At 69.4% G+C, this 55948-nt stretch carries 42 protein-coding genes, 2 tRNA genes and 2 pseudogenes; 27 read left to right on the top strand and 19 right to left on the bottom strand.

The features are described from left to right. Window positions 1-236 precede the first annotated feature (236 nt). Window positions 237-1463 (bottom strand): S8 family peptidase, encoded by a 1227-nt coding sequence (locus ABZ532_RS04900; protein ID WP_361279626.1) that lies wholly within the window; start codon window positions 1461-1463, stop codon window positions 237-239. A gap of 274 nt (window positions 1464-1737) precedes the next feature. Here ABZ532_RS04900 and ABZ532_RS04895 point away from each other — a divergent pair, with 274 nt between their 5' ends. After that, the gene (locus tag ABZ532_RS04895; RefSeq protein ID WP_361279625.1) at window positions 1738-2412 is read left to right on the top strand and encodes a hypothetical protein; all 675 of its coding nucleotides are present in this window, start codon (window positions 1738-1740) and stop codon (window positions 2410-2412) included. 66 nt (window positions 2413-2478) lie between these two features. Here the strand turns inward: ABZ532_RS04895 and ABZ532_RS04890 are convergent, their stop codons facing one another. The 9 genes and pseudogenes from ABZ532_RS04890 to ABZ532_RS04850 form a co-directional block, all read right to left on the bottom strand. Next, a complete protein-coding gene (locus ABZ532_RS04890; RefSeq protein WP_361279624.1) occupies window positions 2479-3513 on the bottom strand; it encodes a selina-4(15),7(11)-diene synthase in 1035 nt (344 codons plus the stop codon). Between the two features lie 109 nt (window positions 3514-3622). After that, the gene (locus ABZ532_RS04885; protein WP_361279623.1) at window positions 3623-4249 is read right to left on the bottom strand and encodes an ATP/GTP-binding protein; all 627 of its coding nucleotides are present in this window, start codon (window positions 4247-4249) and stop codon (window positions 3623-3625) included. Beyond that, window positions 4230-4592, bottom strand: coding sequence for a DUF742 domain-containing protein (locus ABZ532_RS04880; protein ID WP_361279622.1), 363 nt, complete (start codon window positions 4590-4592; stop codon window positions 4230-4232). Before ABZ532_RS04880 ends, ABZ532_RS04885 begins: the two co-directional genes overlap by 20 nt. After that, window positions 4589-5026, bottom strand: coding sequence for a roadblock/LC7 domain-containing protein (locus ABZ532_RS04875; RefSeq protein ID WP_361279621.1), 438 nt, complete (start codon window positions 5024-5026; stop codon window positions 4589-4591). The genes ABZ532_RS04880 and ABZ532_RS04875 overlap by 4 nt, the downstream gene beginning before the upstream one ends. Continuing rightward, window positions 5023-6624, bottom strand: coding sequence for an ATP-binding protein (locus ABZ532_RS04870; RefSeq protein WP_361279620.1), 1602 nt, complete (start codon window positions 6622-6624; stop codon window positions 5023-5025). Before ABZ532_RS04870 ends, ABZ532_RS04875 begins: the two co-directional genes overlap by 4 nt. Before the next feature lie 206 nt (window positions 6625-6830). Beyond that, window positions 6831-9401: an aminopeptidase N gene (gene pepN / locus ABZ532_RS04865; RefSeq protein ID WP_361279618.1), complete on the bottom strand. Its 2571-nt coding sequence runs from the start codon at window positions 9399-9401 to the stop codon at window positions 6831-6833. Between the two features lie 151 nt (window positions 9402-9552). After that, window positions 9553-10581, bottom strand: a complete 1029-nt coding sequence (locus tag ABZ532_RS04860; protein WP_361279616.1) for an aspartate-semialdehyde dehydrogenase — start codon at window positions 10579-10581, stop codon at window positions 9553-9555. A gap of 286 nt (window positions 10582-10867) precedes the next feature. Further along, entirely contained in the window at window positions 10868-14212 is a 3345-nt protein-coding gene (locus tag ABZ532_RS04855) for a S8 family serine peptidase (RefSeq protein WP_361279615.1), read from the bottom strand. Window positions 14213-14515: 303 nt separating this feature from the next. Further along, window positions 14516-14845 (bottom strand): annotated as a pseudogene (locus ABZ532_RS04850) (CGNR zinc finger domain-containing protein). Between the two features lie 247 nt (window positions 14846-15092). Between ABZ532_RS04850 and ABZ532_RS04845 the strand changes: the two are divergent. After that, complete coding sequence (locus tag ABZ532_RS04845) at window positions 15093-15560, top strand: NUDIX hydrolase (protein ID WP_361279613.1); 468 nt, start codon at window positions 15093-15095, stop codon at window positions 15558-15560. Between the two features lie 108 nt (window positions 15561-15668). Next, entirely contained in the window at window positions 15669-16823 is a 1155-nt protein-coding gene (locus ABZ532_RS04840; protein WP_361279612.1) for a serine hydrolase domain-containing protein, read from the top strand. Between the two features lie 17 nt (window positions 16824-16840). On the opposite strand, the gene ABZ532_RS04835 is transcribed toward ABZ532_RS04840, so the two are convergent. The 4 genes from ABZ532_RS04835 to ABZ532_RS04820 form a co-directional block, all read right to left on the bottom strand. Continuing rightward, window positions 16841-17854, bottom strand: coding sequence for a hypothetical protein (locus tag ABZ532_RS04835; protein ID WP_361279610.1), 1014 nt, complete (start codon window positions 17852-17854; stop codon window positions 16841-16843). Between the two features lie 438 nt (window positions 17855-18292). Then, window positions 18293-20854: an aminopeptidase N gene (gene pepN, locus ABZ532_RS04830; protein ID WP_361279609.1), complete on the bottom strand. Its 2562-nt coding sequence runs from the start codon at window positions 20852-20854 to the stop codon at window positions 18293-18295. 260 nt (window positions 20855-21114) lie between these two features. Continuing rightward, window positions 21115-21759, bottom strand: coding sequence for a superoxide dismutase (locus tag ABZ532_RS04825; RefSeq protein WP_361279608.1), 645 nt, complete (start codon window positions 21757-21759; stop codon window positions 21115-21117). A 140-nt stretch (window positions 21760-21899) separates the two neighbouring features. Next, window positions 21900-23333, bottom strand: a complete 1434-nt coding sequence (locus tag ABZ532_RS04820; protein WP_361279607.1) for an amino acid permease — start codon at window positions 23331-23333, stop codon at window positions 21900-21902. A 429-nt stretch (window positions 23334-23762) separates the two neighbouring features. On the opposite strand from ABZ532_RS04820, the gene ABZ532_RS04815 reads away from it, so the two are divergent. Next, window positions 23763-24359: a biotin transporter BioY gene (locus ABZ532_RS04815; protein ID WP_361279606.1), complete on the top strand. Its 597-nt coding sequence runs from the start codon at window positions 23763-23765 to the stop codon at window positions 24357-24359. Window positions 24360-24435: 76 nt separating this feature from the next. Here ABZ532_RS04815 and ABZ532_RS04810 read toward each other — a convergent pair whose 3' ends face one another. Beyond that, entirely contained in the window at window positions 24436-25908 is a 1473-nt protein-coding gene (locus ABZ532_RS04810; RefSeq protein WP_361279604.1) for an amino acid permease, read from the bottom strand. Window positions 25909-26114: 206 nt separating this feature from the next. On the opposite strand from ABZ532_RS04810, the gene ABZ532_RS04805 reads away from it, so the two are divergent. Together ABZ532_RS04805 and ABZ532_RS04800 are read left to right on the top strand one after the other, a co-directional pair. Then, a complete protein-coding gene (locus tag ABZ532_RS04805) occupies window positions 26115-26609 on the top strand; it encodes a ribose-5-phosphate isomerase (protein WP_361279602.1) in 495 nt (164 codons plus the stop codon). Beyond that, complete coding sequence (locus ABZ532_RS04800) at window positions 26609-27421, top strand: DNA-formamidopyrimidine glycosylase family protein (RefSeq protein ID WP_361279601.1); 813 nt, start codon at window positions 26609-26611, stop codon at window positions 27419-27421. The genes ABZ532_RS04805 and ABZ532_RS04800 overlap by 1 nt, the downstream gene beginning before the upstream one ends. 95 nt (window positions 27422-27516) lie before the next feature. Here the strand turns inward: ABZ532_RS04800 and ABZ532_RS04795 are convergent, their stop codons facing one another. Further along, on the bottom strand, window positions 27517-28746 hold the full coding sequence (locus tag ABZ532_RS04795) for a GNAT family N-acetyltransferase (protein WP_361279600.1): 1230 nt from the start codon (window positions 28744-28746) through the stop codon (window positions 27517-27519). A gap of 133 nt (window positions 28747-28879) precedes the next feature. Between ABZ532_RS04795 and ABZ532_RS04790 the strand changes: the two genes are divergently transcribed. After that, window positions 28880-30022, top strand: coding sequence for a PP2C family protein-serine/threonine phosphatase (locus ABZ532_RS04790; protein WP_361279599.1), 1143 nt, complete (start codon window positions 28880-28882; stop codon window positions 30020-30022). 24 nt (window positions 30023-30046) lie between these two features. After that, the gene (locus ABZ532_RS04785; RefSeq protein ID WP_361279598.1) at window positions 30047-30517 is read left to right on the top strand and encodes an HD domain-containing protein; all 471 of its coding nucleotides are present in this window, start codon (window positions 30047-30049) and stop codon (window positions 30515-30517) included. Here ABZ532_RS04785 and ABZ532_RS04780 read toward each other — a convergent pair. Next, window positions 30444-31721, bottom strand: coding sequence for an acyltransferase family protein (locus ABZ532_RS04780; protein ID WP_361279597.1), 1278 nt, complete (start codon window positions 31719-31721; stop codon window positions 30444-30446). The genes ABZ532_RS04785 and ABZ532_RS04780 overlap by 74 nt on opposite strands. A gap of 378 nt (window positions 31722-32099) precedes the next feature. Between ABZ532_RS04780 and ABZ532_RS04775 the strand changes: the two genes are divergently transcribed. Further along, window positions 32100-32294 carry a hypothetical protein gene (locus ABZ532_RS04775; protein WP_361279595.1) on the top strand — a complete coding sequence of 65 codons (195 nt, stop codon included), beginning with the start codon at window positions 32100-32102 and terminating at the stop codon, window positions 32292-32294. A gap of 86 nt (window positions 32295-32380) precedes the next feature. Here the strand turns inward: ABZ532_RS04775 and ABZ532_RS04770 are convergent. Beyond that, window positions 32381-32451, bottom strand: a tRNA-Gly gene (locus tag ABZ532_RS04770). A gap of 167 nt (window positions 32452-32618) precedes the next feature. Here ABZ532_RS04770 and ABZ532_RS04765 point away from each other — a divergent pair. The 5 genes from ABZ532_RS04765 (at window position 32619) to clpX (ending at window position 37507) form a co-directional block, all read left to right on the top strand. Beyond that, window positions 32619-32695 (top strand) — tRNA-Pro (locus ABZ532_RS04765). Between the two features lie 184 nt (window positions 32696-32879). After that, entirely contained in the window at window positions 32880-34253 is a 1374-nt protein-coding gene (gene tig, locus ABZ532_RS04760) for a trigger factor (protein WP_361279594.1), read from the top strand. Between the two features lie 471 nt (window positions 34254-34724). Then, window positions 34725-35330, top strand: a complete 606-nt coding sequence (locus ABZ532_RS04755) for an ATP-dependent Clp protease proteolytic subunit (RefSeq protein ID WP_361279762.1) — start codon at window positions 34725-34727, stop codon at window positions 35328-35330. A 58-nt stretch (window positions 35331-35388) separates the two neighbouring features. After that, window positions 35389-36066, top strand: a complete 678-nt coding sequence (locus ABZ532_RS04750; protein ID WP_351566859.1) for an ATP-dependent Clp protease proteolytic subunit — start codon at window positions 35389-35391, stop codon at window positions 36064-36066. Window positions 36067-36223: 157 nt separating this feature from the next. After that, entirely contained in the window at window positions 36224-37507 is a 1284-nt protein-coding gene (gene clpX / locus ABZ532_RS04745) for an ATP-dependent Clp protease ATP-binding subunit ClpX (protein WP_361279593.1), read from the top strand. A 340-nt stretch (window positions 37508-37847) separates the two neighbouring features. Here clpX and ABZ532_RS04740 read toward each other — a convergent pair whose 3' ends face one another. Further along, complete coding sequence (locus ABZ532_RS04740; protein WP_361279592.1) at window positions 37848-38864, bottom strand: hypothetical protein; 1017 nt, start codon at window positions 38862-38864, stop codon at window positions 37848-37850. 137 nt (window positions 38865-39001) lie between these two features. On the opposite strand from ABZ532_RS04740, the gene ABZ532_RS04735 reads away from it, so the two are divergent. The 13 genes and pseudogenes from ABZ532_RS04735 to ABZ532_RS04675 form a co-directional block, all read left to right on the top strand. Continuing rightward, window positions 39002-41623, top strand: a complete 2622-nt coding sequence (locus tag ABZ532_RS04735; RefSeq protein ID WP_361279591.1) for a valine--tRNA ligase — start codon at window positions 39002-39004, stop codon at window positions 41621-41623. Window positions 41624-41799: 176 nt separating this feature from the next. Further along, window positions 41800-43311 carry a folylpolyglutamate synthase/dihydrofolate synthase family protein gene (locus ABZ532_RS04730; protein WP_361279590.1) on the top strand — a complete coding sequence of 504 codons (1512 nt, stop codon included), beginning with the start codon at window positions 41800-41802 and terminating at the stop codon, window positions 43309-43311. A 4-nt stretch (window positions 43312-43315) separates the two neighbouring features. Beyond that, a complete protein-coding gene (locus ABZ532_RS04725) occupies window positions 43316-43681 on the top strand; it encodes a DUF4233 domain-containing protein (RefSeq protein WP_361279589.1) in 366 nt (121 codons plus the stop codon). An 87-nt stretch (window positions 43682-43768) separates the two neighbouring features. Then, the gene (gene ndk / locus ABZ532_RS04720) at window positions 43769-44182 is read left to right on the top strand and encodes a nucleoside-diphosphate kinase (RefSeq protein WP_361279588.1); all 414 of its coding nucleotides are present in this window, start codon (window positions 43769-43771) and stop codon (window positions 44180-44182) included. Window positions 44183-44447: 265 nt separating this feature from the next. Beyond that, complete coding sequence (locus ABZ532_RS04715) at window positions 44448-45467, top strand: rod shape-determining protein (protein WP_361279587.1); 1020 nt, start codon at window positions 44448-44450, stop codon at window positions 45465-45467. A 116-nt stretch (window positions 45468-45583) separates the two neighbouring features. Next, on the top strand, window positions 45584-46687 hold the full coding sequence (gene mreC, locus ABZ532_RS04710; protein WP_361279586.1) for a rod shape-determining protein MreC: 1104 nt from the start codon (window positions 45584-45586) through the stop codon (window positions 46685-46687). Window positions 46688-46712: 25 nt separating this feature from the next. Then, a complete protein-coding gene (gene mreD, locus ABZ532_RS04705; RefSeq protein ID WP_361279761.1) occupies window positions 46713-47381 on the top strand; it encodes a rod shape-determining protein MreD in 669 nt (222 codons plus the stop codon). Window positions 47382-47400: 19 nt separating this feature from the next. Next, window positions 47401-49569 (top strand): penicillin-binding protein 2, encoded by a 2169-nt coding sequence (gene mrdA / locus ABZ532_RS04700; protein WP_361279585.1) that lies wholly within the window; start codon window positions 47401-47403, stop codon window positions 49567-49569. 1 nt (window position 49570) lies between these two features. Further along, complete coding sequence (rodA, locus tag ABZ532_RS04695) at window positions 49571-50770, top strand: rod shape-determining protein RodA (RefSeq protein ID WP_361279583.1); 1200 nt, start codon at window positions 49571-49573, stop codon at window positions 50768-50770. 175 nt (window positions 50771-50945) lie between these two features. Then, window positions 50946-52616: a CYTH and CHAD domain-containing protein gene (locus ABZ532_RS04690; protein WP_361279582.1), complete on the top strand. Its 1671-nt coding sequence runs from the start codon at window positions 50946-50948 to the stop codon at window positions 52614-52616. 82 nt (window positions 52617-52698) lie between these two features. Then, window positions 52699-54654: a TIGR03960 family B12-binding radical SAM protein gene (locus ABZ532_RS04685; protein WP_361279581.1), complete on the top strand. Its 1956-nt coding sequence runs from the start codon at window positions 52699-52701 to the stop codon at window positions 54652-54654. A 103-nt stretch (window positions 54655-54757) separates the two neighbouring features. Continuing rightward, window positions 54758-55303 (top strand): hypothetical protein, encoded by a 546-nt coding sequence (locus ABZ532_RS04680; RefSeq protein WP_361279580.1) that lies wholly within the window; start codon window positions 54758-54760, stop codon window positions 55301-55303. A gap of 45 nt (window positions 55304-55348) precedes the next feature. Then, window positions 55349-55948 (top strand): annotated as a pseudogene (locus tag ABZ532_RS04675) (hypothetical protein); the annotation flags it as partial.

Raw genomic sequence — 55948 nt, 5'->3', positions numbered from 1 at the left:
GGCGCGCGCCCCTGCGCCGCCCGCCTCAACAATCACATAGTTCTGAGGGCGCCCGACGGAAGCACTCCGTCGGGCGCCCTCAGACGTATGTCTGTGTGCCGCCGTGCCTGTAGCCGAGCGTCACTCACAGGCCGCGCCGAGGGGAAGGGGGCGGGCTTCCGCCTCTTGGTGGAGGGCGTAGGGCGGAGACGTGGCGCGTATGAGCCGGCCGGCCGGCCTCAACGCCGGCAGCTCGGTCAGAGCCCCGCGGCGTACAGCAGCCGGTTGGGCGAGCCCGGCGAAAGGTTGCGGATCACGCTCTTGGTGGCCTGGCCGACGAGCCAGTTGCTGACAGCCTCCGCACCGGCTTCGGGGTGGGCGCTGCGGTAGAGCGCGGCCACCCCCGCCACATGCGGGGCCGCCATCGACGTACCGCTCATCTCGGTGCTGCCCCCGCCCAGCAGCGCGGAGACGATCTCGGTACCGGGGGCGTAGAGGTCCAGGCACCTGCCGTAGTTGCTGAAGTCCGCCTCGGTGTCCGTACGGTCGGTCGCGCCGACCGTGACGACCCGCGGCGTGCTGGCGGGCGAGGTCCGGCAGGCGTCGTCGGCCGAGTTGCCGGCCGCGATGACCGGCAGCACACCCCGGGCGAAGACGGCGTCGGCCGCACCGTTCACGGAGGGGGACTTGGCGCCGCCGAGCGAGGCGGTCAGCACGGACTGCTGCTTGGCGTTGCGGGCCACCCAGTCGAGACCGGCGATGATCCCGGACCAGGCACCGACACCGTCGCAGTCGAGGACACGCACGCTCACCAGGGTGGCCTGCCGGGCGAACCCGTAGGTCGCCCCGCCCACCGTGCCCGCGACATGGGTGCCATGGCCGTCGCAGTCCCGCCCGCGGCGGCCGTCGCCCACCGAGTCGAAGCCGTAGACGGCGCGCCCGCCGAACTCGCTGTGCTTGTAGTCGATCCCGGTGTCGACGACGTAGACGGTGGCGCCCTTGCCGGCCGAGGTGGCGGCGAACCGCCCGTCCAGAGGGAGTTTCCGCTGGTCGGCGCGGTCGAGCCCCCAGCTCGCCGCGAGCACCGATCGCCGGGGCACGGGACCTGCCGGTAGCGGGTACGGGTGCCCCGGCGGTGCCTGGTGGACGGACACCTTGGAGTCCTCCTCCACCGCCGCGACCCCTGCCGCCAGCCGCACCGTCGCGAGCTGCTCCTTGCTCAGTCTCGCGGAGAAGCCGCGCATGGCCTTGTTGTAGGTGTAGCGGGCCTTCACGCCGGCGCGCTGTGCGACGGCCGCGGCATCGGCCCCGGTCTCCAGCGAGACGATGTAGCTCCCCCTGAGCGGCTCGTCGGCCAGGTGCAGCGGCGCGGGACCCGGCCTCGGTTCGGCCCCGCGGTCCTGGGCGGTGGCGGCCTGCCCGGGGGCGGTCAGGGTCAGGGCGGCGAGCAGCGCGGTGGCCGCCCCGCGCGCGAACAGTCGCATGGGTACTCCAATCAGAACGATGATCACTTCACCGTTCCTTTCGACCTGGTCACGCGGCTACTTGAGCCCCTGTCAGCCGATCGCCTCCTCAAGGAGGTTGTGAAATCAACCACAACTTTGCCGTTTCTTGGTGTGGTTCCCGCGCCCGTTCGGACAACCTCGCATGCAACGGCGGTAACCACCGTGGGCTGGCTGGGCCCCTGACCACAGCTCAGTTCTCCCTTCCTGCGGCCTGGTTCACCGATCCCCCCTGCACCATCTGAAAGGCACCAGAATGACCAAACACCGCGTCCTGAGGAACGGCGGCCGGATAGCCGCCGCGGCAGCGGCCGTATGCGCCGTCATGGCGGCGTCCACAGCTCCTGCGGCGGCGGACGACCAGCCGACACGTGAGCAACTCACGGCGGACTGCGCCTCGGGTGAGGGCAAGTGCACCTTCAACTCACCCGTGCTCGGCAAGGCCTACCTCGGGAAGTTCCACCAGGTCTCCGACGCGCTCTACAACTGCAGCAGCTCGACGGCCACCCAGTCCATGGGCTGGAGCGACAGCGTGGGTTCCACCGACTCCGTGGGCGTGTCCGTCACCGCGGGCGGCAAGATCGCCGGGATCGTGGACCTGAGCGTGACGGCGACGTACAACCACAGCTGGACCAGCACGCACACGGAGGACAGCTCGCTCACCATGACCGTGAGGCCCGGTGAGGTGGGCTGGATCTCCCGCGCCCAGGTGATGCAGGAGGTGTCCGGCACCTGGCAGACCCACTACGACAGCCCCAGGTGGGGTCACTACTACTGGTTCTTCGACGACACCATCACCGGTCCCGCCAAGAACGGCACGGACGGCGTGAGCAACGCCGTGGTCGTCAAGAGCCGCAAGATGACCAGCGCCGAGAAGAAGTCCTGTTCGGCCGGCGAGAAGGCCGGAAAGGCGTTCATCCGGCAACGCTGACGCGGCCTGACCCGGCTGGTACAGCGGCCCCCGCCCCCTCGCCACGTGGGGGGGCGGGGACCCGTATCAGGACGAGCGCGCCACGAGGTCCCACCACCACGCGATGGCGGGGATGTCGAGGGGCTCGTGACTGTCGTCGGCCGGGGTGTCGGTGAAGACCGATGGCAGCAGCCCGGGGCTGGAGGCGAGGCCCCAGTCCTGGGCTCCGCGTATGTAGCAGGCAAGCCCGTGCAGGTACTGACGCAGCTGCGGGCTGCCCCGCTCCGCCAGCCCGTCGCTCAGACGCAGGAACAGCGTCATCACCCGGTCCCGCTGACGGACGGCCAGGCCCAGGGCCGCGCCGGGGCCCAGTCCGTGCTCCTGCTCGAGCACCCGAAGGACGTTGAGGTGGCTCAGCTTCCCGCCACCGTGCTCCTGGTGGTACGAGAAGACGTCCCTGTCCCATGTGGTGACGAAGGAGGCCATCTCGGCGGCGGCCCGTACCGAAACGCGGTCACGCTCGTGGGGCTGGAGCTCATAGGCGTGGCCCATCTCCAGGATGGGGAGCATCACCGCGGTCGGCCCGTTGTAGAGGCGCATCAGCGTGTAGTCGCCCAGGGCCGGAAGGCTCCCCGCGCGGCGGTGAGCCGCCTCCCACACCACGGAGAAGAAGTACTCGCGCAGCGCGTCTCCCCAGCGCGCGGACTGGCCCGCGGTGCAGAACCGGTCGATCCGCAGCCGCAGATCGCGCAGTCCCGCGGCGAGCGGATCGTCGTCCAGCATGGGGGCCTCGGGGTTCTGGGCGACCCGGATCAGCCGGTGCAGCAGCCCGACCAGATCGCCGGAGCCCTCCGCGCCGTGCGCGTCCTGCACCTCGTCCACCGCCGACAGCCACAGCGCGAAGTCCGACAGGAGGGACACGACCTCCTCGCGGCCGTCGGGCAGGATCCGGGCACAGAGGGAGCCGAAGTCCCGGCCGACCAGCTCGTCGCGCAGCTCCACCGAGCCGATGCGGAAGGTCTCCGCCCAGGCCGCGGTCTGGACGACGATGGCTGAGTGGTTCGGGTGGATCGCCGGGGCGATGGGAGAGAAGAGCGGTGGTACGGACAGCTCGGGCCCCACGTCGGCCTCCCTCTCATAGTGAGGTCAGGTACAGGTCAAGTGCATCGGTGCGTGTGAGTGAGCGTGAGCATGTGCTGTTCCGGGTGCGGTGCAGTGCGGTGCGGGCCGCTCAGGACACCTGTGACATGGCGAGCGACTGGAGATAGCGCATCAGGGTCAGCAGGACGTCACGGCTCGACGTCCGGTCCCGTGCGTCGCACGAGACGATCGGCACCGAATCCGGCAGGTCCAGTGCCGCCCTGAGCTCGTCGACGGGGTAACCCGGCGCGCTCGGGAAGGAGTTGATGGCGACGACGAACGGCACCCCCCGTTCCTCGAGCCGCCCGATGACATCGAAGCTGACCTCCAGACGGCGGGTGTCCACCAGGACCACCGCGCCCAGGGCGCCCTCGAAGAGGCCACGCCACAGGAACCAGAAGCGCTCCTGGCCCGGGGTGCCGAAGAGATACAGCACCAGCTCCTCGTTGATGCTGATGCGTCCGAAGTCCATCGCGACGGTGGTCGAGCTCTTGGTGCTGACTCCGGCGGTGTCGTCGATGCCGACCCCTGCCTGGGTCATCGTCTCCTCGGTGGTCAGCGGGCGTATCTCACTGACCGCGCCGACCAGGGTCGTCTTGCCCACGCCGAATCCGCCGACGACCACCACCTTGACGGCCGCGGTGGCCGTTGCGGGCAGGGCGTCCTCGCTCCGTGGCCCCGCGGCCAGGGTGGGCTGCTCAGAGCTTTTGAAGTCCATGGATCACTGCCTCAATCAACGCGCGGTCAGGGAGTTGGGCGGCCGGGACGGGCGCGCGGGCGATCACCCGCTTCTCTGCGAGCAGATCGCCGAGCAGGACTGTGACCACGCTGACCGGAAGGTTCGTGTAGGCAGAGACCTCGGCCACCGATAACGGCGCCTGGCACAGCTCCATGATCACCGTGTGCTCCGGTGGCATGCCGGGCTTCGGCTGGGACCTGGCCACCACCAGGGTGACCAGGTCGAGCTCGACGGGGGCGGATGAGGTGCTGCGCCCGCCCGTGATCACATAGAGCCGCTCCGGGCTCGCTTCCTCCCAGCCGCCACCACCCGGGTGGCTCACCTGGCCGCCCCTCCGCCGGCGTAACCGCCGGAGTAGGCGCTGTCGGCCCGCGGCGGGCTGGTCAGGTGCTCACCGATGCGCAGCACGAGGTCCCGCATCCGCTGTCCCATCAGCCCCGCGTCCACACCTTCGTCGGCGAGTACGGCGAGGAACGCACCCGCCCCCGCCGCCATCAGATAGAAGAACCCGCCGTCCATCTCGATGACGACCAGCCGCATCCGGCCTTCGCTGTAAGGGAGCTCGGACGCCACCGCGCCGGCCAGCGACTGGAGCCCGGCACAGGCGGCGGCGAGCCGGTCGGCGGTGTCGGTGTCGGTGCCGTACTGGGCCATGCGCAGACCGTCGGCGGAGAGCACCACCACATGCCGGGTCTCCGGCACCCCCTCCGCGAGGTCCTTGAGCATCCAGTCCATGTTGGCCTGCTGCTGAATCATGGCTGCGTGTTCCCCTTGCTGGCATCGGTGGAATCCCCGGAGAGACCGCTCTGGAAGGCGGCCAGCCACATTCCGGGCTGCACCTGAGGTGTGGGCTCGTGGTCAGGAGCCGAGGTCGGTACGGGAGCCGATGGGTCCGGTACGGGAGCCGATGAGTCCGGCACGGGAGCCGCTGGGTTCGTCAGGTACGCGCCCCCGGGTGCGGTCCCGGTCTCCGGGGCGGAGTCCGCCGCGAGGCGCGACTTGCGGCGCCGCTGGGGCAGCCCGCCCGGGGTCCGCTCGGTCACCTCCACACGACCGCTGGGCGACGAGACGATGCTGCCGTCCGACGGCATGAGGCCGAGGTCCGACGGTACGGGACCGGTCACCTGGCGCGGCTCCTGGCGCTGCGCGGGCACGAAGGGGGCGGTGGCCGGGGCAGCGGCCGGGAGCGTCGTACGGGGCCGGGAGGCGGCGCCGATGCCGTGTGCGATACCGGTCGCGTACTCGGCGGTGGTGATCAGTTCCTGCGGTACGACGATGACCGCGCGGACGCCGCCGTACGCGGAGGAGCGCAGCGCGACCTGGAAGCCGTACGCCTGCGCCAGCCGGCCGACCACGGCGAGGCCGAGCCGCGGGGTCTCGCCCAGGTCGGTGAGGTCGATGCCCTGCTGGGCCTGGCGCAGCACCTGCTCGGCGCGGCGCCGGGCCTCCTCGCTCATGCTGACGCCGCCGTCCTCGATCTCGACGGCGATGCCCGACTGGACGTCCACGGCGGTCAGATGGACCTTGGTCTGCGGCGGCGAGTAGCGGGTCGCGTTGTCGAGGAGCTCGGCGAGCACGTGGATCAGCGGCTCGACGGCGGGTCCCACCACGGCGACCTCGGAGACGGTGTGCAGCTCGACCCGCTGGTAGTCGATGATCCGCGACATGGCGCCGCGCATCACGCTGTAGAGCGGCACGGCCCTGCCCCACTGGCGACCGGGGCGGGCGCCACCGAGTACGGCGATCGAGTCCGCGAGCCGGCCGATCAGCGCGGTGCCGTGGTCGAGCCGGAGCAGGTCGCCGAACACCTCGGGGGACTTGCCGTGCCGGTCCTCCATCTCCCGCAGTTCCTTGGCCTGCTGGTGGACGATGGCCTGCACGCGGCGGGCGATGTTGACGAAGGCCCGCTGGGCGGACTCGCGCAGCTCTTCCTCGCCGACGACCGCGCCGACGACGGCCTGGAGCACGGCCTGGTGTGCCTCCGACGCGGAGAGCGAGCCCAGTACCTCCTCCGGGAACTCGCCTCTGCGCAGCCGGTCCATGGCATCGGGGAGCAGCGAACCGGCGAGGTGCGCGGTCTCCGCCGAGTGGTGGGCCAGGACGGCGTCACGTTCCCGTACGGCGCGGCGCAGTGTCTCGATCCGCCTGCCACGGCGGGAGACCTCGGCGCCGATGACGGCGACCGCGATGGTGGCGACGGAGCCGATGACCACGACGGGGACACGGGCCGGAGTGGAGACCAGTGCCACCGCGACGGCGGTGACGACGGCGGTCACAGCGGCGGGCAGCAGCCACCCGAAAGAGGCCGCAGTGCGCGGACTTCCACTTCCGGGCGACGATTCCTCACGGACCATCAGCACCTTCAAAAAGAATCGAACGGGAACGATCACATGGCGACGCTGAGGGAGCATAGTCGTTCACCGGCCGCCTTGTTGACGCCAGGTCACACTTCAGACACCGACTGAATCGTGATGGGTGCGTGATATGCGAAGGCGCCCCGGACCGCGAGGTTCCGGGGCGCCCTTACTCGTCAGTAAGCCGACGTGGTCAGCGCAGCAGGTCAGGCCGCTGCGGCATCCGCCGCCTGAGCCTTCAGTGCCCGCTCGACACCTGCGCGGGACTCCGAGACCAGCCGCCGCAGACCCGCGTTCGGACCGGCTGAATCCAGCCATTCATCCGTCACCGTGAGAGTCTCCTGAGAGACCTGAAGCGACGGGTACAGGCCGACCGCGATCTGCTGGGCGATCTCGTGGGAGCGGGACTCCCACACGTTCTTCACAGCAGCGAAGAACTTCTCCGTGTACGGAGCCAGCAGATCGCGCTGGTCGGTCTGGACGAAACCGCCGATCACCGCCTCCTGCACCGCGTTCGGCAGCTGGTCCGACTCGACCACGGACGCCCAGGCCTCGGCCTTCGCCTCCGGCGTGGGCCGCGCCGCACGCGCGGTGGCCGCGTGGCGCTCACCGGCGGCCGTCTTGTCGCGCTCCAGCTCGCCCGCGATCTCCTCCTCGTCGAAGACCCCGGTCGCCGCGAGCCGCTCCACGAAAGCCCAGCGCAGCTCCGTGTCCACGACCAGGCCCTCGACCGTCTCGCGGTCCTCCAGCAGCGCCTGGAGCAGATCCAGCTGCTGCGGGGTGCGCGCGGTCGCCGCGAACGCCCGCGCCCACGCCAGCTGGTGGTCACTGCCGGGCTCCGCCGCACGCAGATGCGCCAGCGTGGCGTCCGTCCACTGGGTCAGCCCCGCGTCGCGCCACTCCGGCGCCGCGTAGAGGTCGATCGCCAGCTTCACCTGGCGGTGCAGCGACTGCACCACGCCGATGTCCGACTCCTTGGCGATACCGGACAGCACCAGCGACAGGTAGTCACGGGCCGGCAGCTCGCCGTCCCGGGTCATGTCCCACGCCGACGCCCAGCACAGAGCGCGCGGCAGCGACTCGGCGAAGTCGCCCAGGTGCTCGGTGACGGCCTTCAGGGACTCGTCGTCGAGACGCACCTTCGCGTACGACAGGTCGTCGTCGTTCAGCAGCACCACCGCGGGGCGCTGCTTGCCCGTCAGCCCGGGTACCGCGGTGAGCTCGCCGTCCACGTCCAGCTCGACGCGCTCGGTGCGCACCAGCTTCCCGGCCTCGTCCAGGCCGTAGAAGCCGACCGCGATCCGGTGCGGGCGCAGCACCGCCTCACCCTTGGCGCCGGCCGGCAGTGCAGGGGCTTCCTGCTTGACGGCGAAGGAGGTGATGGCACCGGAGGCGTCCGTGTCGATCACCGGCCGAAGGGTGTTGATCCCCGCGGTCTCCAGCCAGGCACGCGACCAGGTCTTCAGATCGCGGCCGCTGGTCTCCTCCAGCGCGCCCAGCAGATCCGAGAGCCGGGTGTTGCCGAAGGCGTGCCGCTTGAAGTAGGCCTGCACACCGCGGAAGAACTCGTCCCGCCCGACATAGGCGACCAGCTGCTTCAGCACCGACGCGCCCTTGGCGTAGGTGATGCCGTCGAAGTTCACCAGGACGTCGTCGAGGTCCCGGATCTCGGCCATGATCGGGTGCGTCGACGGGAGCTGGTCCTGCCGGTAGGCCCAGGTCTTCATCGAGTTGGCGAACGTGGTCCAGGCGTGCGGCCACTTCGAGTCCGGTGCGTACGCCTGGCAGGCGATCGAGGTGTACGTGGCGAACGACTCGTTCAGCCACAGGTCGTTCCACCACTCCATCGTGACCAGGTCGCCGAACCACATGTGCGCCAGCTCGTGCAGGATCGTCTCCGCCCGCAGCTCGTACGCGGCGTCCGTCACCTTGGAGCGGAACACGTACTGGTCGCGGATGGTCACCGCACCCGCGTTCTCCATCGCGCCCGCGTTGAACTCCGGCACGAAGAGCTGGTCGTACTTGGCGAAGGGGTAGGCGTAGTCGAACTTCTCCTGGAACCAGTCGAAGCCCTGCCGGGTGACCTCGAAGATCGCGTCCGCGTCCAGGTACTCGGCGAGCGAGGGGCGGCAGTAGATGCCGAGCGGTACGCTCTGCCCGTCCTTCTCGTAGGAGCTGTGCACGGAGTGGTACGGGCCCACGATCAGTGCCGTGATGTACGTGGAGATCCGCGGCGTCGGCTCGAAGCGCCAGACGTTGTCCTGCGGCTCCGGGGTGGGCGAGTTGGAGATCACGCTCCAGCCCTCGGGCGCCTTCACGGTGAACTGGAAGGTGGCCTTGAGGTCGGGCTGCTCGAAGGAGGCGAACACCCGGCGGGCGTCCGGCACCTCGAACTGGGTGTAGAGGTAGGCCTGGTCGTCGACCGGGTCGACGAACCGGTGCAGACCCTCACCGGTGTTGGTGTACGAGCAGTCCGCGACGACCCTGAGCTCGTTCGGGCCCTCGTGCAGGTGCGCCAGCGTGATCCGAGAGTCCCGGAACACCGCCGCCACGTCCAGCGACTTGCCGTTGAGCACGGCCTCGTGGACGGCCGGGGCGATGAGGTCGATGAAGGTCTCCGCCCCTGCCTCGGCGGAGTCGAAGCGCACGGTGGTCACGGACCGGTAGGTGCCGCCCTCCTGCGCCCCGGTGAGATCGAGGTCGATCTCGTACGAGTCAACGGTGAGCAGGCGTGCTCGCTCTTGCGCCTCTTCACGGGTCAGGTTTGTGCCAGGCACCCGGTCATCTCCTCGGTATGTGACGTTTCCGGCCATCCTTCCACGGAGCAAGGCGCCGTTCATCCGAGTAACCCGTCATGCCTGAGCGTGGGAAACACCCGGGGCGGCCCGCGCGGAAGCATGCGCGGACCGCCCCGGGGCAGGAACGTGGTCAGGCGCTCAGCTCGGCCGCCACCAGCTCCGCGATCTGCACCGCGTTCAGCGCGGCGCCCTTGCGGAGGTTGTCGCCCGAGAGGAAGAGGGCGAGGCCGTGCTCCACGGTCTCGTCCACCCGGATCCGGCCCACGTACGAGACGTCCTTGCCCGCGGCCTGGAGCGGGGTCGGGATCTCGGAGAGCTCCACGCCGTCCGCGTCCTTCAGCAGCTCATAGGCGCGCTCGACGCTCACCGGACCCGCGAAACGGGCGTTGACCTGGAGCGAGTGGCCGGAGAAGACCGGCACGCGCACACAGGTGCCGGAGACCTTCAGCTCCGGGATCTCCAGGATCTTGCGGGACTCGTGCCGGAGCTTCTGCTCCTCGTCGGTCTCGAAGGAGCCGTCGTCCACGATGCTGCCGGCCAGCGGAAGCACGTTGTAGGCGATGGGGCGCTTGTAGACCGCGGGCTCGGGGAAGTCGACGGCATCGCCGTCGTACGCCAGCCGGTCGGCCTTCTCGGCGACCGCGCAGGCCTGGGTGCGCAGCTCCGCGACGCCCGCGAGGCCCGAGCCGGACACGGCCTGGTAGGTCGTGGCGACCATGGCGACCAGGCCCGCCTCCTGGTGCAGCGGCTTCAGCACCGGCATGGCGGCCATCGTGGTGCAGTTCGGGTTGGCGATGATCCCCTTGGGGCGGTCCTTGATCGCGTGCGGATTGACCTCGGACACCACCAGCGGGACCTCGGGGTCGCGACGCCAGGCGGAGGAGTTGTCGATCACGACGGCACCCTGGGACGCAACCTTCTCGGCGAGAACCTTCGAGGTGGCGCCACCCGCCGAGAAGAGCACGATGTCAAGGCCGGTGTAGTCGGCGGTGGCGGCGTCCTCGACGGTGATGTCCCGGCCCTGCCACTCGATGGCGGAGCCCGCGGAGCGTGCCGAGGCGAACAGCCGGAGCTCGTCTACCGGGAAGTCCCGCTCGGCGAGGATCTTGCGCATGACGGTACCGACCTGCCCGGTGGCTCCGACGATTCCGACCTTCACGGGACTCCTCCGTACTTTGTGCAGTCTGCGTGCTCCATGATGCGTCTGTCCCCGGCCGACTTGTCCAATCCATTGTCCAAGGGTCGGGACACATGGTCCTTCTCACACCAGGGCCTGGTCAGGGGTCGCCCGTCGAGGAGCGGCATCCGGTGCGACGGGTCGCAAGGCGCAGGGTCGAGCCTGTCGGGGCCCAGCCCTGGCCTCATGGCGCCGAAGGGCGGGCGCCCTGTGGACGCCCGCCCTCCGGATGCTGCCGGTCACACCTCGGTGGACCGTTCGGACCGTGTTACGGCGTGACCTTCTCGATCACGACGCTGCCGGTGCCGGCCGCGGTTCCGCGGGCGTTCAGCAGCTGCACCTCGCCGAAGAACTGCCGGCCCTCGGGAGCCTCGCTGCCCACCAGGACCTCGGCGGCGACCTTCGCCGACGCGCCGTTGGCGAGCTTGACGGCCTGGGTCTCGTCGACCTTGACGGTGCCGAGGGAGGACGCGAAGTAGACGTCCCGGTAGTTGTACTCGGTGCTGCCGTTCGGGACGGCGTAGCCGACAACCTTGACCGTGTACGTACCGGCGGCGGGCTTGGTGAGGCTGACCGCCTCCTCCGAGTCGCCGTCGGCGGAGGTGCCGACCTGCTTGTCACCCAGCCAGACCTCGAGGTCGAGGTCGGCGCCGGTGTCCGAGGTGCTGCCGATGGCGACGTCCAGGCGCTCGACACCCTCACCGATGGTGAGGGTGCTCTCCTGGGTCTCGCCGTTGGCGATGGACGGACGGGTGACCTTCGCCGAACCCAGCGAGCCGCCCTTCAGCTTGCCCTGGATCGCGGCGAAGCCGTTGGAGACGGTCCAGTCCACCTTGGCCGCGGTACCGACCTTGGCCTCGGGGATGCTCTTCACCGCCGGGTCGAAGGCGGCGCCGAGCACGGACACGTCCAGCTTGTACGGGTTGTCCAGCAGCGGGGACGTACGGCGGGACTCGACCTCGATCTCCCAGACACCGGGCTGCGGGTTGGCGTACGACCGCAGGTCGGGGCGGCAGGTGTTGGTCGGGCTGGTGTAGTTCGGGTAGCAGTAGATCGTGGAGCTGTCCTCGACGCCCACACCGTAGGGGTGGATCGAGATGAAGCGGGTCTGGCTCTGGCCCTTGAGCCCGCCCAGCCCGACCTCGAGGGCCTTGGCACCCTCGGGGACGGTCACGAAGTACGACTTGTGGCTGTTGCGCTGCACGGTGCCCGACGCGGAGTACGCGTAGGACGGCTTGGCGAGCTGCTGCGAGACCACGACCGTGGACAGGATCTGGCGGTCCACGCCCTCCGTGCGGAGGTCGTCGAGCTCCAGGATGGCGCTGTGCACACCGGCGGTGCGGGGCTTGGCGTCCACCTTGACGGTGACCGGCTCGTCCAGCGGCAGCATGACGTAGCCGCGGCCGGGCAGGTCGAAGGTGCCGTCGTTGTACTTCCAGTCCAGCTCGTGCCGGATCGGACGGTCGGGACCGGTGGTCCGGGTGATGGTGACCGTGTACGACTTCTTCTGGCCGGTCTTGAGGCCGCCCTCGCGGTCGTACAGACCCGTGCCGAAGCCCGGGGTCTTCAGGAACTGGTCGATCGCGGTGTCGACCGGCGCCTTCACGGAGTACTCGGTGGCGGTCGCGCCGGCCTTCACGTAGTCCCAGGCACCCGGGATGTTGATCAGGCCGGAGCCCTGCTCGTGCGCCGCCACACCCTTGATCTGCTTGGCGCTGCTGGTCAGCGCCGTGCGCAGGTTCGCCGGGGACAGGTCGATGTCGCGCTGCTTGGCAGCGGAGAGCAGCAGCGCGCTCGCGCCCGCCGCCTGCGGCGAGGACATCGAGGTGCCCTGGAGCATCCCGTAACCGGCCGGCAGCGTGTATCCGGCCTCGGCCACCGGGGCGCCCGGCAGCCAGGTCTGGATGGTGTTGATCGACGCGCCGGGCGCGGTGATGGTCGGGGTGAACCCACCGTCCTCACGCGGGCCGCGCGAGGAGAACGGGAACATCGCGTACGGCTTCTCCACGACGGAGCCGTAGTTGGACGCCCAGGTCTCCTTGGACACCGCGGCACCCACGGAGATCACCTTGTCGGCCAGACCGGGGTCGCCGATGGTGTTGATTCCGGGGCCCTCGTTGCCCGCCGAGATGACCAGCTGCACGCCGTACTCGTCGATCAGACGGCTGTAGAGCTCGGCACGGGCGTTGTTGCCGTCGTTGAGCGCCGGCAGACCACCGATGGACATGTTGATGATGTCCACACCGCGGTTGATGACCAGGTCGGCCATGCCCTCGGTCAGCGCCACGTTGGTGCAGCCGCCGCTCCAGGAGCAGGCACGGGACGAGACCAGCTTGGCGCCGGGCGCCGCGCCGTTCATCTTGCCGCCGAACAGGCCGTTGGCGGCGGTGATGCCCGCCACGTGGGTGCCGTGCTCGGACTCGATGATGCCGAGGTTGACGAAGTCGGCGGTCTTGCCGACCCAGTCGCCGCCCAGCGGGTCCATGGCCACGTTCTTGCGGATCTCGATCACGAACGGGATGCGCTCGGCGACATCGGTCGCCGGGTTGTCCGTGCCGAAGTAGCCGACCTGGTAGCCGTCCTTGTACGGCTTCATCGGCTCGTTGTTGGTGAAGTCGCCGTCCTGGTCGGTGTCGACACGGACGGTGCCCGCGGCCGGGTCGTAGAGCAGCCCGAACCGGTCGGTGGTGTCGCCGTCCCGGTTGACGTCGCCCTTCATGTCACCGGTGGCCGTGATCGACTCGGTGAACCGGCTGAACTGGTACGAGCCGGCCGGAGCCTTCCAGGTGCTGCCCGACGCGGTGAACGTCGGACCGGCGACCGGGGTGATCTGGGCGCGCCAGGTGCCGTCGTTGTCGGTCAGCGGGTCCGTCGCGGTCACCCAGTCGACGATCTTGCGCTCGCCGGTGGTGGTCTTCTGGAGCGCGGGGTGACCGAGGTCGACACCCGAGTCCATGATGCCGATGGTGACGCCGCGGCCGTCGTACTTCGGGTGGTCCTGGACGAACTTCACCGCGCCCGTCTCGAAGGACGGGTTGTACGGGTTCTGCGCGGGCGTCTTCTTGTCCGGAGCCGCGTAGCTGCCGGCCTTCGCACCCTTGGCACCCTTGCCGGACTTGGCGTTCGGCGACGTGGCGATCCCGCTCGCGCGGTCGCCCGCGGGCGTCGGGTCGTCCAGCTCGATCTCGTGCTTGAGGTCGATGCCGTGGACGCTGGCGAGCCTGGCGGCCGCCTTGATCGCCGCGTCGGCCTTGCCGGTCGGCAGGGTGGCGCGGACATAGCCGAGCTTGTCGTAGACCTTGCCGACCGAGGCACCCGGCACGGCGTCGAGCTGTGCGGCGACCTTCTCGGTCTCACCGGGCGCGGTGGCGACCATCATGGTGACGGTCTTCTCGCCCTTGGTCTCTGCCTGCTCCAGGAGGTCGGCGTCGGCCGCCCCCAGCTTGTCGGAGCTCGTGGACTTCACGGGCGCGGAACCGACCGGGTCGTCAGCGGCCGCCGCGAAGGCGGGCACGACTCCGGTGGTGACCAGCGCGGCCACAAGGCCGGCCGCGGCTGCCACGCGGGCCGCGCGTCTCCGGCCGGATATGGAGCTCTGGGATTCGGGGGTCATCTACATCCCTGTTGGTGAAAGAGAGGGTCCGGATTTCGGTACCGGATGACCGCTCACCCTTTCGTAAGAGACAGGGGTTTGTGGAGAGTTGACGGAGACGTGAAGGGTTGATGGCGTACATCCGCCACTGGCGTGACATGCGCCGAGGGAGCGAACAACCCGAAAGCGGGCATTCCGCCGATCGACGTCAAGGGGTGCTCAAGGGGTGACCTGGGGGATTCCCGATTGCGGTACCCGCTGCGGCGGGGTAAGCGGCTTGTGTGCCGTGTCCCCCTGCGCGTCCGATGCGCCGGGCCGCGCCCGTCAGCTCTCGCGGGACCGTGCGTAGTGCCGCGACGCCTTCGCGCGGTCCCGCACGGAGTGATGGAGCACCAGCGCCGTGTGCCGTTCCGGGAAGTGTCGAAGAAGCGCAGGACGCACGCCTCGTGGGCGCAGGCCCGCATCCGGTCGGGTGCGGTGCGCAGCAGCTCCGGATAGTCCCGTACGGCGATCCAGCCGGGCCCCCAGGCCGTCCACCGAGACGAGCAGATCCCGCAGCTCGCCCTCCTGTGTCCACCAGGTGTTGAGCAGGTCGAGGGAGACCGGCTCGCCGGTGAGCGGACGCGGATCGGGCGCGCCGGCGGACGCGGTCATGACGGGCTGCCGGCCTCGCTCTCGGTCTTGGCTAACCCCTCAGGGCACGTGAGCGGCCTAGGGCGTGTTTCGAAAGCAGCGCCGTCCGCCCGGAGGGCGGGCACCGCGGCGTCTGGTGCGTGCGATCGCAAGGCGGAGGGTCGCCCTCGTACTGGGCGTACTTGGGCGATTCCGACAACGCTGCGAGCGTGCGTGCCAGGCGTCGCGGGGCAGGCGGGACTTTCGAAACACGCCCTAGTGTCGGGGCATGAGTCGGCAACTGAGGGTCGCGGCCTACGCCGTGTGTGTGAGGGACGGGCGCATACTGCTCGCGCGCTGGGTGGCACGTGACGGCACCAGACGGTGGACGCTGCCCGGGGGCGGGATGGACCACGGGGAGGATCCGGCCGACACCGTCGTGCGTGAGGTGGCCGAGGAGACGGGGTACGCGGCCGAGGTGACCGCGCTGCTGGGCGTTGACTCGGTGCGGGAGCGCCGTACGCGCAGAGTGTCCGGTGACTTCGACTTCCACAGCCTGCGCATCGTCTACGAAGGACGGATCACCGGGGGAGAGCTGCGCCCCGAGACGGGCGGTTCCACCGATCTGGCCGCGTGGCACGAGCTGGCCGCCGTGCCGGAGCTCGAGCGGGTCGCGCTGGTGGACATCGGGCTGGAGTTGTGGCGGGAGCGGCCCCCGGCGGGCAGGGCGATCGGGGCTCGTGCCGGGAACGGCTGAATTCCACTCAACCACCGGCATGCCGGGCAACCCGCAGGCGCCGGGCGGAGTTCATCCGGTCGAAGCACGTCAGTTTTGCCCGCAGCTCCCCAAGGCAGGAGTTCCCGCATGACCGTACGTTCCGTTCGCATGATTCCGCCGGTGCTCGTCGCGGCCGCGACGGTGGCCGCGCTCGCCACTCCGGCGACAGCTGCCGGCCCGTCCCGGGCCCCTTCCGGGCACGCGCGCACCCAGCAGGCGCTGGAGGCGGCCGTCGCCGAGGGGGTGCCGGGGGCGCTCGCGCAGGCCGCCCGCACCGGCCGGCCCGTCTGGAACGGCGACGCGGGTGTGGCCGACCGCACCTCCGGACGGGAGCGGCGGTCCGGCGACAGCTTCCGGGTCGGCTCCATCACCAAGACGTTCGTGGCCACGGTGATCCTCCAGCTCGAGGCCGAGGGCAGACTGAGCCTCGACGACACCGTGGAGCGCTGGCTGCCCGGGCTGGTGCGGGGCAACGGGAACGACGGGCGGTCCATCACCCTGCGCCAGCTCCTCAACCACACCAGCGGCCTGTACAACTACACCGAGGACCCGGGGTTCGTGGCGAAGACCTTCGGGCCGGGCTTCTTCGAACACCGCTACGACACCTTCACCCCGCGCGCGCTGGTCGGGCTCGCCATGGGCCACCGCCCGGACTTCGCCCCCGGAGCCGACTGGAAGTACTCCAACACCAACTTCATCCTCGCCGGACTGGTCATCGAGAAGGCCACCGGCCGTGCGTACGGCACCGAGGTCGAGCGCCGCATCCTGCGTCCGCTGGGACTGCGCGGCACCTCCGTGCCGGGCACCCGGGCCTCGATGCCTGGCCCCAGCGGGCGGGCGTACTCGATCCTGGTCGGTCCCCAGCCGAACGACACCATCCACGATGTCACCGAGCTGAACCCGTCCGCCGCCGGATCGGCCGGCGAGATGATCTCCACGACCGGGGACCTCAACCGCTTCTACCGCGCCCTGCTCGCCGGACGGCTGCTGCCGAAGGAGCAGCTCAAGAAGATGACCACGACCCTGCCGACGGACGAGGACTCGCCGAACCTCCGTTACGGGCTCGGCCTGATGGCGTTGAAGCTGTCCTGCGGCAAGGAGGTCTGGGGCCACGGCGGAGGCATCCACGGCTCCGCGTCGGGAGCCGTCGCCACCCGGGACGGCGGCCACGCCCTCGCGCTGAACTTCAACAGTGACTGGGCGGGCGACAGCGCGGCCGTCATGGAGGCGGAGTTCTGCTGAGCCCGGGACCGGAGGGCTCAACGGGGGAGGACCACGACATACGCGGCGGGCTCCCGGTGCGGTGAGGCCATCAGCGCGGTACGGATCACCGCCGCCTGTTCGGCGGGGGCATCCCGCAGACGCTTCGGTGAGGCATGCACCACCGTGATGCCGAGGCGCTCCAGGTGCTCCCGCTGATGGCTGTACGCGGGCCACTCCAGGTCCGGGCCCGCCCCGGCAGTCCCGTGCCGGGGCGGGCGCGGGGCGCGGGTGCCGAGTTCCAGGGCGACCGCCTGCTCGGGCCAGTAGGCGTCGACGCTGCCGAGATGGGGGCCGCCAGGCAGCCGCAGGTCGACGTTCCAGAGCGGGTCGGGCAGCCCGTACAGATGGATCAGTTCGTACAGCCGGTCCTCCGCCAGCGCCCGTCCCTCGGCGAGCAGGGCGTCCACGGCGTCCACCAGATGGGGCCGGGAGAGCAGTCGCGCCCGGTTCAGCTCCCCGACCACAGCGGCGGGTTCGCAGTATCCGGCGCGGACGGCCTCGGTGAGCAGCCGGCGCACCGAGGCCGGGTCGCTGAGGCGGGCGACCGCGTCCGCGAGCGCCCGGGCGACCGGGGCGACAGCCAGCCCCGCGACGTACTCGGGCCGCGGCGGCGACTGGGTGCGGATCAGCCGCGCGCATCCCGCCGACCGCAGCCGCCTGGTGCGCGGCACCAGCACGTCGATCCGCTCCAGCGAGGGCAGCGGAGGTACGGAGGCGAACCGCCGCAGTGCCAGCGCCGCCAGCCCGGTGATCATGGCTTCCCCGCCGCTCGCGGGCCGGGCGGCGTACGCCAGCACGGCGTTCAGCCGCTCCTCGCTGGTGAGCGGACCCCGGTGCAGCACATACACACCGGGCAGGACCTGTTGCCACGGCCCACCGGGCCTGCACCGCTCAGCGGCGCGGTCCGCCGGCACGCCGTGCGCGCGGAGCTGCGCGGCGGTCAGTACCCGGCTTCTCGCATCTGACCGGTGACTCAAGGGGCGCTGAGGAAGAGGGGTGTTGGGGTTCATGATGCGCCAATTCCCTTGTGACGTACGGCTCCTAACCGCTGTTACACGTTCGTCGACAATTCCGGACAACGCCGCCCTAAAGTACGGTAGTTCGAAAGCCGATCAGGTGCTGCGCTCTGCGGCGCACCCGTCCGCCGGCACCGGGGCGACGAGGCCTTCAGCCGCACCGCGGTGACGCCGTGCCGTGGAGGCCGACCACGGTGGAGGCGCCGTCGCGGTCCGTCCTCCGGCGACGTCGGTGGCCGAGGACGGCAGGCGCAGCGACGGACGGGGGCGACGTCACGTACGCGGAAAGCGACGCGGATGCGGATGCGGGTGCTGATGTGGGTGTGGGTGTGGGTGTGGGTGTGGGTGTGGGTGTGGGTGTGGGTGTGGGTGTGGGTGTGGGTGTGGGTGTGCGGTGCGCCGTCACCGGTGCGCCGCACACCCGCGGCCGGCTCAGTCCCGCGCCGCGTCCCGCTGCTGGGCACGCAGCGCCCGTGCCAGATCGTCGCGTTCCTCGATGACCAGTCGGCGCAGCGCCGGAGGAGCCGAGGGATGCGAGGACAGCCAGCCGTCCGTCGCGTCCAGAGTGGCCTGGTCGCCCTGGAGGCCGGGGAAGAATCCCTGCACCACGTCCATACCGATCTGGATGGAGCGCTCGGCCCACACCCGTTCGATCGCGGCGAAGTACTTCTCCGCGTAAGGCGCGATCAGCTCACGCTGCGACGACTGTACGAATCCCGAAATCGTCGCCGCGACCAGCGCGTTGGAGAGCGCGTCGGACTCCACCACCTGCGCCCACGCCTGGTCCTTGACCGCGGCCGATGGGCGCGCCGCCAGGCACCGGACCTGGTGCCGCCTGCCGGAAGCGGTGTCGTCACGGGCCAGCTCCGCCCCGATCGCCGCCTCGTCGGCCACCCCGTGCGCGACCAGCGGCTCCAGGAACGCCCAGCGCAGCTCCTGGTCGACATCGAGGCCGTCGATCTTCGCGGTGCCGTCGAGCAACCCCTGGAGAAACTGGAAATCGGCCGCTGTCGTGGCCGCCGCCGCGAAGAACCGCGCCCAGGTGAGCTGGTGCTGGCTGCCCGGCTCCGTGAGGCGCAGCTCCCGCAGCGCGCACGTGGACAGCAGCCCCCTGCCCTCCTCGCGCCAGCCCGGTGCCGCGTAGTGCACCAGCGCCGTGCGCGCCCACGCGTGCACCATCTGGAGCACGCCGATGTCCGACTCCCGGGCCGCGAAGTCCATGGCCAGCGCCACGAAGTCCCGTGCGGGCATGAGCGCGTCCCGTGTCAGATTCCACAGTGCCGACCAGCACAGCGCGCGGGCGAGCGGGTCCGTGATCGCACCCAGGTGTGAGCGCAGTGTCTCCAGCGAGCCCTCGTCGAAGCGGATCTTGCAATACGTGAGGTCGTCGTCGTTGACCAGCACCAGCGCGGGACGCTCCGCCCCCGCCAGCTCGTCGAGGACCGTCCGTGCCCCGACCACGTCCACCTCGGCCCGCGCGTAACGCACCAGCTCCGGCCCTTCGTGCCGGTACAGCCCGACCGCCACGCGGTGCGGCCGGAGCTCCTCGCCCTCCTGGAGCACCGCGAGCTCGGTGATACGGCCCTCGGAGTCGTAGGTGGCCACCGGGGTCAGCGTGTTGACCCCGGCGGTCTCCAGCCAGGAACGCGACCAGGCCGCCATGTCCCGCCCCGAAGTCTCCTCCAGCACGGAGAGCAGATCGCCCAGCCGGGTGCTCCCGAACGCGTACCGCGCGAAGTAGCGCCGCGCACCCTCGAGGAAGGCGTCCCGGCCCGCATAGGACACCAGCTGCTTCAGGACCGACGCGCCCTTGGCGTAGGTGATGCCGTCGAAGTTGAGCTTCGCGTCCTCCAGGTCACGGATGTCGGCCGTGATGGGGTGGGTGGACGGGAGCTGGTCCGCGCGGTACGCCCAGGCCTTGCGGTTGTTCGCGAAGGTCACCCATCCGTTGTGGAAGCGGGTCGCCTCCACCATCGAGAAGGACCCCATGAAGTCCGCGAAGGACTCCTTCAGCCACAGGTCGTCCCACCACTGCATGGTGACCAGGTCGCCGAACCACATGTGCGCCATCTCGTGCAGGATGACGTTGGTGCGCCGCTCGTACGACGCCTGGGTCACCTTGCCGCGGAAGATGAACTCCTCGCGGAAGGTCACGCACCCCGGGTTCTCCATCGCCCCGATGTTGTACTCGGGCACGAAGGCCTGGTCGTACTTCCCGAACGGGTACGGGTAGTCGAAGTGGTCGTGGAAGAAGTCCAGGCCCTGCTTGGTGACCAGGAAGATGTCGTCGGCGTCGAAGTGCTTGGCGAGCGACCTGCGGCACATGGCGCCGAGCGGGATCTCCAGCGTGCTCCCGTCGGGCAGCCCGCGGGTGTAGAGGTCGGTCTCGTGGTGGTACGGACCGGCCACGACGGCGGTGATGTACGTCGAGATCGGCTTGGTGCAGGCGAAACGCCAGCTGTCGCCGTCCCGGGACTCCGCGGCACCGTTGCTCCAGACCGTCCAGCCCTCCGGCGCGGCCACCTCGAATCGGAAGGGGGCCTTGAGATCCGGCTGCTCGAAATTGGCGAACACCCGGCGGGCGTCGGCCGGCTCGTAGTGCGTGTAGAGGTAGACCTCGCCGTCCTCGGGGTCGACGAAGCGGTGCAGACCTTCGCCGGTGCGGCTGTACGCGCACTGGGCGTCGACCACCAGGACGTTCTCGGCGCGCAGCGCGGGGAGTGTCACCCGGGACCCGTCGAACACGACGGCCGGGTCCAGCTCCTCGCCGTTCAGGGTGACGGCGGTCACCGACGGGGCGAGCAGATCGGCGAAGCTTGCCGCGCCCGGTTCGGCCGCGCGGAAGCGGATCGTCGTCACCGAGCGGAAGGTCCGCGGCTCGGACGCGTCCTCCCTGGTGGCGGACCGCACATCGAGGAAGACCTCGTACCCGTCGACGGACAGCAGCGCGGCCCGCTCACGGGCCTCGTCGCGGGACAGATTCTCTCCGGGCACGGCCACTCCTTCGTGTCTCGTTCGAACGGCAACGATCCTCGCACGGGCGCCCGTGGCCGCGTGGGCGCCCTGTGGCGGGGCGCGCAAAAGAAGGGCCTCCGCGAGTCCCGTCCTCGCGGAGGCCCTTCCTCCATCCACCTGCAAGTGAAGGCTGAGAAGACGATCACAAGCAGGAGACCCTCTTGCGGGGCCCGGTTCCCGGCCCCTGCCTCCGGCGGGGAGACCCTGCTCCGGATCGCCCGCGCGCCGGCGAACCGGTGTCAGGGAGTGATGAGCGGGGTGCGCTCCTTCGCCTCGGCGTAGCGCTTCGCGACGTCCTGCCAGTTGACGACGCCCCACATCGCGTCGATGAAGTCCACCTTCTGGTTCTTGTACTGGAGGTAGAAGGCGTGCTCCCACGCGTCGAAGACAAGGATCGGCACCGAACCCTGGCCGACGTTGCCCTGGTGGTCGTAGACCTGCTCGACGATCAGCCGGCGGCTGACCGGCTCGTAGGCGAGGACGCCCCAGCCGGAGCCCTGCGTGGTGGCCGCGGCCTTCGAGAGCTGGGTCCTGAACGCGGCGAAGGAGCCGAAGGACTCCGTGATCGCGTCCGCCAGCTCGCCCACGCCGTCCGCGGCCAGCGGCTCACCGCCGCCACCGTCCTTCGGGGAGGCCATGTTGTGCCAGTAGATGCTGTGCAGGATGTGGCCGGAGAGATGGAACGCGAGGTTCTTCTCCAGGCCGTTGATCGAGCCCCAGACGTCCTTGTCCCGTGCCTCCGCCAGCTGCTCCAGCGTGTCGTTGGCACCCTTCACGTACGCGGCGTGGTGCTTGTCGTGGTGCAGCTCGATGATCTGCGGATTGATCACCGGCTCCAGCGCCGCGTAGTCGTACGGGAGTTCAGGAAGTGTGTACACGGCCATGTCCGAGCCCTTCGACCACTAATTGCAAACAATTCGCAAGTGCAGGCTAGCAGCAACAAGGGTCCACGAGGTGGTGGCGTGACCAGAAGACCCCCGGACCGCGATGGCGGTCCGGGGGTCTCGGCGTCGGTTCGCGGGAGTCAGTCCGCCGACTGCGTCCGCTTGCGGCTCTTCTGCACGAGCACACCGCAGACGGCCATCACCAGGGTCATCCCACCCGTGTAGAGGAGCTGTTCACGGGTCCCGGGCTCACGCAGCATCAGGACGAAGATGCCGAGCATGGCCGCGATGGCGACCCAGGTCAGCACCGGGTACAGCCACATCCGCACCACGAGCTTCTCGGGGGCCTCGCGCTCGGTGCGGCGGCGCAGCACGAGCTGGGAGACGGCGATGAAGAGCCAGACGACCAGGATCACCGCCCCGATCATCTTCAGCAGCCAGGGGAACACGTCATCCGGACGCCAGTACTTGAGCACCACGCAGACGAAGCCGAACACCGAGGACACCAGCACGGCGATCCGTGGCACGCCGCCCGTGACCCGGCCGAGGACCTTCGGGCCCTGGCCGCGGGCGACGAGCGAGTACGCCATCCGGGAGGCGCCGTAGATGTTGGCGTTCATCGCGGAGAGCAGCGCGACCAGCACCACGACCTGCATCACGGTGCCTGCCCCGGGGATGTCGAGGTGGTTGAGGGCGGTGACGTACGGGCCCTTGTCGGGGTTGGCGACATCCGGGTCGTCCCAGGGCACCAGGGTGACGATGACCGCCATGGACCCGATGTAGAACAGCGCGATACGCCACATCGCCGTACGCACCGCCTTGGCGACGCCCTGGACCGGGTGCTCGGACTCGGCCGCGGCGATCGTGACCGTCTCCAGGCCGCCGTAGGCGAACACCGATGCGAGCAGGCCGACGACCAGGCCCTGGGACCCGTTGGGCAGGAAGCCGCCCTCGCCCGTGAGATTCGCCGTACCGGGGGCCTCCGTGCCGGGCAGCAGGCCGAGGATGGCGAGCCCGCCGAGGACCAGGAAGAGCGCGATGGCCCCGACCTTGAGGGCGGCGAACCAGAACTCGAACTCGCCGAAGTTCTTCACCGCCGCCAGGTTGGTGCCGCAGAACACCAGCATGAACAGCGCCACCCAGGCCCACTCCGGTGTGCCGGGCAGCCAGCCGCTGACGATCTCGGCGGCGCCGATGCCCTCCAGGCCCACCGCGACGGACAGCAGCACCCAGAAGGACCAGCCCGCCGTGAAGCCCGCCCAGGGCCCGAGCGCCCGCTCGGCGTGCACGGAGAAGGAGCCGGATGCCGGGTTCGCCGCCGACATCTCGCCGAGCATGCGCATCACGAGCATCACGAGCAGCCCGGACACGGCGTAGGCGACGACGATCGACGGGCCCGCGGCGGCGATTCCCTCGCCGGAGCCGACGAAGAGTCCTGCGCCGATCACGCCACCGAGGGCGATCATCGACAGATGGCGCGGCTTGAGGCTGTGCCCGAGCGCCGCCGAGTCGGCGGCGCCGGCGGTGCTGTCGGTCTTGTCGGTGGCGGGTGCGGGCGCCGGGGTCCGGGACATGGGTGTGCCTTGCTCATGGGGGACAGGGGACAAGGGGGCGTAGCGGGTCGCCCAAGTCTGGGCCCCGTACCGGTCACAGAGCATGAGTGACCGCTATACGGACAAAATGCTCACACAATGTGAAGCTTTGGGTACGAGGCAGTTGCATATCGCACATACGCCGTACGGGGTCGCGTGCGGCGGTCAGGGGATTGGTGAGAGTCCACAGGATCCCCGAAGTCCTGCCGGTAGCCGGGAGTAGCCTTCATGGGCTTTCGTGCTCGTCAGCTCAGTGATGCGCGTCACGCCGCCTCGCGGTGTGCATCCATCGATTTGTGTGAACCCCACCAAGGTGCTGACCGGCGGTTTGTCTTCGACCGACGGTGATCGGGCGTTCACCCGTCGGTTAGCGTCGCCATGTCCACATCGATTTGCCACTGCGGAGTACTGATGAGCACCACAGCTGCCGCCCCTGTCCGCCCGCCGTTCACCGGCGCGGTCCTCGCCGACCTGCTGCCCGCCTCGCGCACCAAGGACATCGCCCTTGTCGTGGGCGGCGCCGTGCTCACCGGCATCGCGGCTCAGATCTCCGTCCCGGTCCCCGGCTCCCCGGTCCCGGTGACCGGCCAGACCTTCGCCGCGCTGCTCGTCGGCACCGCGCTCGGTGCGCGCCGCGGCTTCCTCGCCCTCGCGGTGTACGCGGTCGCGGGCGTCGCGGGCGTGCCGTGGTTCGCCGAGGCGTCCTCCGGCTACGGGATGCCGTCCTTCGGCTACATCCTCGGCATGCTGCTCGCCGCCACCGTGGTCGGCGCCCTCGCCCGCCGGGGCGCGGACCGCTCCGTGCTGCGCACGGCCGGGACGATGGTGCTCGGCTCGGCGATCATCTACGCGGTCGGCGTGCCGTACCTCGCCGTGGCCACCGGGATGCCGTTCGGGAAGGCCGTGGCGCTGGGCCTCGTTCCGTTCCTCGTCGGCGACGCACTCAAGGCGGCGCTCGCGATGGGCGCATTGCCGACGGCGTGGAAGCTCGTCGACCGCCGCGGCTGAGTCCCCGGACCAACGGTCGGAGCCCCGTCCCGCATGCAGCGGGACGGGGCTCCGGTCTTGTCCGGAGGGCCGGGCCTCAGGCGTCGACCGAGTCCCTGGGGGCGTCCGCCGTGTCCGCGACGGTGGGCTTGCCCTTGCCCATGAGGCTGCGCACCACGCCGATGGCCACCACGACCAGCGCCACCAGCACCGACAGCGTCACGACCTCACGGTTTCCGTCGTCGAAGAACATGTAGCCGATGACGAAGACGATCATCGCGGCGGTCGCCCACGTCAGATACGGGAAGAGCCACATCTTCACCGTCAGCTTCTCCGGGGCCTCGCGCTTCAGGATCCCGCGCATCCGCAGCTGGGTGAGGCAGATCGCCAGCCAGACGAAGAGCGCGACCGCACCCGAGGAGTTCAGCAGGAACAGGAAGACGGTGTCCTTGTTCGTGTAGTTGAAGATGACGGCGACGAAGCCGAACACCACCGAGGCCAGGATGGCGACGGTCGGCACGCCGTTGGCGGTGGTCTTCGCGAAGGCCTTCGGGGCGTCACCGCGCTCGCCGAGCGAGAAGGCCATCCGCGAGGCGGTGTAGAGGCCCGAGTTCAGGCAGGACAGCACGGCGGTGAGCACGATGACGTTCATGATCTGGCCGGCGTGCGGGATGCCGATGGAGTCGAGGGCCGCGACGTACGAGCCCTTCTCGACGATCGACTCGTCGTTCCACGGCAGCAGGGTCAGCACGACGAAGATCGAACCCAGGTAGAACACGGCGATCCGCCAGATCACGCTGTTGGTGGCCTTGGTGACCGCGCGCCGCGGGTCCTCGGACTCGCCGGCGGCCAGGGTCACGATCTCGCTGCCCATGAAGGAGAAGACGACCATCAGCACGCCGGTGAGGATGGCGCCCGCGCCGTTGGGCAGGAAGCCGCCGGCGTCGGTCAGGTGCGCGAAACCGGCGCCGGGGTTGTCGGAGCCGGGCAGCACGCCGAACACGGCCAGCAGACCGATGACCACGAACGCACCGATGGCGACGACCTTGATGCCGGCGAACCAGAACTCGAACTCACCGTAGGACGCCACGGAGGCGAGGTTGGTGACGGTCAGCACGGCCATGACGATCAGCGCCCAGGCCCACTGCGGCACGGCCGGGACCCAGCCCTCCAGGATCACCGCACCTGCGGTCGCTTCGACCGCCAGCACGACGACCCAGAAGAACCAGTACAGCCAGCCGATCGAGAAACCGGCCCAGCGGCCGAGAGCGCGGTCGGCATACGCCGAGAAGGAGCCCGAGTTGGGGCTCGCCGCGGCCATCTCGCCGAGCATCCGCATCACGAAGACGACCATCGCGCCGACGAGTACGTACGACACGAGGATGGCGGGGCCGGCCTTGGCGATGCCGCCGGACGAGCCGACGAACAGTCCTGCGCCGATCACACCACCAATCGCGATCATGGAAAGATGGCGGTTCTTCAGTCCGGCCTTGAGACCGTCGGAAGGCTGCGGAATACCGGGTTCGCCAGTGGTTCCGCCTGCCTTCGTAAGGGTCGGCTGGGGGTTCATGGACGATTCCTTACGTGTGCGGGTCGCTCGGGTGACGAGCCCACGCATTCAAGCCGGTGACCCGCCGGTACGGAAGGCCTGATTCCGGATAGTGACGCGAGCCACGTGGCCCTGCGTCCCGCCGGGTGACATCCGGTCGTCCGACAGGGCCCGTGCGACGGACCCCGCTGACGCCTGCCCGGCATCGCGCGTGCCACACTCGGATCATGCGCGTGTACCTCGGCTCCGACCATGCCGGTTTCGAACTCAAGAACCACCTCGTCGAGTGGCTCAAGGCCCACGGCCATGAGCCCGTGGACTGCGGTCCGCACATCTACGACGCCCAGGACGACTACCCGCCGTTCTGCCTGCGCGCCGCCGAGCGGACGGCCGCCGACCCGGACGGCCTGGGCATCGTGATCGGCGGCTCCGGCAACGGCGAGCAGATCGCCGCGAACAAGGTCAAGGGCGTGCGAGCGGCCCTCGCCTGGAGCGAGCAGACCGCCGAGCTCGGCCGTGAGCACAACAACGCCAACGTGATCTCCGTCGGCGCTCGGATGCACACGCAGGACGAGGCGACCAAGTTCGTCGAGATCTTCCTGAACACCCCCTATTCGGGTGAGGAGCGTCACACCCGCCGCATCGAGATGCTCTCCGTGTACGAGACCACCGGCGAGCTCCCCCCGATCCCCGCGCACCACCCGCAGGAGCCGACCGCCTGATGCCCGAAGGGCACACCATCCACCGACTGGCCGCCGACTACCGGGAACGGTTCGGCGGCCGGTCCGTTCGGGTCACGAGTCCGCAGGGCAAGTTCAGCGCTTCCGCGGCGCTGCTCGACGGCACCGCGCTGGAGCGCACCGAGGCCCACGGGAAGCACCTGTTCCTCGGCTTCGGCGGTGGCGGCGAGTGGGTCCACATCCACCTCGGGCTCTTCGGCAAGGTGGCCTTCGGCGACGCGCCGGCCCCGCCCCCCACCGACACCGTGCGGCTGCGGCTCGCCAACCCCGACGGGTATGTGGATCTGCGCGGACCCACCACCTGCGCCCTGATCACGGACGGCGAGAAGCGGGCGGTACACGACCGGCTCGGCCCCGACCCGCTGCGCCCCGACGACGGCCCGGACCGTGCCTGGACCAGGATCTCCAGGTCCCGTACGACGATCGCGGCACTGCTGATGGACCAGAAGGTGATCGCGGGCGTCGGCAACGTCTACCGCGCGGAGGTCCTTTTCCGGCATGGCATCGATCCGTACCGGGCGGGCAGGGATCTCACCGAGCGTGAGTGGGGTGCCGTCTGGACGGACCTGGTGGCGCTGATGCGCGAAGGCGTTCGCCACAACCGCATCGACACCGTACGGCCGGAGCACACCCCCGAGGCGATGGGCCGGCCGCCGCGCGTGGACGACCACGGCGGCGAGGTGTACGTCTACCGCAGGGCCGCGCTGCCCTGCCACATATGCGGCGGCGAGATCCGCACCGCCGATCTCGCCGCCCGCAACCTCTTCTGGTGCCCGGGGTGCCAGCCGCGCTGAGTGCCCCGCCGGATATCCGGTCACGGCACCGGCGAAAGAGGGGCCGACGGCTGTCGCCACCGGCTGTGACGCTGCCGCGCCGACGTACTACGGCATCAGAACCCGTGCGGCAGCCATGGCGCGGGGTCCGAGCCGAAGGCCAGCGAGGCCGCCGCGAGCGCGCCGTCGCGCAGCTCTCGCACCCGGCCCGCGCCCGCCAGCGAGGACAGCGACACCCCGCCCAGATAGGCCGCGCCCAACTCCCTCACCGACAGCGCCAGATCGGGCGCTTCCCCGGTCCGCTCGCATGACGCGCCCTTCGCGTCGCCAGTGAGGCGCCAGCGCCCCTCGTTCCAGGGACAGAACGCGTCCGCCACCTCGAACACCACATCCACCGGCGCCTGATACGTCCGCGTCGCCAGCGCGGCGCCCACATCCACCAGCCGTACGTGCAGCGAGTCCCGAACCCGCACCCCGCACCGCCGGATATCGCTGACCAAGCCCAGCAGCGGGTCGTCCACCGGCCTGTTGCCGGAGTGCACCGTCGACGTCAGGTCGATGTCGAACACGAAACGCCACAGCGCCGCGTAGGCGGCCGGATCCAGCGCGTCGAGATGCCGCACGGTGATCGAGCCGTTCGGCCCCGAGGAACTCCACTCGGGCTTGTTGTGGAACCGGACGAATCCCACCACTTCGCCGTCGCGCTCGGCCAGCACGCACTGCATCGGCGACGCGCCCTCCCGCTCGGACGGCGGGTCGAGCAGCGGCAGCCGCTCCCAGCCGGGCGTCCGTGCGGGCATCCCGGGCCGTGAGCCGATGGTGAGCCGGTAGATCCGCTCGCAGACCTCAGCGGCGTCCGCCACCGGTACGAACCGCAGTCGTATGTCGTCCGTCCCCACAGGCGCGGCGATCCGCACGCGGCTGCTGTCGATGTCGAGGCCCAACTGATGGGTGGCGACCCCGTATCCGAACCGTCCGTAGATCGCGGGTTCCGACGCCGTCAGCACCGCCAGCGGCTCGCCCCACTCACGCACGTCGTCCAGCTGGCGCCGCATCATCGAGGTGAGCACCCCGCGCCGCCGGTGCGTCGCGGCCACGCTGACCATCGTCACCCCGGCCGCGGGCACGAACCCGCCGCCCGGCACCGACAGCCGGAAACTGAACGCCCCGGCGGTGCCGACGCACTCGTCGCCGTCCCACACCCCGATCGAGCGGTCCACCTCGGTCAGCTCGCGGAACAGCTCGCGTTCCTCCCGGGTCTCCAGGACACCGCCGAAGGCGAGTTCCAGCCTCCCGTACCAGTGATCCCACTCGGACCGCTTCAGCACCCGTACATCCGTCGTCATATGGCATGCGTACCAGGGGCCCGCCGCCCGTCGCGACCCGATTTCGCGCGCAATGTCATGTGGTGTTTCCCGCGTGACGTCTTTGGGGGTCCCCCCTGCACGGGGGCCGCGAGGATGGATAGGGTCCACGTCGATGGCACGTGGCGCAGCAGGTTCGTTCGCGGCCCGGCTGCGGAGGTCCGCTCGCCGGGCCCGCACCGCGCTGCGCAAGTCCGGAGTCGACTACTTCCGCGGTGACGGCTCCGACTGGATCGCCTTCGCGGGCCTGCTGCTCGCCATCCCGGTGATCGCCTGCGGCACCATAGCCATGCCGGTCTGGTTCGCGCCCACCGCGATGGTGCTGCCGATCGTCGCTGGCGGGGTGCTGCTGCGGCCCGCGAGCCTCCTCGGGCTCTACGCGGCGGCGGCCAGCGCGCTGATCATCGAGTCGGTCGCGCTCGGCCCGTATCTGGACGGCCCCGCACGTGTCACCCCCGGCACCGTGCTGGTGGTGGCGGCCTGCGGACTGTTCGGACTGCTCATCGCCCAGTTCAGAGCCCGTGTCGGTGTGCCCTGGAGGCGCGGTGGCACCATGCTGTTCGACCTGCGCGAACGCATCCGGGTCCAGAGCGCGCTGCCCAGGCTGCCCAAGGGCTGGCGCCATGAGATGGCCCTGCGTCCGGCCGGCGGCCAGTCCTTCTCCGGGGACTTCGTGGTCGCGGCCCGCACCAACGGCGGCCGTACCTTCGAGGCCGTCCTCACCGACGTGTCCGGCAAGGGCATGGACGCGGGCTCACGCGCCCTGCTGCTGTCCGGAGCCTTCGGCGGTCTGCTCGGTTCCCTCCCACCGCACGGCTTCCTGCCCGCGGCCAACGGCTATCTGCTGCGCCAGGACTGGGACGAGGGCTTCGCGACATCCATCCACCTGGTGCTCGACCTGGACTCTGGGGACTACGAGCTGCTCTCCGCAGGCCATCTGCCCGCCCTCCAGCTCAACGCGGGCACGGGCCACTGGGAGGAGAAGTCCGCCGACGGCCCGCTGCTCGGTGTGTACGACGGTGCCCAGTTCGACCCGGTCAAGGGCTCGCTCCAGCCCGGTGATGTGCTGATGCTCTTCACGGACGGCCTGGTCGAGGCCTCCGACCGCGACATCGCGGAAGGCATGGACCGGCTGACGGGCGAGGCGGACCGCCATGTCACCACCGGGTTCGACGGTGCCGCCTGGCACCTGATCGAGGCGGTGGCCAAGGACGTCAACGACGACCGGGCCCTGCTTCTGCTGCGGCGCGAACCCTGACCGAGACGGCTTAGAGTCCCGTTCATGCCGTATCTCACCCTGACCGAGATCGAGGCCATCGCCCGTGAGGCCCACGCCGCCCAGCGGGACAAGGCCGGGCGCCCCTACACCGAGCACCTCCAGGCTGTGGCGGACGGTGTACGGGCCCGCGGCGGCAGCGACGAGCAGATCGCGGCCGCCTGGTTGCACGACGCCGTAGAGGACCATGCGCTGACCCGCGACTGGCTGGACGCCGCCGAACTGCCCGGGTCCGTCAAGGACATGGTCCTGGCCCTCACCAAGCACGAGGACGAGCCGCTCGCCGACTACACCCGTCGTGTCCTCGCGACCCCCGGCGCCCTGCTGGTCAAGGAGGCCGACCTCGCCCACAACGCGGACCCGGTGCGCCTCGCCGTGCTGGACGAGGCGACCCGGGACCGGCTCACCGGGAAGTACGCGACGGTACGGCGACTGCTCGGGCTGACGGGGACTGGGACACCGGCGACGGACGGCTGACACTTCGGCCGCCCCGGCTGTCCCGGCGGAAGGCCCAGGACAGATCGGGCTCCGTCGCCCAGCGCATGGCCCGTCGCACCGGAGGCGTACAGAGCAGTGTCACGGCGACGGCGATGGCCAGCGTCAGGACGATCTCCCCGGTGGGCGTGGCCAGCCACGGGTACTGCGGGACCAGATTCCGCCAGTCCAGAGTCTTCACCAGGAAGCCGTGCAGCAGATAGCCGCAGATGGTGCCCGCGCCGAGCACGGTGAACCAGGTGTGCCTGCGCGGCACCCAGGCCAGGAAGGCAGCCGTCAGCACCAGCGAGCACAGGAACAGCCCGGTGGTCATCACCGGCCCCGCCCACCAGGGCGCGTCCAGGTCCTCGGCGCCGGCCGAGTGGTAGAACCAGCCCATCCGGATGTGCGGCGCCACCAGATAGGCGACCGCTGTGGCTCCGGCGAACACCGGCAGGGCGAGCAGCCGCACCTCGCGCCTGCGCACGATCTGGAAGTGCTCCGGCTTCAGCAGCAGTCCCACCACGAAGAAAGGCAGGAACTGCAGGACCCGCTGGAGGTCGAGGTCCTGTCCGATGCCCGGGGTCAGCGAGCCGAGCGCGGCGATCACCAGGGCGACCGGCAGCGGGTGGCGCAGCGAGCGCCACAACGGGGTGGACAACCGCCAGACGAACAGCGCGATCAAAAACCAGGTGAGATACAGCGGATCGGTCATGCTGAACGGATAACCAGGGTCGTCGTCCGCCCAGCGCTTGAAGAGCGTGTACGCCACCTCGAACACGACGTACGGCACCACGACCCCGCTGACCAGCCGCTTCAGCTGATCGGGCCGGGCGGTGAAACTCCGTGAGAAGTAGCCCGAGATGATGATGAACGCCGGCATGTGGAAGGTGTAGACGAGCATGTACAGCGCCCGTGTGGCGCGGCTGCCCTCCATCACCGGCTCCCAGGCGTGTGCCATGGCCACCAGCACGATCGCCAGGTACTTGGCGTTGTCGAAGTAGGGGTCGCGTCTCGCGCCCTTGGGCGGTGCGCCCTCGGACGGCGCCCGGGCTGGTTCAGCCGTCACCGCCGTGGCTGGTGCCGCTGCTGTCGCGGCCTTCTCCGCGGTCGCCGTCGTCGTCGCGTGCGCTGTGGGGACGGGTTCCGGATCCCGGGAAGCCTCGGGCGACCGGTCCCTCCGCAATGCATTCGGAGCCTGGAACATTCGAGGCACCTTAGCCGGGCTCATTGGATTACGTAAAACGTGCTCGACGATTCTTCCAATTCACCCATGAAACTACCGCCAAGCGCCCTGTATGCCCCAATTAATCCCCCTTGAACGGGGCAAGTTGTCCGTCCGGAAGGGGGTGGTGAATTTACTCACTGATATTGCTTGAATTTCTGGTAACCGGGCTGTGTGTATTTCGCAGAAGTGGGTAGACGGGGAGAGCGGACTCCGTGCTCCGCCGGATCCGCCGGCCGACGTTGTGTCAGCAGGCATCCGCCACCCGGTGGTTGGTGGCACGATGGGGTCGACGGGGGGTGTGCTGGGCCGCGTGCTTCCCGAGTTGGCTAGGTGGACCGACCGAGGGTGTGATCAGTTGTGGCCATTTCGCTGTCTGTGGTGCTGCTGTTGGCGATCATCCTCGTGGTGATGGTCCGCGGCGGTTCGATCAAGGCCGGGCCCGCGCTCGTCGCGGCGCTCTTCGGCTTCTTCCTCGCCTCGACGGGCATGGCGCCGTCGATCAACAACTTTCTCGACTCGATAGCTGACTCCATCAACGCGATCAAATTCTGACCGCGCCCAAGTGGGTCGTGTGAATCGCCAAACGCATCAGGGCCAGGCAGAGGAATCGACCTCTGACCTGGCCCTGAGCCATCAAGAGCGGGCGACGGGAATCGAACCCGCGTAGCTAGTTTGGAAGACTAGTGCTCTACCATTGAGCTACGCCCGCGAGGACCGCGCCATGGACTGCCGACGAAGGTCGTGGGCGCCGTGGCACGAAGAGCATCGTAGCGGGTCCGTGCCGGTGACCGCACACCCATTCCTTCCACGGCGCGTGTGTGCAACAAAGGGGTCTGACCACCGCCTTCGGGCATGTACCCTACGTGTCGCACCGAACGGGGTGTGGCGCAGCTTGGTAGCGCGTCCGCTTTGGGAGCGGAAGGCCGTGGGTTCAAATCCCGCCACCCCGACCAGTCACGTACACCTTCAAGGTCACGTTGTGGGGCTCGTCCCGCTTGCGGTTACTATGCAAGCTGCGTGCCCGTGTGTCTGACGAGTGTCTGAAGAACCGGGCCCGATCCGCTGAGCCGCCGCCGGCACCACACGCTGCGATGAGCCCAGCAAACCCCAGTATTCAGCCACCAAGGAGACCGAACCGTGAAGAGCGCCGTGGAGACCCTGAACCCGACCCGGGTTCGGCTCACTGTCGAGGTGCCCTTCGAGGAGCTCAAGGCCAGCCTCGACGCGGCGTACAAGAAGATCAACCAGCAGGTCACGGTCAAGGGCTTCCGTAAGGGCAAGATCCCGGCCCGGGTCATCGACCAGCGGTTCGGCCGCGCGGCGGTGCTGGAGGAGGCGGTCAACGACGCCCTCCCGAAGTTCTACACCGAGGCGGTCAACGAGGCGGAGATCAACCCCCTCGGCCAGCCCGAGGTGGACATCACGGAGCTGAAGGACGGCGAGACGCTGAACTTCACCGCCGAGGTCGATGTCCGCCCGACCGTCGAGATCCCGGACTACTCCGGCATCGAGGTCGAGGTCGACGCCATCGAGGTCAGCGACGAGGACATCGAGAAGTCCGTGGAGGAGCTCCGCTCCCGCTTCGCCTCCACCTCCCCGGTCGAGCGCGCCGCCGCCGAGGGCGACGTCGTGACGGTCGACCTCGAGGCCAAGGTCGACGGCGAGGTCCTCGCGGACGGCGTGGCCGACGGTGTGCAGTACACCATCGGCTCCGGTGAGCTGCTCGACGGCATCGACGAGGCCGTCACCGGCCTCGAGGCCGGCGGTGAGGCCACCTTCACCTCCGAGCTGAAGGGCGGCTCCGCGCAGGGCAAGGAGGCCGAGGTCACCGTCAAGGTCACCCAGGTCGCCGCCCGCGAGCTGCCTGAGCTGGACGACGAGTTCGCGCAGATGGCGAGCGAGTTCGACACTCTCGAGGACCTGAAGGCCGACAGCCGCAAGCGCCTCGAGAACATGAAGCAGTACGACCAGGCCACCCAGGCCCAGGAGCGTGTCCTCGACAAGCTCCTCGAGCTGGTCGAGGTCCCGATCCCCGAGAAGCTGCTCGAGGACGAGGTCAACACCCGCAAGCACAACCTTGAGCACCACCAGCTGGGCCAGATGGGCCTCGATCTCGCCAAGTACCTGGAGATCCAGGGCAAGACGGCCGAGGAGTTCGACGCCGAGACCAAGGACCAGGCGGTCAAGGGCATCAAGACCCAGTTCATCCTGGACGAGCTGGTCTCCAAGGAGAAGCTGAACGTCAGCCAGGAGGAGCTCACCGAGCACCTCATGCGCCGCGCCGCCTCCTCCGGCATGTCCCCCGACCAGTTCGCCCAGGCGATCGTCGAGGGCGGCCAGGTTCCGATGCTCGTGGGCGAGGTCGCCCGCGGCAAGGCCCTCGCCACGGTGGTCGAGGCCGCCACGGTCAAGGACACCAACGGCGAGATCGTCGACCTCGGCGAGGACGACGACGAGGCCGAGACCGAGGCCGAGGCGTCCACCGAGGACGCCGAGAAGACCGAGGCCTGAGCCTCACCCCCCAACGGGTGCTGACGGGCCCGGCCGCATGACGCGGCCGGGCCCGTTTCCTTTGGGCTCGGGCCCCCCTTGCTTCGGCGGGAGGAAGGCCCGCCAGGGGGTTCAGACGCGCGCCGACGACCGATCATGCTCGGCCGTCCGTACCTCGCGGCCTGCGCGTGTTCTCCCTTTCGGCGTATGCGCTCTCCCTGCCTCCGGCGGGAGACCACCCCCCAATTCGGTCACCCGTCGGCGGGCCAGGGCTCTGCCTCCCCGGCACCGGGGCCACCTTGCGCTCCCAGCGAACAGTTCCGGAACCGGGATGGCCGCCGCCCACCAGCGCGTTAGGGTCCATGAATACGAGGGCAGGGGAGTAATCGCCTCCGGGATCGCCCGGGGGGAGTTCTCCGCCCCGGCAGTACTACAGACGCTGAGACGGCCGCAGCCGTCAGAGACGAGCAGGTGGATTACGTGACGATTCTGATGCCTAACGCCGCCGGTGAGCCGTCTATCGGTGGGGGCCTCGGCGACCAGGTCTACAGCCGGCTGCTCGGCGAGCGCATCATCTTCCTGGGCCAGCAGGTCGACGACGACATCGCCAACCGCATCACGGCGCAGCTCCTTCTGCTGGCCGCGGACCCCGAGAAGGACGTCTACCTCTACATCAACAGCCCCGGTGGCTCGGTGTCGGCCGGCATGGCCATCTACGACACCATGCAGTACATCCCGAACGACGTCGTGACCATCGGCATGGGCATGGCGGCCTCCATGGGCCAGTTCCTGCTCACCGGTGGCAGCGAGGGCAAGCGCTTCGCGCTGCCGCACACCGACATCCTCATGCACCAGGGCTCCGCCGGCATCGGCGGCACCGCGTCGGACATCAAGATCCAGGCCGAGTACCTGCTGCGCACCAAGCAGCGGATGGCGGAGATCACCGCGCACCACTCCGGCCAGACGGTCGACAAGATCATCCGCGACGGTGACCGCGACCGCTGGTTCACGGCTGAGGAAGCCAAGGACTACGGGCTCATCGACGAGATCATCTCCAACGCTTCGAACGTCCCGGGCGGCGGCGGCACCGGGGCCTGAGCTGCTCCGCCCCGGCTCAGCCCCCAACCCCTCCTCCAGCCCGCGATACGCCACCAGGATGGTGAACACCGACATGCAGAACAACCTCTCCGCGAGCGGCCTCTACACGGGCCCGCAGGTGGACAACCGCTACGTCGTCCCCCGCTTCGTCGAGCGCACCTCCCAGGGCGTGCGCGAGTACGACCCGTACGCGAAGCTCTTCGAGGAGCGCGTGATCTTCCTCGGCGTGCAGATCGACGACGCCTCCGCCAACGACGTCATGGCGCAGCTGCTGTGCCTGGAGTCGATGGACCCGGACCGCGACATCTCGATCTACATCAACAGCCCGGGCGGCTCCTTCACCGCGCTGACCGCGATCTACGACACGATGCAGTTCGTGAAGCCGGACATCCAGACGGTGTGCATGGGCCAGGCGGCCTCCGCCGCCGCAGTGCTGCTGGCCGCCGGTACCCCCGGCAAGCGCATGGCTCTGCCGCACGCCCGTGTGCTGATCCACCAGCCGTCCTCCCAGACCGGCCGCGAGCAGCTCTCCGACCTGGAGATCGCCGCCAACGAGATCCTGCGCATGCGTGAGCAGCTCGAGGAGATGCTGGCCAAGCACTCCTCCACGCCGATCGAGAAGGTCCGCGAGGACATCGAGCGCGACAAGATCCTCACGGCCGAGGACGCCCTCGCGTACGGCCTGGTCGACCAGATCGTGTCGACCCGCAAGAGCACGGCCGCAGCGGCCGCCTGACACCTTGCCGTCCCTTGGCGTGGTGCACGGGCGTGGTGTACGTCAAATGTGAACCACGCCAAGGGGGGCCCGAACGAGGGTCCCGGCAAGGTACCGTCGGATATGAGGCACCAGGAGCCGCTGAACCAAGCGCTCCCAGGCGAAGGGGAAGCACCTCGTGGCACGCATTGGTGATGGCGGCGATCTGCTCAAGTGCTCGTTCTGCGGAAAGAGCCAGAAGCAGGTGAAGAAGCTCATCGCAGGCCCCGGGGTGTACATCTGCGACGAGTGCATCGACCTCTGCAACGAGATCATCGAGGAGGAGCTCGCCGAGACCTCCGAGGTGCGGTGGGAGGAACTTCCCAAGCCGCGCGAGATCTACGAGTTCCTCGAGGGTTACGTCGTCGGGCAGGAGCCCGCGAAGAAGGCACTCTCGGTCGCGGTGTACAACCACTACAAGCGCGTCCAGGCCGGTGAGAACGGCGGCGCGCAGGGCCGGGACGACGCGATCGAGCTCGCCAAGTCCAACATCCTGCTTCTCGGTCCCACCGGCTCGGGCAAGACCCTGCTGGCCCAGACGCTGGCCCGGATGCTCAATGTCCCGTTCGCCATCGCCGACGCCACGGCGCTCACCGAGGCGGGCTATGTCGGCGAGGACGTCGAGAACATCCTGCTGAAGCTGATCCAGGCCGCCGACTACGACGTGAAGAAGGCCGAGACCGGGATCATCTACATCGACGAGATCGACAAGGTCGCCCGTAAGAGCGAGAACCCGTCGATCACCCGCGATGTCAGCGGCGAGGGCGTCCAGCAGGCCCTGCTGAAGATCCTGGAGGGCACGACCGCCTCCGTACCGCCGCAGGGCGGGCGCAAGCACCCCCATCAGGAGTTCATCCAGATCGACACGACGAACGTGCTGTTCATCGTGGGTGGTGCCTTCGCCGGCCTCGAGAAGATCATCGAGTCGCGGGCGGGCGCCAAGGGCATCGGTTTCGGCGCCACGATCCGCTCCAAGCGGGAGATCGAGGCCAGCGACCAGTTCCAGGAGGTCATGCCCGAGGACCTGGTGAAGTTCGGCATGATCCCCGAGTTCATCGGGCGTCTCCCGGTCATCACCTCGGTGCACAACCTGGACCGCGAGGCCCTGCTCAAGATCCTCGTCGAGCCGCGCAACGCACTGGTCAAGCAGTACCAGCGGCTGTTCGAACTCGACGGCGTGGAGCTGGACTTCGACCGCCCGGCGCTCGAGGCGATCGCCGACCAGGCGATCCTGCGCGGTACCGGCGCCCGTGGGCTCAGGGCCATCATGGAAGAGGTCCTGATGTCGGTGATGTACGAGGTGCCGTCCCGCAAGGATGTGGCACGCGTGGTCATCACGGCGGACGTCGTGCACAACAACGTGAACCCCACGCTGGTGCCGAGGATCGTGAAGCACGACGGGCGGCACGAGAAGTCGGCCTAGGGCGTGTTGCGAAAGTAGCGCCGTCCGCCCGGAGGGGTGGGGCTCGCGGCGTCTGGTGCGTGCGATCGCAAGGCGGAGGGTCGTCCTCGTACTGGACGTCTTGGATGAGTCCGACAACGCAACGAGTGTGCGTGCTGGGGGCACCTCCCAGGCGAAGCTCTGGGGGAGTCGCGCGCCAGGCGGGACTTTCGCAACACGCCCTAGGCCCGGACGGGGCCGACCCCGCCTCAGCGGAGCGTTCACGGTACCCGGGCCAAGGCCAAGCACGGTACCCAAGCCAGGAAGGGCGCCCGCCGGTCGTATCGACCGGCGGGCGCCCTTCGTATGCCCGTGCGGATGATCAGGCCTTGACGCGGACCGCGTTGCGGAGCTTGGCCGTGATGTCCATGGCCGTGTCCTTGTCCACGCCCTTGGCCGCGTCGCCCGGGGACACCATCGCGATGGTGCTGTAGTCGGCCCAGATGCAGAACCAGTCGGTCTTGACCTGCTTGGTGACCGGGTCAGGGCCTTCCGCGGCCTGGCACTTCATGATGCCGTTGTCGAAGCCGTCGGGGCTGACCTCTTCGGGCGTCCCGATGAGCTTTCCCTTGGCTGTGTCCTTGCCGCTGTCCTCGGCGGACTCCTTGTTGATCTCTGCGAAGAGCCCGTCCAGAGCCTTCTTCGGGTCGTCGATCTTGCCGTAGGCGCCGAAGAACGAGATGCCCTTGGCCGTCTTCATGTCAGGCATCGAACTGGGGTCCGACGGGTTGAACTTGCCGATGTCGGCCGTCGTGTACTGGGCGAGGATGGACTTGGCGTCCTTGACCCCGCTCTTCTCCAGTTCGCCGGTGACGGACTTGTCCTTGCTGCCGGCCTCGCCGTCTTTGGTCACACGGTTGTAGTCGCCGAGGACCTTCGCGGGGGTGGTGAGCTTGTGCGCGCCGTCGTCCGCGAGTGTCGAGCCGCCGCCGAGCACGAAGTACGCGCCCACACCGATGGCCACGACCACCGCGACCGCGCCGAGGATCAGCCCCGTCTTCTTGCCGCCGCCGCCCTGCGCCGGCGGCGGGTACGCTCCCGGGCCCGCGCCGTATGGGGGCTGCTGCGCCGGCTGGCCGTACGGCCCCGGCTGCTGCCCGTAGGGACTGGGCTGCTGGGGCGGCTGGCCGTAGGGACCGGGCTGCTGGGGCTGGCCCGGGTAGCCGTAGCCGGGCGGCGTGCCGGGCTGCGGCGGCGCACCCTGCGGTGCACCGTAGCCGGGCTGGGCGGGAGCCTGCGGCGGCTGGCCGTACGGACCCGGCTGCTGGGGCGGCTGGCCGTAGGGTCCTGGCTGCTGGGGCGGCTGACCGCCGTACGGGCCCGGCTGGTTGTAACTCATTACTGGGTTCCCCTCCAGGTGCTTATGCGTTCCGAACATCCTGTCGGAACCGGCAGCGCCCCGCTGCACGGGGTCTCGGACCGTTACGGAAGATTCCCGTTTCAGAACGCGACCGTGACACCTCTAAACTGTGGCCCGTGACCGAGAACACTCAGCATCAGCCAGCCAGCAACCCCGAACTGCCGACCCAGTACGCGCCGGCCGAGGTAGAGGGGAAGCTGTACGAGCGCTGGGTAGAGCGCGGTTACTTCGAAGCGGACGCGAAGAGCGAGAAGCCCCCGTACACGATCGTCATCCCGCCGCCGAACGTCACCGGCAGCCTGCACCTGGGCCATGCCTTCGAGCACACGCTGATCGATGCCCTCACCCGCCGCAAGCGGATGCAGGGCCACGAGACGCTGTGGCAGCCCGGTATGGACCACGCGGGTATCGCCACGCAGAACGTCGTCGAGCGTGAGCTGGCCAAGGAGGGCAAGTCCCGGCACGACCTGGGCCGTGAGGCGTTCGTCGAGCGCGTCTGGCAGTGGAAGGGCGAGTCGGGCGGCCAGATCTCCGGGCAGATGAAGCGCCTGGGCGACGGTGTCGACTGGTCCCGCGAGCGCTTCACCATGGACGAGGGCCTGTCGAAGGCTGTCCAGACCATCTTCAAGAAGCTCTACGACGACGAGCTGATCTACCGCGCCGAGCGCATCATCAACTGGTGCCCGCGCTGTCTGACGGCCATCTCGGACATCGAGGTCGAGTATCAGGACGACGACGGCGAGCTGGTCTCGATCCGGTACGGCGAGGGCGACGACTCCATCGTCGTCGCGACCACCCGGGCCGAGACGATGCTGGGCGACACCGCCGTCGCGGTCCACCCCGAGGACGAGCGCTACAAGCACCTCGTCGGCCGCGAGATCGAGCTGCCGCTCACCGGCCGCCGGATCCCCGTCGTCGCCGACGAGCACGTCGACCCGGAATTCGGCACGGGCGCGGTCAAGGTCACGCCCGCCCACGACCCCAACGACTTCGAGATCGGCCAGCGGCACGGCCTGCCGAACCTCGCCGTCATGGACGAGCGCGCGGTCATCACCGCGCACGGGCCGTTCCAGGGCCTGGACCGGCTGGAGGCCCGCAGCGCCATCGTCGCCGCCCTGCGCGCCGACGGCCGGATCGTCGCCGAGAAGCGCCCGTACGTCCACTCGGTCGGCCACTGCTCGCGCTGCAAGACCACCATCGAGCCGCGGCTGTCCATGCAGTGGTGGGTCAAGGTCGGCCCGCTGGCGCAGGCCGCCGGTGACGCGGTCCGCGACGGCAAGGTCAAGATCCACCCGCAGGAGATGGAGAAGCGGTACTTCGACTGGGTCGACCACCTCCACGACTGGTGCATTTCGCGCCAGCTCTGGTGGGGCCACCGCATCCCGGTCTGGTACGGCCCGAACGGCGAGATCGTCTGCGTCGGCCCCGACGAGCAGCCACCGTCCGGCGATGGCTGGACCCAGGAGACCGATGTCCTGGACACCTGGTTCTCGTCCGGTCTGTGGCCGTTCTCCACGCTCGGCTGGCCCGAGCAGACCGAGAGTCTCGCGAAGTTCTACCCGAACTCGGTCCTGGTCACCGGCTACGACATCCTCTTCTTCTGGGTCGCCCGGATGATGATGTTCGGCCTGTACGCGATGGACGGCACCCCGCCGTTCCACACCATCGCCCTGCACGGCATGGTCCGCGACCAGTTCGGCAAGAAGATGTCGAAGTCCTTCGGCAACGCGGTCAACCCGCTGGACTGGATGGACAAGTACGGCTCCGACGCGCTGCGCTTCACGCTGGCGCGCGGCGCCAACCCGGGTGTCGACGTCCCGATCGGCGAGGACTGGGTCCAGGGCTCGCGCAACTTCGCCAACAAGATCTGGAACGCCACGCGCTTCGCGCTGATGAACGGCGCCACGGTCGAGGGCCCGCTGCCCTCGACCGAGCGGATGTCGGCGACCGACCGCTGGATCCTGTCGCGGCTGAACACGGTGGTCGCCGAGGTCGACGCGTACTACGAGGACTACCAGTTCGCCAAGCTGTCCGACGCGCTGTTCCACTTCGCGTGGGACGAGGTCTTCGACTGGTACGTCGAGCTGTCCAAGACCACGTTCCAGGCGGGCGGCGAGGCGGCCGAGGTCTCCAAGCGCGTCCTCGGAGAGGTCCTCGACGTCACCCTGAAACTGCTGCACCCGATCGTGCCGTTCGTCACCGAGACCCTCTGGACCACTCTTACGGGTGGTGAGTCGGTCGTCATCGCCGACTGGCCGACCGACAGCGGCTTCCGCGACCAGGCGGCCGAGCGGGAAATCGGGTCCCTCCAGTCCGTGATCACCGAGGTCCGCCGTTTCCGCGCCGACCAGGGCCTCCAGCCCGGCCAGCGGGTCCCCGCCCGCCTCAGCCTCGACGGCACCGCGCTGGCCCCGCACGAGGCGGCCATCCGGCAGCTCCTGCGGCTCCAGCCGGAGGGCGACGGCTTCACCGCGACCGCCACCCTTCCGGTCGCGGGCGCCGAGGTGGCGCTGGACCTGTCCGGCACCATCGACGTGGCGGCGGAGCGCAAGCGCCTCGCCAAGGACCTGGCGGCGGCGCAGAAGGAGCGCCAGCAGGCGGAGGCCAAGCTGGGCAACGAAGCGTTCCTGGCCAAGGCCCCGGACAACGTGGTCGAGAAGATCCGTGCGCGGCTCGCGAAGGCGGACGAGGACATCACGCGCATCGAGAACCAGCTCGTGAAGCTGCCCCAGGGCTGAGTCGTACAAAGCCCGACAGGCCCCCGGAGACGAACCTGGCGAAGCCAGGCTCCGGGGGCCTCGTGCGTGCACGGGCCAGGTCATGACCGGGGGCCTCGGGGGTCGATTGCGTCACGTCCGCCCGTTACACCCCCGGCCCCGTCGGCTCCGCCGCGCGGCCTCCGTAAACTGGCTGCGTGAGTGAGCAGCAGCCGCGCCCCTTCGATGACCCCGACGCGTTCGACGAGATCGTCGACGCCGAATCCGACCGCGACCCGGACCTGGCGGTGATCGAGGCCGGCAGCCGTACGCTGCGCACCCAGGCCGGGCCGCCCCGTGGTGACCAGGTGCCCGCGCGCCCCGCCGATCCCGAGGTGGACAAGGCCCTGCGTGAGATCGAGCAGGAGCTGGCGAGCCGCTGGGGCGAGACCAAGCTGGAGCCGTCCGTCAGCCGGATCAGGGCGCTGATGGACCTTCTTGGGGAGCCGCAGCAGGCGTACCCCTCGATCCACATCACGGGCACCAACGGCAAGACCTCCACCGCCCGCATGATCGAGGCGCTGCTCGGCGCCTTCGAGCTGCGCACCGGTCGCTACACCTCCCCGCACGTCCAGTCGATCACCGAGCGGATCAGCCTCGACGGGCTGCCGATGGAGGCCGAGCGCTTCATCTCGACCTACCAGGACATCAAGCCGTACGTCGACATGGTGGACGCCTCCCAGGACTACCGGCTCTCCTTCTTCGAGGTGCTGACCGGCATGGGGTACGCAGCCTTCGCCGACGCGCCGGTGGACGTGGCCGTGGTCGAGGTCGGCATGGGCGGCGGCTGGGACGCGACCAACGTCATCGACGGTTCGGTGGCCGTGATCACCCCGATCTCCCTGGACCACACCGACCGGCTCGGCGGCACTCCCGCCGAGATCGCCGCCGAGAAGGCGGGGATCATCAAGCAGGGCGCCACGGTCATCCTGGCGCAGCAGCCGGTCGAGGCCGCGCAGGTCATGCTGAAGAAGGCCGTCGAGGCGGACGCCACGGTGGCCCGCGAGGGCATGGAGTTCGGTGTGGTCTCCCGTGAGGTCGCGGTGGGCGGACAGCTCGTGACCCTGCGCGGGCTCGGCGGGGAGTACGAGGAGGTCTTCCTCCCGCTCCACGGCGCCCACCAGGCGCACAACGCGTCGGTGGCGCTGGCCGCGGTCGAGGCGTTCTTCGGGGTCGGCGACCAGCACGCCCGCACGCTCGACATGGAGACCGTGCGTGCCGCCTTCGCCTCCGTCACCTCCCCGGGCAGGCTCGAGGTCGTACGCCGCAGCCCGACCGTCATCCTGGACGCCGCGCACAACCCCGCGGGCGCGCGGGTCACCGCCGACGGTGTCACGGAGGCGTTCGGGTTCTCCCGGCTCATCGGCGTGGTCGGCGCGAGCGACGACAAGGACGTGAAGGCCGTGCTCGAGGCCTTCGAGCCGGTCTTCACGGAGATCGTCGTCACCCAGAACTCCAGCCACCGCGCCATGAACGCCGACGAGCTGGCGGCGATCGCCGTGGAGGTCTTCGGCGACGAACGCGTGGTCGTCGAACCAAGGCTCGATGACGCTCTGGAAGCCGCGATCACGCTGGCCGAGGAGGAGGCGGAGTATTCGGGCGCCGGGGTCCTTGTGACCGGTTCCGTGATCACGGTCGGCGAGGCCCGGCTGCTGCTCGGGAAGGGGTGAAAGAATGCGTACGCTCTGTGCCTCCACTCTGATCGGTGAATTCTTCGTCATCGGCTTCGCCGGCCTCGTCGCCATGAAGAATCCCGATCTGTCCATGGCCACGGTCTGGACGGTGTGCGGGATCGCGATGGTCCTCTCGGTACTGCTGTGCGGAATGATCACCCGTCCAGGTGGGGTGCAGCTCGGCTGGGCCCTTCAGCTCGGGCTGATCGCCAGCGGCTTCGTCGTACCGACGATGTTCATCCTGGGCGTGGTCTTCGCGGGGCTGTGGTGGGCGTCCGTGCACTACGGCCGCAAGGTGGACGAGGCGAAGGCCAGGTTCGCGCGGCAGGAGACCGCCGCGGCGGCACCGGGCCCGGAAGCCGGCTGAGCCCGGGCCGGACGCTGGCTGAGGGGTCGCTCGGGGCGCCCTGTAGCCTCTGAAGTGCAGTAAATCCACACTCGAAGGAGCCCGCACGTGAGCCAGCGCACGCTCGTCCTGCTCAAGCCCGACGCCGTCCGCCGCAGTCTGATCGGCGAGATCATCGGCCGCATCGAGCGGAAGGCCGGCTGGCAGATCACCGCGCTGGAGCTGCGCGAGCTGGACCAGGACACGCTGGAGCAGCACTACGGCGAGCACAAGGGCAAGCCCTTCTACGAGCCGCTGGTGGCCTTCATGTCCTCCGGCCCCGTAGTGGCCTTGGTGGTCGAGGGTGAGCGGGTCATCGAGGGCGTGCGCGCCCTGGCGGGCCCGACCGACCCGATCGCCGCCGCGCCGGGTTCCATCAGGGGTGACTTCGGCACGATCGTCCGGGAAAACCTGATCCATGCCTCGGACTCCGAGGAGTCCGCCGTGCGGGAGCTGAAGATTTTCTTCCCGGGCCTTTCCTGATCAGTCGTCAGCCATGCAGTGCCCATAGCCTGGGGCGACCGAAGGAATTTCGGTCGCCCTTCGGTATACGTACTGTCATAGCGGGAACGCTTCACCCCGACTCATCGTCACCCTTATTGAGGTGGGCCCAGCGCGCGGTTGCCCCGCATGCGGCACTACGATGGGAACCCTTCACGTCGCATGACCCTCCTCGCCTACCTGAAAAGCCATCAAAGCTCGATTTGGGAAGGCCCGACGCATCCTCATGGGAAACAAGGGGAACTCAATGTCGTTCATCGGCCGTGACATGGCTGTCGACCTCGGGACCGCCAACACGCTGGTGTACGTCAGGGGCCGTGGGATCGTCCTCAACGAGCCCTCCGTCGTCGCCATCAACACCAACACCGGCGGCATCCTCGCGGTGGGCTCCGAAGCCAAGAAGATGATCGGCCGTACGCCGGGGAACATCGTGGCGGTTCGCCCGCTGAAGGACGGTGTGATCGCCGACTTCGAGATCACCGAGCGGATGCTCCGCTACTTCATCCTCAAGATCCACAAGCGCCGCTGGGCGGCGCGTCCCCGGATCGTGGTCTGTGTGCCGTCCGGGATCACCGGGGTGGAGCGCCGTGCCGTCATCGAGGCGTCGACCCAGGCCGGTGCCCGCCAGGTGCACATCATCGAGGAGCCGATGGCCGCCGCGATCGGTGCCGGTCTCCCGGTCCACGAGGCCACCGGCAACATGGTCGTGGACATCGGCGGCGGTACCACCGAGGTGGCCGTGATCTCCCTCGGCGGCATCGTCACGGCGCAGTCCATCCGGGTCGCGGGCGACGAACTGGACAACGCGATCATCCAGCACGTCAAGAAGGAGTACAGCCTCCTGCTCGGTGAGCGGACCGCCGAGAGCATCAAGCTCACCATCGGTTCGGCCTTCGACCTGGCGGAAGACGAGCACACCGAGATCCGCGGGCGTGACCTGGTCTCCGGTCTGCCCAAGACCGTGGTCATCTCCGCCGCCGAGGTGCGCAAGGCCATCGAGGAACCGGTCAACGCGATCGTGGACGCCGTGAAGACCACGCTCGACAAGTGCCCGCCCGAGCTCTCCGGTGACGTCATGGACCGCGGCATCGTCCTCACCGGTGGCGGCGCCCTGCTGCGCGGTCTCGACGAGAGACTGCGTCATGAGACCGGCATGCCCATCCACATCGCCGAGGACCCCCTGGACTCGGTGGCGCTCGGTTCGGGCAAGTGCGTCGAGGAGTTCGAGGCGCTCCAGCAGGTGCTCGACGCCCAGCCGCGCCGGTAACGCACAACTGCGGACCTCGATATAGGGCACAGAGCCACCCCACGCACATCGGGCACACCAGCCACACCCGGAACACCTAGTTCGACAGTCCGACGAGGAAGGCACGGCCGCCGCACGTGAGGGACACCAAAGAGAGCCGGCTGCTCCTGGTCCTGCTGATCGCCATCGCGTTCGCGCTGATCACGGTGGACATCAGGGGCGGTCAGGAGTCACCGGTGGACGGCGCCCGGCAGGCCGCCGCCACTGTCTTCGGACCGGTCGAGAACGGTGTGGCGGCGGCCGTCGACCCGCTCGGCAACGCGATAGGAGCGATCCGCGACTCGGGCAAGCGCCACGACCGCATCGCCGTGCTCGAACGGGAGAACGCCGCCCTCAAGGTGCGGCTCGGCAGTGACGCCCGCAACCAGAGCCGCGTCCGGCAGCTCGACGCCATGCTGAAGAAGGCCGCCAGCGGCCAGTACGGCATCAAGGGCGCGGAGGTCGTCGCCATAGGGGCGGCCCAGGGCTTCTCGTGGACCGTGACCATCGACATCGGCTCGCGGGACGGCATCGCCCGCGACATGACGGTGATCAACGGTGACGGGCTGGTCGGCCGGGTCACCACGGTGGGACCGGACACCTCGACCGTACTGCTCGCCAGCGACCCGGACTTCACCGTCGGCACCCGGATGGAACGCACCGACGAACTGGGCTTCGCGACCGGCCAGGGCGACCGGCCGCTCTCCGTGCAACTCCTCAACGGCAAGGCCAAAGTGCGCAAGGGCGACCGGCTGGTCACCTTCGGCTCCCAGGCAGGACGGCCGTTCGTGCCCGGTGTACCGGTCGGCGAGGTCGTCCGGGTCGACCCCTCGGGTGGGGACCTGACCCGGAACATCTCGGTACGCCCGTATGTGTCGTTCTCCAAGCTGGACATCATCGGCGTGGTGGTCCAGGCTCCCCGCACCGATCCGCGCGACTCGGTCCTGCCACCGAAGCCCAAGGCGAAGCCGACGCCGACGGTCACCGTCACGGTGACACCGTCAGCCGGCACCGACGGCGCAGGCGATGCCGATGGCGCGGACGCCGCCGCCGACGCCCCCGGCACGGCCACGGCGCCGGACGACACACCCGGCACGGACCCTGGTACGGGCACGGACGCGGACACCGCCGCACGCAGAGACCCGGCCGCACCCACGGACACAGGCAGCGCCGGTACGGACACCGGCACGGACGACGAGTAGCGAAAGGACGAAGGAGCCGACCATGATGCGCTTCAACCGGATGCTGCTCTCCACCACCCTCGTCGTGGTTGCCCTGGTCATCCAGGTCACCGTGCTGGCGAGGCTCCAGCTCCCGGGCGCCGTCCCCGATCTGATGCTGCTCGTCGTGCTCGCCCTCGCACTCGTGTACGGGCACACCAGCGGCGCGCTCATCGGATTCGGGGCGGGCCTGCTGACCGATCTCGCCCCGCCCGCCGACCACGCCGCCGGGCGCTACGCCCTCGTGCTGTGTCTCATCGGCTACTGCGCGGGCCTGTTCAAGCCGGACAACGGCAGGCTCAACTCGGCCACCGCTCCGATGCTCGTGGTCGTCGGCGCCGCGATCGGATCGACCCTGCTCTACGCGAGCGTCGGGGCTCTCGTCGGCGACACCGCCGCACGCCATGTCGGCCTCGGCTCACTGATGTTCACCGCGGCCGTGTACGACCTGCTGCTGGCACCGTTCACCGTGCCGCTGATCATGGCTCTGGCCAGACGGGCGGAGAACGATCCGTTGTCCGAGAGCCAGGCCGGCGCGGGCGACGTGTCCGGCGGCTGGACCTCCTTCGGCACCGGGCTGCGCATCGGCAGCCAGCGCGGCGGAGGACTGCGGGTGAAGGCGGCCAAGTCGAGGGCTTCTCGGGCGGGCCGTATCAAGGGCATCAAGCGACTGTGACCTGAGGGGGTTCGGCAGCGTGACCAACATTCCCGAGACCGGGCGGACGCCTCGGGTGCAGATCCGGCTGGTGGTCATCCAGGTCCTGGTCTTCTCACTCCTCGCCACCCTCGGCGGGAGGCTCTGGTACATCCAGATCCGCAACGGTGACGAGTACGCCAGGGAGGCATCGGGCAACGGCGTCCAGCAGGTCGTCCAGCCCGCCGTCCGCGGCTCCATTCTCGACGCCCGCGGTGTGCCGCTCGCCGACAACGAGACCCGCCTCGTGGTCTCCGCCTCGCGCACCGAGCTGCTGAAGATGAAGGACGACGGCAAGGGCGTGCTCACCCGGCTCGCCGGGGTCCTCGGCATGAAGCCGAAGGACGTCATGGACAAGGTCCGGCTGTGCGACTCCGAGACCCCGCAGCCCTGCTGGAACGGTTCGCCCTACCAGCCCATCCCGGTCACCGACGAGGCCACCACCCAGCAGGCCCTCCAGATCCGCGAACGCGCCGAGGACTTTCCCGGGATCACCGCGGAGCCCACCGCCGTACGCCGTTACCCGGCCCCCGGCAAGTCGAACACCGCCCAGGTGCTCGGCTATCTCTCACCCGTCACCGACGAGGAGCTGGAGAAGGCGAAGGACAGCGACTCGCCCTACCTCCGCTCCGACCAGGTCGGCCGCTCGGGTCTGGAGCGCACCTACGACAAGGAGCTGCGGGGAAAGGCCGGCGTCACCCGCTACGAGGTCGACAATCTCGGACGCGTCATGGGCGAGGCCAAGGCAGACAAGGCCGAGCCGGGCGCCAATGTGGTCACCTCCATCGACGCCCGCGTCCAGGCGGTCGCCGAGTGGGAGCTGAACAACGCGATGAAGGAGGCCCGCAAGGTCTTCGACGACAACACCGGCGAGAACTACAAGGCCGACTCCGGAGCCGTCGTGGTCATGGAGGCCAAGACCGGCCGGATCGTGGCGATGGCCTCACTGCCCACCTACGACCCCAACGCCTGGGTCGGTGGGATCTCCGCCAAGGACTACGCCCAGCTCACCGGAAAGAAGTCCAACTTCCCGCTGCTCAACCGGGCCATCCAGGGCCAGGCGGCCCCCGGCTCGATCTTCAAGGTCGTCCCCACCACCGCCGCGGTCAACGCGGGCTACGACTTCAACGGCCGCTACCCCTGCCCGAGCTCGTACTCGATCGGCAACCAGGTCTTCACCAACTTCGAGTCCCAGGGCCACGGCAGCATCACCCTGGGCCAGGCCCTCGAGGTGTCCTGCGACACCGTCTACTACGCGCTCGCCCACCAGCAGTGGAAGAAGGACGGCGGGATCAAGCCGAAGAAGAACCCCGCCGACTGGTTCTACAAGACCGCCCACCAGTTCGGCCTCGGCGCCGAGACCGGGATCGACCTGCCCAACGAGGTCACCGGCCGCGTCCCGGACCGCCGCTGGAAGCAGAAGTTCTGGGAGGCCAACAAGGACTACTGGTGCAAGATCGGCAAGAAGGGCGGCTCGTACATCCAGCAGCTCTCCTACGAGAACTGCCTCGAAGGCAATCTCATGCGCGCCGGTGACTCCGTCAACTACTCGATCGGGCAGGGCGACACGCTCGTCACCCCCATCCAGATGGCCACCATCTACGGCGCCATCTCCAACGGCGGCACGCTCTACAACCCGAGCGTCGGCAAGGCGGTCGTCAGCGCGGACGGCAAGCGGGTGCGGGAGATCAAGCCCGCGTCCCACGGCAAGCTGCCGATGAGCACCAAGACCCGGGCGTTGATAGACGAAGCCCTCGCGGGAGTCGCGACCCGCGGTACCGCCGCCTGGCGATTCGGTGGCTGGCCGCAGGACAAGATCCCGATGCACGCCAAGACCGGTACGGCCGAGGTCCACGGCAAGCAGACGACCTCGTGGTTCGCCACGTACACCAAGGAGTACTCGATCATCATGACGATCTCCCAGGGTGGTACGGGCTCCGGGGCTTCCGGGCCCGCCGTGCGCAACATCTACAACGCCCTCTACGGACTCGACATGGAAGGGAACCAGGACCTGAAGAAGGCCCTGCTGCCCCAGCCGCAGAAGGCGCTGCCCAAGGTCCAGCCCGACGGCTCCATCGACGCGCCCGCCATCAAGCCCTACGCCCCGCAGGCCCCGAAGCCGGAAGAGCCGGTACTCGCGGGTCCGCCCGCCACGGGACGGAGGGACTGACGTGTCCGGATCCAACGGCTTCTCGGTCGCCCGGTACTCGCCCGACCGCGGCTCCTGGGCGAGGCTCACCGCCCGCGACTCGATACTGCGCCGGCTCGACTGGCCGATGCTCCTGTCCGCCATCGCGCTCTCCGTCATCGGCGCGCTGCTGGTGTGGTCGGCCACCCGGAACCGAACCGAGCTCAATCAGGGCGACCCGTACTACTTCCTCTTCCGCCATGCGTTGAACACCGGGATCGGCCTGGCGCTGATGGCGGGGACCGTCTGGCTCGGCCACCGCACCCTGCGCGGAGCCGTGCCGGTGCTGTACGGGATCTCGGTGCTGCTGGTCCTGCTGGTGCTGACCCCGCTCGGCGCCACCATCAACGGCGCCCACGCCTGGATCGTCATCGGCGGCGGCTTCTCGCTCCAGCCCTCCGAATTCGTGAAGATCACGATCATTCTGGGGATGGCGATGCTGCTCGCGGCCCAGGTCGACGCCGGGGACCAGGAAATCCCCGACCACAGGATCGTCGCCAAGTCGCTGGGCCTCGCGGCCGTCCCGATGGGGATCGTCATGCTGATGCCGGACCTCGGCTCGGTCATGGTGATGGTGGTGATCGTGCTCGGGGTGCTGCTGGCCTCCGGGGCCTCCAACCGCTGGGTACTCGGACTGATCGGCGCCGGAGTCGCGGGCGCGGTACTCGTCACCATGCTCGGACTGCTCGACGAGTACCAGATCAACCGTTTCGCGGCCTTCGCCAACCCCGAGCTCGACCCGGCCGGTGTCGGCTACAACACCAACCAGGCGCGTATCGCCATCGGCTCCGGCGGACTGCTCGGCACCGGTCTCTTCAAGGGCTCCCAGACCACCGGCCAGTTCGTCCCCGAGCAGCAGACCGACTTCGTCTTCACGGTGGCGGGGGAGGAGCTGGGCTTCCTCGGAGCCGGTTTCATCCTCTTCCTGCTCGGCGTGGTGCTGTGGCGGGCCTGCCGGATCGCCCGCGAGACCACCGAGCTGTACGGGACCATCGTCGCGGCGGGGATCATCGCCTGGTTCGCCTTCCAGGCCTTCGAGAACATCGGGATGACCCTCGGCATCATGCCCGTGGCCGGACTGCCGCTGCCGTTCGTCTCGTACGGCGGTTCGTCGATGTTCGCGGTCTGGGTGGCGGTCGGACTGCTCCAGTCGATCAAGGTGCAGCGCCCCATGTCCGCGTGAGTGCTCCGGGGAAAGCACGGGTGGGTGGCGTGAGTGCTTCGGTCGTCCGCGGCACCGTCGTGGCTGGTCGCGACGTTCGCCGCGGTGCTTCGGGGCGCTGCCGGCCGCAGCGGAACCCGCCGGAGCTGCTGACCGCGTACTGACGCAAGGCCGCCGGGCGGTCTAGATTTTCTTCATGGCGGACACGAAGCGAGAGATCGAGCGGAAGTACGAAGCCACCGGAGAGACCCGCGTCCCCGACCTGACCGGCCATGGCGGGGTCCACGACGTCACCGACAGAGGCGTCACCGAACTCGACGCCGTCTACTACGACACCACCGGGCTGCGGCTCGCCGCCGACGGGATCACGCTGCGCCGCCGCACCGGCGGCGGTGACGAGGGCTGGCATCTGAAGTTCCCCGTGGCCACGGGAATCCGCGACGAGATCCACGCCCCTCTCGCCGACGCACTGCCCAGGGCCCTGCACGCGCTGCTCCGATCCCGCGTACGCGACGACGCCCTCGTGCCCGTCGTCCGGCTGCTCTCCTCCCGGAAGGTCAGCCATCTCGCCGACGCCCAGGGGGAGCTGCTGGCCGAGCTCAGCGTCGACTCCGTACGGGCCGAGCGCCTCGGCGACGGCGGTGGCACCGCTTCCTGGACGGAGATCGAGGTCGAACTCGCCGACGACACCGACCCCGCGGTGCTCGACGCCCTCGACAAGCGTCTGCGCAAGGCGGGCATCCGCCGCTCGTCGGCGGCGTCCAAACTGGCACGCGCGCTCGAGGAGACATCGGAGCCCCCCGGGACCCGCACGGAGCCCGCCCAGGCGCCGCCACCCGTGCCCGTGGCCGACTCCGCCGAAGTGCTGGAGTCGACCCGTGCCGCCGACACCGCGCCGCGGCGTAGGGGCAAGGGGCACACCGCCCCCAAGGCGCCGCAGGCCGCGGAGACCGTCCGGGACCGCGGGGCCCGGCTGAAGCGGAAGCACGCGGGCGAGTACGTGCTCGCCTATCTGAGGGAGCAGCGGGACGCCATCATCGCGCTGGACCCCGCCGTACGCCGCGATCTGCCCGACGCGGTCCATCAGATGCGCGTGGCCACCCGCCGTATGCGCAGCGGCTTCAAGACCTACCGGAAGATCATCGACCGTGCCGTCACCGACCCGGTCGGCGACGAGCTCAAGTGGCTCGCCGGTGAGCTCGGCGTCGCCCGTGACCAGGAAGTGCTGGCCGAACGGCTCCTCGCCCGGATCGAGGCGCTCCCCAGGCCCCTGCTTCTGGGCCCGGTACGCGGACGCCTGCGGACCTGGGGGACGGCCCACCGCTCCGACGCACGCCGCCGCTCCGTCGCCGTACTGGACGGCAAGCGCTACCTCGGCCTCCTCGACACGCTGGACGCCCTCCTCGACGAACCACCGCTGCTCAAGGCCGCCACCGCCGACCCTGCCACCGCCCTGCCCAAGGCCGTGATCAGGGACTACGAACGGCTCGCCCACCGGGTCGAGCGCGCTCTCGGCCTCCCCGCGGGCCATGAGCGCGACCTCGCCATGCACGACGCCCGCAAGGCCGCCAAGCGGGCCCGCTACGCGGCCGAAGCCGCCACCCCCGCCCTGGGCAAACCGGCCAGGAAGCTCGCCCGGCGGATGAAGTCCGTACAGACCGTGCTCGGCGACCACCAGGACAGCGTCGTCGCCCGCGGCACACTGCGCGACCTGGCGATCCAGGCCCACGCGGCGGGGGAGCCCTCCTTCACCTGGGGGCTGCTCCACGGCCATGAGGAGGCCCTGGCGGCGCGGCGGGAGCGTGAGCTGCCCGGAGTGTGGGCAAAGGCCTCAAGGCCGGGACTGCGGGCGTCACTCTCCAAGTGAGCTTCCGGCAATGGCGTACGAGGGGTGATTCCGTCCGGGTTACGCTTGAGAATCGCCCCCTGCCAGTCCACGAAGGTTCCAGATGTCTGCCGAGTCGGTCTTCCCACAGCTCGAAGCTCTGCTCCCGCATGTGCAGAAGCCCATCCAGTACGTCGGCGGTGAGCTGAATTCCACCGTCAAGCCGTGGGACGAGTGCGACGTCCGCTGGGCACTGATGTACCCCGACGCGTACGAGGTCGGGCTGCCCAACCAGGGCGTCATGATCCTCTACGAGGTACTGAACGAGCGCGAGGGCGTGCTCGCCGAGCGCACCTACAGCGTCTGGCCGGACCTCGAGGAGCTGATGCGCGAGCACGACGTCCCGCAGTTCACCGTGGACAGCCACCGCCCGGTGAAGGCGTTCGACGTGTTCGGCCTGAGCTTCTCCACCGAGCTCGGCTACACCAACATGCTGACGGCCCTCGACCTCGCGGGCATCCCGCTGGAGGCCAAGGACCGCACGATCGACGACCCGATCGTGCTCGCGGGCGGCCACGCGGCGTTCAACCCCGAGCCCATCGCCGACTTCATCGACGCGGCCGTGATCGGCGACGGCGAGCAGGCCGTCCTGGAGATCACCGGAATCATCCGTGCCTGGAAGGCGGAAGGCCGCCCCGGTGGCCGAGAGGAGCTGCTCCTCCGGCTCGCCAAGACCGGCACCGTGTACATCCCGGGCTGCTACGACGTCGAGTACCTGCCGGACGGCCGCATCGGCCGCGTCGTCCCCAACAAGTCCGGTGTGCCGTGGCGCGTGTCCAAGCACACCGTGATGGACCTCGACGAGTGGCCCTACCCCAAGCAGCCCCTGGTCCCCCTGGCCGAGACCGTGCACGAGCGGATGTCCGTGGAGATCTTCCGCGGCTGCACCCGCGGCTGCCGCTTCTGCCAGGCCGGAATGATCACCCGCCCGGTGCGGGAGCGCAGCATCACCGGCATCGGCGAGATGGTCGAGAAGGGCCTCAAGGCGACCGGTTTCGAGGAGGTCGGCCTGCTCTCGCTGTCCTCCGCAGACCACACCGAGATCGGCGACATCGCCAAGGGCCTCGCGGACCGGTACGAAGAGGACAAGATCGGGCTTTCCCTCCCGTCCACCCGTGTCGACGCCTTCAATGTCGACCTGGCCAACGAGCTCACCCGCAACGGCCGCCGCTCCGGTCTGACCTTCGCTCCCGAAGGCGGCTCCGAGCGGATGCGCAAGGTCATCAACAAGATGGTCTCGGAAGAGGACCTGATCCGCACCGTCGCCACCGCGTACGGCAACGGCTGGCGCCAGGTGAAGCTGTACTTCATGTGCGGCCTGCCCACCGAGACGGACGACGACGTGCTCCAGATCGGCGACATGGCGGTCAACGTCATCGCCAAGGGACGCGAGGTGTCCGGAGCGAACGACATCCGCTGCACGGTGTCGATCGGCGGCTTCGTCCCCAAGCCCCACACCCCCTTCCAGTGGGCCCCTCAGCTTTCCGCCGAGGAGACCGACGCCCGCCTCGAGAAGCTGCGCGACAAGATCCGCGGCGACAAGAAGTACGGCCGCTCGATCGGCTTCCGCTACCACGACGGCAAGCCGGGCATCGTCGAGGGTTTGCTCTCCCGCGGTGACCGCCGTGTCGGCGCCGTCATCCGCGCCGTCTACGAGGACGGCGGCCGCTTCGACGGCTGGCGCGAGCACTTCTCGTACGACCGCTGGATGCAGTGCGCGGAGAAGACGCTGCCGGAGTTCGGCGTCGACGTCGACTGGTACACCACGCGCGAGCGCGCGTACGAGGAGGTCCTGCCCTGGGACCACCTCGACTCCGGTCTCGACAAGGACTGGCTCTGGGAGGACTGGCAGGACGCGCTCGACGAGACCGAGGTCGAGGACTGCCGCTGGACGCCGTGCTTCGACTGCGGTGTCTGCCCGCAGATGGACACGACCATTCAGATCGGCCCCACCGGCAAGAAGCTGCTGCCGCTCACGGTGAAGCAGCCTGCCGCTGCCCCCGGCGGTCACACGCACTGACCCCCGGCGTCGGGGCGCGCCGTGGTGCGCCGTGTGCGTGTGCCGGGGCCGACGTGCCGTCGCGGTGGTTGCGTCCTCGACGGGCGACGGCCACCGTGAGCGGATGCTTCTCGTTCCGGGCTTGATGTGGCAGCGGGGGCCGGCGACCCGGGCAGTGGGCGCCGGCCTCGCCGCCGGCGTCTTCTTCGGGGCCTTCGTCCTCATCGAGGCGCAGTCCTGGCCGGGCGCCGCGGTGGTCTTCGTGGTGCTGAGCCTGTTCTACGGGACCCGGGTGGCGCGCCGGATGCACAGGCTCTGGCCAGCGGCCAAGGGCATGAACCGTGCCGACCGCGCGGCCGTGGTACGCGCCACCCGGCGCGGCGAGGCCGTCGACGATCCCCGGCTGGCGCCCTCGGTGGTCGAGTACGCCGAGGCCCTGCACCGGGCCGCCGACGAGGACCGGCTGCGTCGCTGGGCCGTCCTGCTCGTGACCGTGCTCGCGGTCGCTCTCGCCGTCTACGACACCGTGAAGGGCACCACCGGCGAGACCGTCGCCTCCTGGCTGCTGGTCGTGCTTCTCCTCGCTGACCTGATGTGGTGGCCCCTCAGACGGGACCGCCTGCTGGCCCGGGCCGACCAGGCAGCGGCTGCGGCCGGCCGCGACATGTGAAGCCGGCGCGCGTCGCCGGGAACCCCGGGGCCGCTTGTCGCGTCCATGCACACCGTGGAACTGGAGAAACGCGCAGAGCCGACCGAAGCCGAAGGCTGCCTCACGGTCGCCGTCAGGATTCCGGTGCGGATCGTGGTCCTGCTGGTCGTCGTGCCCGTACGCATGGTCTGGGATCTGCTCGTCGTCTGCGCCAAGCTGCTGGACCGGGTGCTGCTGCGCCCGCTGGGACGGGCGCTTGCCTACGTGTACGAGACCGTGCTGGTCCCCGTCGGGCGGGCCATCGCCTGGATGGCCACCCTGGTCGCCAAGGCCCTCTTCTACTGGCCGTGGGCCGGCCTGTGGCGCTATGTGATCGTGCCGGTCGCCACGTATGGCATCGCCATGCCGCTCCTCTGGCTCTACCGGAACGTGCTCACCCCGCTCGGGCATGGGCTGGTGTGGGTGTACCGGGTGCTGGTGGTGCCGTTTGGCCGGGGTGTGGGCTGGTTGGTGTGGGCGGTGTTCGTGTGGCCGTGGACCGCGTTGTACCGGTGGGTGCTGACTCCGGTGGGGCATGGGCTGGTGTGGGTGTACCGGGTGCTGGTGGTGCCGTTTGGCCGGGGTGTGGGCTGGTTGGTGTGGGCGGTGTTCGTGTGGCCGTGGACC

The sequence above is a fragment of the Streptomyces sp. NPDC019396 genome (genome assembly GCF_040632375.1).
In the GTDB taxonomy this organism is placed as follows: domain Bacteria; phylum Actinomycetota; class Actinomycetes; order Streptomycetales; family Streptomycetaceae; genus Streptomyces.
This window is presented reverse-complemented; position numbering and strand designations above follow the sequence as displayed.

What these genes read in the sequence shown, in the direction of transcription:
- ABZ532_RS04900 (WP_361279626.1), bottom strand. Translation starts at nt 1,463, where the DNA reads ATGCGACTGTTCGCGCGCGGGGCGGCCACCGCGCTGCTCGCCGCCCTG.
- ABZ532_RS04895 (WP_361279625.1), top strand. Translation starts at nt 1,738, where the DNA reads ATGACCAAACACCGCGTCCTGAGGAACGGCGGCCGGATAGCCGCCGCG.
- ABZ532_RS04885 (WP_361279623.1), bottom strand. Translation starts at nt 4,249, where the DNA reads ATGGACTTCAAAAGCTCTGAGCAGCCCACCCTGGCCGCGGGGCCACGG.
- ABZ532_RS04875 (WP_361279621.1), bottom strand. Translation starts at nt 5,026, where the DNA reads ATGATTCAGCAGCAGGCCAACATGGACTGGATGCTCAAGGACCTCGCG.
- ABZ532_RS04870 (WP_361279620.1), bottom strand. Translation starts at nt 6,624, where the DNA reads ATGGTCCGTGAGGAATCGTCGCCCGGAAGTGGAAGTCCGCGCACTGCG.
- ABZ532_RS04855 (WP_361279615.1), bottom strand. Translation starts at nt 14,212, where the DNA reads ATGACCCCCGAATCCCAGAGCTCCATATCCGGCCGGAGACGCGCGGCC.
- ABZ532_RS04845 (WP_361279613.1), top strand. Translation starts at nt 15,093, where the DNA reads ATGAGTCGGCAACTGAGGGTCGCGGCCTACGCCGTGTGTGTGAGGGAC.
- ABZ532_RS04840 (WP_361279612.1), top strand. Translation starts at nt 15,669, where the DNA reads ATGACCGTACGTTCCGTTCGCATGATTCCGCCGGTGCTCGTCGCGGCC.
- ABZ532_RS04835 (WP_361279610.1), bottom strand. Translation starts at nt 17,854, where the DNA reads ATGAACCCCAACACCCCTCTTCCTCAGCGCCCCTTGAGTCACCGGTCA.
- ABZ532_RS04825 (WP_361279608.1), bottom strand. Translation starts at nt 21,759, where the DNA reads ATGGCCGTGTACACACTTCCTGAACTCCCGTACGACTACGCGGCGCTG.
- ABZ532_RS04820 (WP_361279607.1), bottom strand. Translation starts at nt 23,333, where the DNA reads ATGTCCCGGACCCCGGCGCCCGCACCCGCCACCGACAAGACCGACAGC.
- ABZ532_RS04815 (WP_361279606.1), top strand. Translation starts at nt 23,763, where the DNA reads ATGAGCACCACAGCTGCCGCCCCTGTCCGCCCGCCGTTCACCGGCGCG.
- ABZ532_RS04810 (WP_361279604.1), bottom strand. Translation starts at nt 25,908, where the DNA reads ATGAACCCCCAGCCGACCCTTACGAAGGCAGGCGGAACCACTGGCGAA.
- ABZ532_RS04805 (WP_361279602.1), top strand. Translation starts at nt 26,115, where the DNA reads ATGCGCGTGTACCTCGGCTCCGACCATGCCGGTTTCGAACTCAAGAAC.
- ABZ532_RS04800 (WP_361279601.1), top strand. Translation starts at nt 26,609, where the DNA reads ATGCCCGAAGGGCACACCATCCACCGACTGGCCGCCGACTACCGGGAA.
- ABZ532_RS04795 (WP_361279600.1), bottom strand. Translation starts at nt 28,746, where the DNA reads ATGACGACGGATGTACGGGTGCTGAAGCGGTCCGAGTGGGATCACTGG.
- ABZ532_RS04790 (WP_361279599.1), top strand. Translation starts at nt 28,880, where the DNA reads ATGGCACGTGGCGCAGCAGGTTCGTTCGCGGCCCGGCTGCGGAGGTCC.
- ABZ532_RS04785 (WP_361279598.1), top strand. Translation starts at nt 30,047, where the DNA reads ATGCCGTATCTCACCCTGACCGAGATCGAGGCCATCGCCCGTGAGGCC.
- ABZ532_RS04780 (WP_361279597.1), bottom strand. Translation starts at nt 31,721, where the DNA reads ATGTTCCAGGCTCCGAATGCATTGCGGAGGGACCGGTCGCCCGAGGCT.
- ABZ532_RS04755 (WP_361279762.1), top strand. Translation starts at nt 34,725, where the DNA reads ATGCCTAACGCCGCCGGTGAGCCGTCTATCGGTGGGGGCCTCGGCGAC.
- ABZ532_RS04750 (WP_351566859.1), top strand. Translation starts at nt 35,389, where the DNA reads ATGGTGAACACCGACATGCAGAACAACCTCTCCGCGAGCGGCCTCTAC.
- ABZ532_RS04740 (WP_361279592.1), bottom strand. Translation starts at nt 38,864, where the DNA reads ATGAGTTACAACCAGCCGGGCCCGTACGGCGGTCAGCCGCCCCAGCAG.
- ABZ532_RS04725 (WP_361279589.1), top strand. Translation starts at nt 43,316, where the DNA reads ATGCGTACGCTCTGTGCCTCCACTCTGATCGGTGAATTCTTCGTCATC.
- ABZ532_RS04715 (WP_361279587.1), top strand. Translation starts at nt 44,448, where the DNA reads ATGTCGTTCATCGGCCGTGACATGGCTGTCGACCTCGGGACCGCCAAC.
- mreD (WP_361279761.1), top strand. Translation starts at nt 46,713, where the DNA reads ATGCGCTTCAACCGGATGCTGCTCTCCACCACCCTCGTCGTGGTTGCC.
- ABZ532_RS04690 (WP_361279582.1), top strand. Translation starts at nt 50,946, where the DNA reads ATGGCGGACACGAAGCGAGAGATCGAGCGGAAGTACGAAGCCACCGGA.
- ABZ532_RS04685 (WP_361279581.1), top strand. Translation starts at nt 52,699, where the DNA reads ATGTCTGCCGAGTCGGTCTTCCCACAGCTCGAAGCTCTGCTCCCGCAT.
- ABZ532_RS04680 (WP_361279580.1), top strand. Translation starts at nt 54,758, where the DNA reads ATGCTTCTCGTTCCGGGCTTGATGTGGCAGCGGGGGCCGGCGACCCGG.